38 protein-coding genes and 3 tRNA genes (1 of these 41 only partly in view) are annotated in these 42092 nt (G+C 72.8%); 15 read left to right on the top strand and 26 right to left on the bottom strand.

What is annotated here, in order from left to right; all coding sequences use genetic code 11:
* Positions 1–100 precede the first annotated feature (100 nt).
* The 5 genes from rhaS to AB0I91_RS29745 all read right to left on the bottom strand — a co-directional run bounded on the left by rhaS (position 101) and on the right by AB0I91_RS29745 (position 6088).
* Entirely contained in the window at positions 101–1186 is a 1086-nt protein-coding gene (gene rhaS / locus AB0I91_RS29765) for a rhamnose ABC transporter substrate-binding protein (RefSeq protein ID WP_498786701.1), read from the bottom strand.
* A gap of 49 nt (positions 1187–1235) precedes the next feature.
* The gene (locus tag AB0I91_RS29760; protein ID WP_498786700.1) at positions 1236–2267 is read right to left on the bottom strand and encodes an ABC transporter permease; all 1032 of its coding nucleotides are present in this window, start codon (positions 2265–2267) and stop codon (positions 1236–1238) included.
* The gene (locus tag AB0I91_RS29755; RefSeq protein ID WP_499608638.1) at positions 2257–3306 is read right to left on the bottom strand and encodes an ABC transporter permease; all 1050 of its coding nucleotides are present in this window, start codon (positions 3304–3306) and stop codon (positions 2257–2259) included. The genes AB0I91_RS29760 and AB0I91_RS29755 overlap by 11 nt, the downstream gene beginning before the upstream one ends.
* Complete coding sequence (locus AB0I91_RS29750) at positions 3303–4817, bottom strand: sugar ABC transporter ATP-binding protein (protein WP_499639896.1); 1515 nt, start codon at positions 4815–4817, stop codon at positions 3303–3305. The genes AB0I91_RS29755 and AB0I91_RS29750 overlap by 4 nt, the downstream gene beginning before the upstream one ends.
* A 260-nt stretch (positions 4818–5077) precedes the next feature.
* Entirely contained in the window at positions 5078–6088 is a 1011-nt protein-coding gene (locus tag AB0I91_RS29745; RefSeq protein ID WP_498786702.1) for a LacI family DNA-binding transcriptional regulator, read from the bottom strand.
* Between the two features lie 213 nt (positions 6089–6301).
* Between AB0I91_RS29745 and rhaI the strand changes: the two genes are divergently transcribed.
* The 4 genes from rhaI (at position 6302) to AB0I91_RS29725 (ending at position 11798) form a co-directional block, all read left to right on the top strand.
* A complete protein-coding gene (gene rhaI / locus AB0I91_RS29740; RefSeq protein ID WP_499608643.1) occupies positions 6302–7462 on the top strand; it encodes an L-rhamnose isomerase in 1161 nt (386 codons plus the stop codon).
* 56 nt (positions 7463–7518) lie between these two features.
* On the top strand, positions 7519–9558 hold the full coding sequence (locus AB0I91_RS29735) for a bifunctional aldolase/short-chain dehydrogenase (protein WP_499639894.1): 2040 nt from the start codon (positions 7519–7521) through the stop codon (positions 9556–9558).
* Positions 9558–11012, top strand: a complete 1455-nt coding sequence (locus AB0I91_RS29730) for a rhamnulokinase (protein ID WP_499639892.1) — start codon at positions 9558–9560, stop codon at positions 11010–11012. The genes AB0I91_RS29735 and AB0I91_RS29730 overlap by 1 nt, the downstream gene beginning before the upstream one ends.
* Before the next feature lie 117 nt (positions 11013–11129).
* Positions 11130–11798 (top strand): hypothetical protein, encoded by a 669-nt coding sequence (locus AB0I91_RS29725; RefSeq protein ID WP_499639890.1) that lies wholly within the window; start codon positions 11130–11132, stop codon positions 11796–11798.
* Between the two features lie 46 nt (positions 11799–11844).
* Here AB0I91_RS29725 and AB0I91_RS29720 read toward each other — a convergent pair whose 3' ends face one another.
* Both AB0I91_RS29720 and AB0I91_RS29715 read right to left on the bottom strand, forming a co-directional pair.
* Entirely contained in the window at positions 11845–12390 is a 546-nt protein-coding gene (locus AB0I91_RS29720; RefSeq protein WP_499639888.1) for an EF-hand domain-containing protein, read from the bottom strand.
* A gap of 140 nt (positions 12391–12530) precedes the next feature.
* Positions 12531–13400, bottom strand: a complete 870-nt coding sequence (locus AB0I91_RS29715) for a LysR family transcriptional regulator (protein ID WP_498786692.1) — start codon at positions 13398–13400, stop codon at positions 12531–12533.
* Between the two features lie 83 nt (positions 13401–13483).
* Here AB0I91_RS29715 and AB0I91_RS29710 point away from each other — a divergent pair, with 83 nt between their 5' ends.
* Positions 13484–14209: an SDR family oxidoreductase gene (locus tag AB0I91_RS29710; protein WP_498786691.1), complete on the top strand. Its 726-nt coding sequence runs from the start codon at positions 13484–13486 to the stop codon at positions 14207–14209.
* A 27-nt stretch (positions 14210–14236) separates the two neighbouring features.
* On the opposite strand, the gene AB0I91_RS29705 is transcribed toward AB0I91_RS29710, so the two are convergent.
* Positions 14237–15241 carry a DUF3558 family protein gene (locus AB0I91_RS29705; protein ID WP_499608659.1) on the bottom strand — a complete coding sequence of 335 codons (1005 nt, stop codon included), beginning with the start codon at positions 15239–15241 and terminating at the stop codon, positions 14237–14239.
* A gap of 233 nt (positions 15242–15474) precedes the next feature.
* Between AB0I91_RS29705 and AB0I91_RS29700 the strand changes: the two genes are divergently transcribed.
* Genes AB0I91_RS29700 through AB0I91_RS29690 form a run of 3 tightly spaced genes read left to right on the top strand, consistent with a single transcriptional unit; the run spans position 15475 to position 17902 of the window.
* Positions 15475–15987 (top strand): SigE family RNA polymerase sigma factor, encoded by a 513-nt coding sequence (locus AB0I91_RS29700; protein WP_498786689.1) that lies wholly within the window; start codon positions 15475–15477, stop codon positions 15985–15987.
* Between the two features lie 2 nt (positions 15988–15989).
* Positions 15990–17003, top strand: a complete 1014-nt coding sequence (locus AB0I91_RS29695; protein WP_499608662.1) for a hypothetical protein — start codon at positions 15990–15992, stop codon at positions 17001–17003.
* 59 nt (positions 17004–17062) lie between these two features.
* Positions 17063–17902: a hypothetical protein gene (locus tag AB0I91_RS29690; protein ID WP_499639886.1), complete on the top strand. Its 840-nt coding sequence runs from the start codon at positions 17063–17065 to the stop codon at positions 17900–17902.
* Here the strand turns inward: AB0I91_RS29690 and AB0I91_RS29685 are convergent.
* A tRNA-Gly gene (locus tag AB0I91_RS29685) sits at positions 17900–17975 on the bottom strand. The genes AB0I91_RS29690 and AB0I91_RS29685 overlap by 3 nt on opposite strands.
* A gap of 28 nt (positions 17976–18003) precedes the next feature.
* Here AB0I91_RS29685 and AB0I91_RS29680 point away from each other — a divergent pair.
* Positions 18004–19428 carry a vWA domain-containing protein gene (locus tag AB0I91_RS29680; protein ID WP_499639884.1) on the top strand — a complete coding sequence of 475 codons (1425 nt, stop codon included), beginning with the start codon at positions 18004–18006 and terminating at the stop codon, positions 19426–19428.
* Positions 19425–21275, top strand: coding sequence for an ATP-binding protein (locus tag AB0I91_RS29675; RefSeq protein WP_499639883.1), 1851 nt, complete (start codon positions 19425–19427; stop codon positions 21273–21275). Before AB0I91_RS29680 ends, AB0I91_RS29675 begins: the two co-directional genes overlap by 4 nt.
* An 87-nt stretch (positions 21276–21362) precedes the next feature.
* On the opposite strand, the gene AB0I91_RS29670 is transcribed toward AB0I91_RS29675, so the two are convergent.
* The 9 genes from AB0I91_RS29670 to AB0I91_RS29630 all read right to left on the bottom strand — a co-directional run bounded on the left by AB0I91_RS29670 (position 21363) and on the right by AB0I91_RS29630 (position 27251).
* Positions 21363–22535, bottom strand: coding sequence for a leucine-rich repeat domain-containing protein (locus AB0I91_RS29670; protein ID WP_499639881.1), 1173 nt, complete (start codon positions 22533–22535; stop codon positions 21363–21365).
* Positions 22532–23860 carry an SDR family NAD(P)-dependent oxidoreductase gene (locus tag AB0I91_RS29665; RefSeq protein WP_498780899.1) on the bottom strand — a complete coding sequence of 443 codons (1329 nt, stop codon included), beginning with the start codon at positions 23858–23860 and terminating at the stop codon, positions 22532–22534. Before AB0I91_RS29665 ends, AB0I91_RS29670 begins: the two co-directional genes overlap by 4 nt.
* Positions 23861–23882: 22 nt before the next feature.
* Positions 23883–23957: transfer RNA gene (locus AB0I91_RS29660), tRNA-Ala, on the bottom strand.
* Between the two features lie 10 nt (positions 23958–23967).
* Positions 23968–24041, bottom strand: a tRNA-Ala gene (locus tag AB0I91_RS29655).
* Positions 24042–24102: 61 nt separating this feature from the next.
* Complete coding sequence (locus AB0I91_RS29650; protein ID WP_499639879.1) at positions 24103–25368, bottom strand: glycosyltransferase; 1266 nt, start codon at positions 25366–25368, stop codon at positions 24103–24105.
* The gene (locus AB0I91_RS29645) at positions 25365–25973 is read right to left on the bottom strand and encodes a TetR/AcrR family transcriptional regulator (protein ID WP_499639877.1); all 609 of its coding nucleotides are present in this window, start codon (positions 25971–25973) and stop codon (positions 25365–25367) included. Before AB0I91_RS29645 ends, AB0I91_RS29650 begins: the two co-directional genes overlap by 4 nt.
* A 117-nt stretch (positions 25974–26090) precedes the next feature.
* A complete protein-coding gene (locus tag AB0I91_RS29640; protein ID WP_499639875.1) occupies positions 26091–26651 on the bottom strand; it encodes an SPW repeat domain-containing protein in 561 nt (186 codons plus the stop codon).
* Positions 26593–26994 carry an ATP-binding protein gene (locus tag AB0I91_RS29635; RefSeq protein WP_499639873.1) on the bottom strand — a complete coding sequence of 134 codons (402 nt, stop codon included), beginning with the start codon at positions 26992–26994 and terminating at the stop codon, positions 26593–26595. Before AB0I91_RS29635 ends, AB0I91_RS29640 begins: the two co-directional genes overlap by 59 nt.
* A gap of 68 nt (positions 26995–27062) precedes the next feature.
* Positions 27063–27251 carry a hypothetical protein gene (locus AB0I91_RS29630; protein ID WP_498780891.1) on the bottom strand — a complete coding sequence of 63 codons (189 nt, stop codon included), beginning with the start codon at positions 27249–27251 and terminating at the stop codon, positions 27063–27065.
* A 393-nt stretch (positions 27252–27644) separates the two neighbouring features.
* Here AB0I91_RS29630 and AB0I91_RS29625 point away from each other — a divergent pair, with 393 nt between their 5' ends.
* Positions 27645–28166, top strand: coding sequence for an SRPBCC family protein (locus AB0I91_RS29625; RefSeq protein WP_498780888.1), 522 nt, complete (start codon positions 27645–27647; stop codon positions 28164–28166).
* A 71-nt stretch (positions 28167–28237) separates the two neighbouring features.
* Here the strand turns inward: AB0I91_RS29625 and AB0I91_RS29620 are convergent, their stop codons facing one another.
* Positions 28238–29716 carry a family 43 glycosylhydrolase gene (locus tag AB0I91_RS29620; RefSeq protein ID WP_499639871.1) on the bottom strand — a complete coding sequence of 493 codons (1479 nt, stop codon included), beginning with the start codon at positions 29714–29716 and terminating at the stop codon, positions 28238–28240.
* A 730-nt stretch (positions 29717–30446) separates the two neighbouring features.
* Between AB0I91_RS29620 and AB0I91_RS29615 the strand changes: the two genes are divergently transcribed.
* Entirely contained in the window at positions 30447–32642 is a 2196-nt protein-coding gene (locus tag AB0I91_RS29615) for a rhamnogalacturonan lyase family protein (RefSeq protein WP_499639869.1), read from the top strand.
* A gap of 104 nt (positions 32643–32746) precedes the next feature.
* On the opposite strand, the gene map is transcribed toward AB0I91_RS29615, so the two are convergent.
* Positions 32747–33553 (bottom strand): type I methionyl aminopeptidase, encoded by an 807-nt coding sequence (gene map, locus AB0I91_RS29610; RefSeq protein WP_498780884.1) that lies wholly within the window; start codon positions 33551–33553, stop codon positions 32747–32749.
* 86 nt (positions 33554–33639) lie between these two features.
* On the opposite strand from map, the gene AB0I91_RS29605 reads away from it, so the two are divergent.
* Positions 33640–33909, top strand: coding sequence for a helix-turn-helix domain-containing protein (locus AB0I91_RS29605; RefSeq protein ID WP_498780882.1), 270 nt, complete (start codon positions 33640–33642; stop codon positions 33907–33909).
* 14 nt (positions 33910–33923) lie between these two features.
* On the opposite strand, the gene AB0I91_RS29600 is transcribed toward AB0I91_RS29605, so the two are convergent.
* The 4 genes from AB0I91_RS29600 to AB0I91_RS29585 all read right to left on the bottom strand — a co-directional run bounded on the left by AB0I91_RS29600 (position 33924) and on the right by AB0I91_RS29585 (position 37566).
* Positions 33924–34511 (bottom strand): DUF7010 family protein, encoded by a 588-nt coding sequence (locus tag AB0I91_RS29600; protein ID WP_498780880.1) that lies wholly within the window; start codon positions 34509–34511, stop codon positions 33924–33926.
* A gap of 176 nt (positions 34512–34687) precedes the next feature.
* Entirely contained in the window at positions 34688–35380 is a 693-nt protein-coding gene (locus AB0I91_RS29595) for a class I SAM-dependent methyltransferase (RefSeq protein ID WP_499639867.1), read from the bottom strand.
* Positions 35381–35449: 69 nt separating this feature from the next.
* A complete protein-coding gene (locus AB0I91_RS29590) occupies positions 35450–36874 on the bottom strand; it encodes a sensor histidine kinase (protein ID WP_499639865.1) in 1425 nt (474 codons plus the stop codon).
* Positions 36847–37566: a response regulator transcription factor gene (locus AB0I91_RS29585; protein ID WP_499639863.1), complete on the bottom strand. Its 720-nt coding sequence runs from the start codon at positions 37564–37566 to the stop codon at positions 36847–36849. Before AB0I91_RS29585 ends, AB0I91_RS29590 begins: the two co-directional genes overlap by 28 nt.
* Positions 37567–37667: 101 nt before the next feature.
* Here AB0I91_RS29585 and AB0I91_RS29580 point away from each other — a divergent pair, with 101 nt between their 5' ends.
* Entirely contained in the window at positions 37668–39818 is a 2151-nt protein-coding gene (locus tag AB0I91_RS29580; protein ID WP_499639862.1) for an MMPL family transporter, read from the top strand.
* A 44-nt stretch (positions 39819–39862) separates the two neighbouring features.
* Entirely contained in the window at positions 39863–40534 is a 672-nt protein-coding gene (locus tag AB0I91_RS29575) for an AIM24 family protein (RefSeq protein ID WP_498780870.1), read from the top strand.
* A 177-nt stretch (positions 40535–40711) separates the two neighbouring features.
* On the opposite strand, the gene AB0I91_RS29570 is transcribed toward AB0I91_RS29575, so the two are convergent.
* Together AB0I91_RS29570 and AB0I91_RS29565 are read right to left on the bottom strand one after the other, a co-directional pair.
* A complete protein-coding gene (locus AB0I91_RS29570) occupies positions 40712–41494 on the bottom strand; it encodes a class I SAM-dependent methyltransferase (protein WP_499639860.1) in 783 nt (260 codons plus the stop codon).
* Positions 41495–41523: 29 nt separating this feature from the next.
* Positions 41524–42092, bottom strand: the 3' portion of a protein-coding gene (locus AB0I91_RS29565; RefSeq protein ID WP_498780867.1) for a class I SAM-dependent methyltransferase. Its footprint extends 166 nt past the window's final position; 569 of the gene's 735 nt are visible here — the last part of the coding sequence; its start codon lies beyond the right edge, outside the window — the gene reads right to left on this strand; its stop codon occupies positions 41524–41526.

Below are 42092 nucleotides of genomic sequence, written 5' to 3'. Positions count from 1 at the left end.
CCTGCCCCCGGCGCCCCCCCCCTCGTTCCCGCCGCCGGTGGGAGCGCCGGCGGGGCCGGCGGCCGCCGGGCCCCGGGCCCCCCCCCCCGCGCCCGCGGGCTCAGAAGTCGAACTGGTCGATGTTGGCCTGGTCGAACACGGTGGGCGGGCCGAGCACCACGACGCCGTCCGCGCCGATGGTGTACTCGCCGAGCTTGCCCGCCTTGAACTTCTGCCCCTCCGCGCCGGTGATCTGGCCGGACGCGAGCGCGGCGCCGGCGTAGGCGGCGAGGTAGCCGAGGTCGGCCGGGTTCCACAGGGCGAACGCCTCGACCGTGCCGTCCTTGACGAACTCGCGCATCTGGTTCGGCGTGCCGAGGCCGGTCAGCGCCACCTTGCCCTTGTACTCCGAGCCCGACAGGTAGCGCGCCGCCGCCGCGACCCCGACCGTGGTGGGCGAGACGATGCCCTTCAGGTCGGGGTAGGAGCGCAGCAGGCCCTGGGTCTCCTGGAACGACTTCTGGTCCTCGTCGTTGCCGTAGGCGACCGTGACGAGCTCGATCTTGCCGAACTCGGGCTTCTTCAGCTCCTCTCGCATCAGCTCGATCCACGCGTTCTGGTTGGTCGCGTTCGGCGTCGCCGACAGGATCGCGATCTTGCCCTCGCCGCCGATCTGCTCGGCGATCAGCTCGACCTGGTTCCGCGCGATGCCCTCGGCGGTCGCCTGGTTGACGAACACGTCCCGGCACTCGGGCTTGGTGTCGGAGTCGAAGGTGACGACCTTGGCGCCGGCCTGCCGCGCGCTGTTGAGCGCGCCGCAGATCGCGTTCGGGTCGTTGGCGGAGGTCACGATGACGTCCGTCTGCTGCTGCGACAGCGTGTTGATGTAGCTGACCTGGGACGAGGCGCTGGCCTCGGAGGGGCCGACCTCCTTGAACCGGCCCTTGAACTCCTCGGTGGCGCTCTTGCCGCCGCCGTCGGCCACGGTGAAGTACGGGTTGTTGATCTGCTTGGGCAGGAACCCCACGTCGAGCCCCTCGGCCAGCGGCGCGTCGGGGTTCGCCTGGCCGGTGGCCCGGTTGCCCGTGGGGTTGGCGTTGTCCTCGGACCCGCGGGTGGTGCCACCGCACGCGGCGCCGACCAGCACGACCGCCACGGTGGTGGCGATCAGGCCGAGGCGCAGGGTGCGCTTGGGCTGGGTGGACATGGTTCTCCCTCTCTCGGCGGTGACTTCGTTGTCGCGAGTGGTCTGCGGGTCACGGGGTGCGGCTTCGCCGTCGCCACCGGGCACGGGCCATGGTGACCACGTTCGGCACCACGACCGAGGCGATGAGCAGTCCGCCGGTGACCACGTTCAGCGTGTCCGCGGCGACGTCGGCGAGCTGGAGGGCGTTGCGGACCGCGCCGAGCAGCAGCACGCCCAGCAGGACGCCGAGCAACGTGCCGCGACCGCCGAAGATCGAGACGCCGCCGAGCAGGACGGCGGCGACCACGGCCAGCTCCAGGCCCGCGGCGTTGTCGGCCCGCGCGCTGGCGAACCGCAGCGTCCAGTACACCCCGGCCAGGCCCGCCACCGCGCCGGAGGCGACGAACAGCCAGAACTTCGCGCGGGCGACGCGGATGCCGGCGAACGTCGCCGCCTCGGCGTTGTTGCCCATCGCGTAGAGGGACCGGCCGAACGGGGTCGCGTGCAGCACCACGCCGAACACGACCGCGAGCACGATCGTGACCACCGCGGCCCACGGCACGGCGCCGTCGGCGACGGTGCTGCTCGCGGCGTCGGTCCAGCTGAACGGGAAGTCGGCCACGGCCTGGTCGCCGAGCACCACGAACGCCAGCCCCCGGTACGCGGCCAGCGTGCCGATGGTCACCGCGAGCGAGGGCAGCGCGAACCTGGTCACGAACACCGCGTTCACCGCGCCCAGCACGGCGCCGAGACCGACGACGAGCACCACCACCAGCTCCAGCGGCAGACCGGCCACCCACAACCGGCCCATCACCGCGCTGCACAGCCCGAGCGTGCTGGCCACCGAGAGGTCGATCTCGCCGGTGATGACGATCAGCGTCAGCGGCAGCGCGATCAGCGCGATCGCGATCACGTCCAGCAGGAGGAACTGGAGGTTGCGCCCGCTCGCGAACCCCTCGACCAGCACCCCGGCGACCACCGCGACCCCTGCGAGCACCACGAGCAGCGCGGTGTCCCACCGGAGCAACGCGGAGCGCAGCACGCCCGCGGTCGGTTCGGCCGGCGGCCCCGCGACGTCCACCGCCACCGTGTCACGCGCCATGCGACGACCTCCCTCGCAAGCGGTTCGCCGCCCGGACGGCCAGCAGCCGGTCCAGTCCGATCGCGGCGAGGATGAGGCCGCCGACCACGGCCTGCTGCCAGAACGGGTTGATCCGCAGCACCGCAAGGGAGCTGCCGATGGTGGTCAGCAGCAGTGCGCCGAGCGCGGCGCCGTAGACGCTGCCGCTGCCGCCGAAGATCGCCACGCCGCCGACCACGGCCGCGGCGACGACCTGGAGCTCGATGCCCGTGCCGACGGTGGCGTCGACGGTGCCGAAGCGCGCCGCGTACAGCACTCCGGCCAGGCCGGCGAGCGCCCCGCACAGGACGAAGGAGGTGAAGACCCGGCGCCCGACCGGGATGCCGGACAGCCGTGCGGCGGCGGGTTCCGAGCCGATCGCGTACAGCTCGCGCCCGCTGCGGTAGGACCGCAGGTAGAAGCCGACGAGCAGCATCACGACGACGGCGATGACGGCGAGCACGGGTACGCCGAGCACGGTCCAGGTGCCCAGGTCGAGGAACGAGCGCGGCAGGTCGGAGGCGTTGATCTGCCGGCCCTTCGCCCACGAGTGGTCGACGCCGCGGAACGCGTAGAGCGTGCCGAGCGTGATCACCAGCGCGGGCACCCGCGCCGCGGCCACCAGCACGCCGTTGACCACACCGCACACCGCGCCCAGCCCGATGCCGATCCCGACCGCGACCGCGGTCGGCGTGCCCGGCGCCGAGCTGAGCAGCTTGCCGGTCGCGAACGCGACCAGGCCGAGCACCGCGCCCACCGACAGGTCGATGTTGCGGGAGATGATCACCACGGTCTGCCCGACCGCGAGGACCACCAGGATCGCCGCGCCCAGCACCAGGTCGCGCAGGCTCTGCGGTGACAGGAACGCGGGGTTGTCCACCGCGGTCACGAGCACGAGCAGCCCGAGCGCCACGACGATGCCGAACTCCCGCGCCAGCCACAGCTTGTGGACGAACCGGGTCCTGCTGCTCCCGTCCGCCGTCGCCGGTGGCGCGGCGGGTGCCGTCGGCGGGGTGCTCACGCGGCTGCCTCCTTCCGGCCGGTGGCCGCGAACATGACCGATTCCTCCGTCGCCCCGGCCCGGTCCAGCTCGGCGGTGATCCGCCCCTCGTGCATGACGAGCACGCGGTCGGCCATCCCCAGCACCTCGGGCAGCTCGGAGGACACCATGAGCACCGCGACGCCGTCGGCCGCCAGCCGCGAGAGCAGCCGGTGGACCTCGACCTTCGTGCCGATGTCGATGCCGCGCGTCGGCTCGTCGACGATCAGCACCCTCGGGCCGGTCGCCAGCCACTTGGCCAGCACGACCTTCTGCTGGTTGCCGCCGGACAGGGTGCCGACGGCGTCGGCCAACCGCCCGTACTTGACCTGCAACCGCGTCGTCCACTCCCGCGCCGAACGGCGTTCGCGCCCGCCGCCGAGCAAGCCGAGGCGGGCCAGCGGCTTCAGGCGGGTGAGCGTCGCGTTGCGCTCGATCGACATCTCCATCACCAGGCCCTGCTGGCGGCGGTCCTCCGGCACCAGCGCGATCCCGGCGGCCACGGCGGCGGCCGGCGTCGCGGCGGGCAGCCGCTCCCCCGCCACCCGCACCTCGCCCGCGTCGTAGCGGTCGATCCCGAACACCGCGCGCACCACCTCGCTGCGACCGGCGCCGACGAGCCCGGCGAGGGCGACGATCTCGCCCGCCCGCACCGAGAACCCGATGTCGGAGAACACGCCCTGCCTGCTCAACCCGTCGACTTCCAGGACGACGTCACCGGGCTCGACGTCCTCCTTGGGGAACAGCGTCGAGACGTCGCGACCGACCATCCGCCGCACGACCTGGTCGACGGTGAGGTCGGCCACCGGGTCCGTGGACACCCACGTGCCATCACGCAGCACGGTGAGCCGTTGGCACAGCGAGAACACCTCGTCGAAGCGGTGCGAGATGAACAGGACCGCCGCGCCCTCCTCGCACAAAGCACGCACCACCGCGAACAACCGCTCCACCTCGACACCGGACAGCGCGGCGGTCGGCTCGTCCATCACGAGCACGCGCGCGTGCAGGGACAGCGCCTTGGCGATCTCGACCAGCTGCTGGTCGGCGATCGACAGGCCGCGCGCGGCGCGGTCCGGGTCGAGGCGGACGCCGAGCCGGTCGAACAGCCGCACCGCCTCGGCCCTCATCGCCGCCCGGTCGATGCGCCCGAACCGGCCCAGCGGCTGGCGGCCCATGAAGATGTTCTCCGCGACCGAGAGATCCGGGAACAGCGTGGGCTCCTGGTAGATGACCGCGATGCCGGCCGCCCGCGCGGCGGCGGGCCCGGCCAACCGCTGCGCCACGCCGTCCAGCACGATCGCGCCCGCGTCGGGCTCGTGCACGCCGGCGAGCATCTTCACGATCGTCGACTTGCCCGCGCCGTTCTCCCCGACCAGCGCGTGCGCCTCGCCGCCGTGCAGCGGGAACGACACCTCGCGGACGGCCGCCACGGCGCCGAACGACTTGGAGACACCCCGTACCTCCAGCAGTGGAGTCGCGTGTGCCCGATCCATCCGGCGCCTCCTTCACTGAAATGTTTCAATGCGGTGCTGATGCGCGAGGCTAGGGGTAGTTCAGACCAATCGTCAACGACGGTGCGGCAACTCTTCCGGGATGAGGCATTCATCGTTGCGTCATCGTGCTCAAACCTGCGGTCCGCCGCACCGGCTTTTGGTGTTACGTTTCAATAGGAAGGGCGGAATTTCGCGCGCGACTACGCGTCACCGGTATTCCGGAATCGCTCCCGAACGGCACGGCCCAAGGCACTGCCCGCTCAGGCGACGCCGTCCAGTCGGCGCATGCTGGTGGACTCGCGCACCACCAGTTCGGGCTCGAACACCCGCTGCTGGTGCACGTGCCCCTTCGGGTGCCGCGCCTCGGCCAGCAGCATTTCCGCCGCCGTGCGGCCGAGGAGCTGGCGCGGCTGGGCGACCGAGGTCAACGGCACCGCCGCCGCGGCCGCGAACTCGATGTCGTCGTAGCCGACGATCGCCAGGTCGTGCGGCACGCGCAGGCCCAGCCGGACCGCCTGCTGGAGCAGGCCGAGCGCGAGCATGTCGTTGGCGCAGAACGCGGCGGTCGGGCGCCGGGACGCGGGCAGGCCGGCCAGCCGCTCGCCCGCCCGCCTGCCCTCGGCGACGTCGAGGCGCGCCGTCTCCAGCACGGTGAGCGGCTCGGCGCCGGCGCGGGCGAGCGCCTGCTCGGCGCCCGTCAGGCGGTCGGCCACCTGGCCGATCGAGCGCGGCCCGCCGACGAAGGCGATCCGGCGGTGCCCGGCGTCGAGCAGGTGGGACGCGGCCAGGTCGCCGCCGAGCACGTCGTCGACCGACACCGAGCAGCGGTCCGGCCCCGCGCCGCGGTCGACGACCACGACGGGCGTCCCCCGACGGGCCAGCGCGGCCAGGCGCGGGTCGTCCGCGTCGACCGGCGTGATGAGGATGCCCTCCACCCGCTGCTGTTCGAGCAGGTCGAGGTACCTGGCCTGGCGGGTGGGGTCCTCACCGCCGTCGCACAGGAACATCGCCAGGCCCGCGCCTTCCGCCACCTGCTGCGCACCGGCGGCCACGTCGGTGAAGAAGGGGTTGCGGGTGTCGAGCACCACGTAGGCGAGGGTGCGGCTCGTGCCGCCGCGCAGTTGGCGCGCCGACTCGTTGCGCACGAAGCCCAGTTCGGCGATCGCGTCCTGCACCCGCTTGCGGGTGCTCTCGGCGACCAGCTCCGGGTGGTTGAGCACGTTCGACACCGTGCCAACGGCCACGCCCGCGTGCGCGGCGACATCCTTCATGCTCGGCGCGGACACCGCCCCACCCTCCTTCGTGATCGACGCGAGTCCGGGGTGAAACGTCCGGATACCTGCGTCATCGCGAAGCCTAGCAGGGAGGCAACGGTGTGCCGGACAACCGATTCGACCCACGTCAGGGCCGTTGTGAAACGTTCCAAGGTCGGCTACCGTCGGCGCCACACCGGTTGACCCCGCTGCCGAGAGGAACGACGTGTGATGTCCCTGCAGGAGGTGCTGTCGGAACTCGACGGGTTCACCGTCGAGGTGCCGAGCTGGGCGTACGGGAACTCCGGCACCAGGTTCAAGGTGTTCACCACACCGGGCACGCCGCGCGACCCGTTCGAGAAGATCGCCGACGCCGCGCGCGTGCACGCCCTGACCGGGTTGGCGCCGCGGGTGTCCCTGCACATCCCGTGGGACCGGGTCGAGGACTTCGCCGCGCTGGCCGCCCACGCCGAGGAGCAGGGCGTGCGGATCGGCGCGATCAACTCGAACCTCTTCCAGGACGACGACTACAAGCTCGGCTCGCTGACGCACTCGGACCCGCGCGTGCGGGCCAAGGCCGTCGCGCACCACCTCGACTGCGTGAAGGTGATGGCGGAGACCGGCTCGGCCGACCTGAAGCTGTGGCTGCCCGACGGCACGAACTACGCGGGGCAGGACTCGCTGCGCGCCCGGCAGGACCGGCTGGCCGGGTCGCTGACCGAGATCTACGCCGCGCTGGGGCCCGACCAGCGGCTGCTGCTGGAGTACAAGTTCTTCGAGCCGTACTTCTACGCGATGGACGTGCCCGACTGGGGCACGGCGCTGCTGCACTGCCAGGCGCTCGGCGACCGCGCGCAGGTCGTGCTCGACACGGGTCACCACGCGCCGGGCACGAACATCGAGTTCATCGTCATGCAGCTGCTGCGGGCGGGCAGGCTCGGCGCGTTCGACTTCAACTCCCGCTTCTACGCCGACGACGACCTGATCGTGGGCTCGGCCGACCCGTTCCAGCTGTTCCGGATCATGGTCGAGATCGTCGCGGTCGGCGCGCACCGCCCCGGGTCCGGGGTGAACTTCATGCTCGACCAGTGCCACAACCTCGAGGACAAGATCGCGGGCCAGATCCGGTCGGTCCTCAACGTCGAGCAGGCGTTGGCCAAGGCGCTGCTCGTCGACGCCGAGGCGCTGGCCGCCGCCCAGGACGCCGGTGACGTGATCGGCGCGCACGACGTGCTGATGGACGCCTTCCACACCGACGTGCGCGGCGTGCTGGCCGACCGCCGCGAGGCCAAGGGCCTCCCCCGCGACCCGATGGCCGCCTACCGCGCGTCCGGCTACGCCGACGAGATCGCCGCCGCGCGCGTCGGCGGCACGCAGGCCGGCTGGCTCTGACCTCCCGACACCCCGGCACACCTCGCCACCGCTCGTCCACGAGGAGCTTCCCGCACATGACCGACAACACGACCGCCGCGGCGCTGGTAGCCCGCTCGAACCGGCTGGGCGCCGATCCGCGCAACACCAACTACGCGGGCGGCAACACCTCCGCGAAGGGCAGCGACACCGACCCGGTGACCGGTGACCGGGTCGAGCTCCTGTGGGTGAAGGGCTCGGGCGGCGACCTGGGCACCCTCACCACCGCCGGGCTGGCCGTGCTGCGGATGGACCGGCTGCGCGCGCTCGTGGACGTCTACCCCGGCGTGGACCGCGAGGACGAGATGGTCGCCGCGTTCGACTACTGCCTGCACGGCAAGGGCGGCGCGGCGCCGTCGATCGACACGGCCATGCACGGGCTGGTCGACGCGCCGCACGTGGACCACCTGCACCCCGACTCGGGCATCGCGCTGGCGACGGCGGCCGACGGGCGGGAGCTGACCGAGCGGTGCTTCGGCGACCGGGTGGCGTGGGTGGACTGGCGCCGGCCCGGTTTCCAGCTCGGCCTGGACATCGCGGCGATCAAGGCGGCGAACCCCCGGGCGATCGGGTGCGTGCTGGGCGGGCACGGGATCACCGCGTGGGGCGACACGTCCGAGGAGTGCGAGGCGCACTCGGCGGAGATCATCCGGACCGCGGAGGAGTTCCTGGCGCGGCACGGGTCCGCCGAGCCGTTCGGCGCGGTGGTGCCGGGCAACGAGCCGCTGCCCGAGGCCGAGCGGCGGGCCAGGGCGGCGGCGCTCTTCCCGGTCGTCCGCGGCCTGGCGTCGACCGACCTGCCGCAGGTGGGGCACTTCACCGACACCGACGTGGTGCTGGACTTCCTGTCCCGGGCGAAGCTCGCGCCGCTGGCCGAGCTGGGCACGTCGTGCCCGGACCACTTCCTGCGCACCAAGGTCAAGCCGCTGGTGGTCGACCTGCCGGGCACGGCGGGCGTGGACGAGGTCGTCGCGCGGCTCAAGGAGCTGCACGCCGCGTACCGGGAGGACTACCGCGCCTACTACGAGCGGCACGCGACCCCGGACTCGCCGGCGATGCGCGGTGCGGACCCGGCGATCGTGCTGGTGCCCGGCGTCGGCATGTTCTCGTTCGGCCGCACGAAGCAGACCGCGCGCGTGGCGGGCGAGTTCTACGTCAACGCGATCAACGTGATGCGCGGCGCCGAGTCGGTGTCGACCTACCGGCCGATCCCGGAGTCGGAGAAGTTCCGCATCGAGTACTGGGCGCTGGAAGAGGCCAAGCTGGCCCGGATGCCCAAGCCGAAGCCGCTGGCCACGCGGGTGGCGCTGGTGACCGGCGCGGGCTCGGGCATCGGCAAGGCCATCGCCGAGCGGTTGGCCGCCGAGGGCGCGTGCGTGGTCGTCTCCGACCTCGACGCGGAGCGCGCGGCGGCGGTCGCGGACGGCATCGGCGACCGGGACGTGGCGATCGGCGTGGCCGCGGACGTGTCGGACGAAGCGGCCGTGGAGCGGGCGTTCGCCGAGGCGGTGCTCGCGTTCGGCGGTGTCGACCTGGTCGTGAACAACGCCGGTCTGTCGATCTCCAAGCCGCTGCTGGAGACGACCGTGCGCGACTGGGACCTCCAGCACGACGTGATGGCGCGGGGGTCGTTCCTGGTGTCGCGGGCCGCCGCGAAGGTGATGGTCGAGCAGGGCATGGGCGGCGACATCGTCTACATCTCCAGCAAGAACGGCGTGTTCGCCGGGCCCAACAACGTCGCCTACGGCGCGACCAAGGCCGACCAGGCGCACCAGGTGCGGCTGCTGGCGGCCGAGCTGGGGCCGCACGGGATCCGGGTCAACGGCGTCAACCCCGACGGCGTGGTCCGCGGTTCGGGCATCTTCGCCGGCGGCTGGGGCGCGCAGCGGGCCGCCGTGTACGGGGTCAAGGAGGAGGAGCTGGGCGCCTACTACGCCAAGCGCACGCTGCTGGGCCGCGAGGTGCTGCCCGAGCACGTCGCCGCCGCCGTCTTCGCGCTCGCCGGCGGCGACCTGTCGCAGACCACCGGCCTGCACGTGCCGGTCGACTCCGGCGTCGCCGCCGCGTTCCTGCGCTGATGGGCGGGGGTGCGGTCCGGGTAGCGGCGGTCGACCTCGGCGCGTCGAGCGGACGCGTGATGGCCTTCGACATCGCTCCCGGTCGGGCGAGCTTCGTGGAGAGCCACCGGTTCCCCAACGGGCCGGTGCGGCTCGGCGGCACGCTGCACTGGGACGTGCTGGGCCTGTACCGGGGCGTGCTCGACGGCCTGCGGGCGGCCGGGCCGCGGCTGGACGCGGTCGGCATCGACTCGTGGGCGGTCGACTACGGCCTGGTGGACGCCACCGGCGCGTTGCTCGGCAACCCGGTGCACTACCGCGACGGGCGCACCGACGGGGTGCCCGAGGCCGTGCACGCCCGGGTGCCGGCGGCCGAGCTGTACCGGGTCACGGGGTTGCAGGTGCTGCCGTTCAACACGGTCTACCAGTTGGCGGCGGCCCGCGGCACGCCGCAACTGGGCGCGGCGGAGCGGTTGCTGCTCATCCCCGACCTGCTCGGGCACTGGCTCACCGGCGCCCGCGTCACGGAGGTCACCAACGCCTCCACCACCGGCCTGCTCGACGCGCGGACGCGCACGTGGTCGGCGGAGCTGGCGGCGCGCCTGGACATCGCGGACGGGCTGTTCACGCCGCTGGTGGAGCCGGGCGCCGAGGTGGGCGCGCTGCACGACCACGTCCTGGCGGAGACCGGCCTGACCGGGCCGGTCCCGGTGGTGGCCGTCGGGTCGCACGACACCGCGTCGGCGGTCGTCGGCGTGCCGGCCGCGACGCCGAACTTCGCTTACGTGGCCACCGGGACGTGGTCGCTGGTCGGGGTGGAGCTGGACGCCCCGGTGCTCACCGAGGCCAGTCGTGCGGCGAACTTCTCCAACGAGCTGGGCGTGGACGGCACGGTCCGCTACCTGCGCAACGTGATGGGCCTGTGGTTGTTGCAGGAGTGCCTGCGCGAGTGGGGTGATCCGGAGCTGGCGGGGCTGCTCGACGCGGCGCGGGACCAGCCGGGGCCGGCCGCCGTGGTCGACGCGGGCGACCCGGCGTTCATCCCGCCGGGGAACATGCCCGCCCGCATCCGGGAAGCCTGCGCGCGGACGGGGCAGACCCCGCCCTCGACACCCGCGGCGATCGTCCGGTGCGTGGTGGACAGCCTGGCGCTGGCCCACCGCCGGGCGGTCCGCCAGGCCGCCGAGCTGTCGGGGCGGCAGGTCGACGTGGTGCACGTCGTGGGTGGCGGCGCGCGCAACCGGCTGCTCTGCCAACTCACCGCGGACGCCTGCGGCCTGCCGGTCGTGGCGGGACCGGTCGAGGCCGCCGCGTACGGCAACGCGTTGGTCCAGGCCCGTGCATTGGGCGTCGTCACCGGTGGTCTGGCGGCCCTGCGGGACGTGGTGCGGTCCTCGGCCGAGGTGGTCCGGTACGAGCCGAGCGGCGACTCCGGGGCGTGGCGGGCCGCGGAGGAGCGCCTGGCCGGGCCCTGACCCCCGGGTCGGGGACCCGTAGCCGATCGGCCCTTCCGCGGGCGGCCGGCGCCCGCGACCGCGATGGTGGCGGGCAGCCGGTCCACCTCGGCCCGGCTCGGTCGGAAGGGGTTCGGCATGCGTGCGTTGCCGCGCGGTATCTGCTCGGTGTTGGTCCTGGTGCTCGTCTCGCTGGGTCTGGCGGCGCCCGCCGAGGCCTCGGGGCACGTGGTGCCCATCCGCCAGGCGCGGAGCCTGCCGCTCGGGACGGTGGTCACCGTCGGCGGCACGGCCACGACGCCCTCGGGCGCGTTCGAGTCGAGCTTCTTCGACCGGGGCTTCGCGATCCAGGACCGCGGCGCCGGGATCTACGTGAGCGTCCCGGTCGACTTGGGCGTCACCCCTCGCGACCGGGTCTGGGTGACCGGCACGCTGCGTGACAGCTACGGGTTGCTCGTCCTCGTCCCCGCCGACCCGGCCGCGGTCCGCGTGCACGGCAAGGGCCCGTCGATCCGTCCCGTGCCGCTCGCCACGGGCGCGGTCGGCGAGGCCACCGAAGGGTTGCTGGTGCGCGTGGCCGCCACGGTCACCCGGGCGCCGGAGTCGGACCTGCCGTACGGGCACAAGTTCCACGTCGACGACGGTTCCGGCGAGCTGACGATCTTCGTCAACACGCCGACCGGCATCGACCTCACCGGTCTGGTCGTGGGCCGGGCGGTCCGCGTGACGGGGTTCAGCAGCCAGTTCGACACGCACTACGAGATCGACCCGCGATCCCAGGACGACATCGCGGTGCGTCGGCAGTGACCGGTCCGGGTCGTGCCGAGGTCGGACCGGTCCGCCGGCGGGCGGATCACGCCACGGGAGGGCCCATCCACCAGTTGCCCGGCGCGTCCGGGTCGGTGCTGGACCAGAACTCGACGCACGCGCGGGTGAACTCCTCGGCGGTGAGGTAGCCGTCGCCGTCCGAGTCGAGGTGCTCGAACGCCTCGGCGGCCTCGGCCTCGCTCAGGCCGGGGAAGTGCCCGCGCTGGAACACGAGGTACTCGGCGGGGCTCACCCGGCCGTCGACGTCGGTGTCGGCGATGCCCAAGAACGCCTCGGCCAGCGCGCCGACGGTGGCCCGTGCCGCGTCCGGGTCGTCGGAGAGGGAGCCGGTGGAGGCGAGGAACTGCTCGCGCGAGATGGCCGTGCCGCCGCCCGGGACGTGCGGCAGGTGCAGGTCGTGCCAGATCCGCAGGTAGGCGTCGACGATCCGCTGCTCCTCCGGCGAGTCGGGCGCGTGCCCGAGCGCCTCCGCGGCCCTCCTGCCCATGAGGACGTGGTCCTGCTCGGTGAGCAGCCCGTCCCCGTCGACGTCCAGGTGGGCGAAGCCGTGGTTGATCTTTGCCTTCAGCATGTCGTTGACCGGCACGAAACCTCCGTACGGACGTGATCGGTTGACCGGGACGGCACACAGGATGGTGTGGCCGGGAAGGGCCGGGCAACGCCCTAACGGGTCTCTGGACGACACGATCGGGTGGTCTGGCGGACGATCTCTCAGCCCGCGGGCGCGTCGTCGCGGAGCCCGGCCGCCGAGCGCACGAGCGAGGCGATCGCCGGTGAGCGGCTGCTCGCCGGCCAGGCGATCACCGTGGTGACGTCCGGCGCGTCCACCACGGGCACCGCGACGTGGTCGGGCCACTGCCAGGCGCGACTGGACGCCGGGATGACGAGCAGCGCCTTGCCCAGCGCCACGAGCTGCGCGAGCTGCGACTGGGTGCGCACCTCCGGCCCGGGTCCGTCCGGGTAGGACCCGTCGAGCCGGGGCCAGCGGGCGATCGGCAGGTCCGGCACGTCGCGGACCTCGGCGAGCGTGAGCCGATCGCGTGACGCGAGGGGGTGCCCGGCGGGCAGGAGCGCGATCTGGCCCTCGACGTGGAGGTCCTCGGTGTCGAACCCGGCGAGGTCGTCGAACGGCCGGTGCATGAGCGCCACGTCGGCGCTCCCGTCGCGCAGCAGCCCCGCCTGCTCGCCGACCTCGCACAGCAGGACGTCGACCGGCGGCGCGCCGGGTTCGCGGGCGAGCGCGTCGAGGAGCCGTTGCAGCAGTTCGTGGGACGCCCCGGCCTTCGTCACCAGCACCAGCGGCCGGTTCGGGTCCGCGGCCCGGCGCGTCCGGCGCGCGGCGGCCGCGACGGCGTCGAGAGCCGATCGGGCCTCGTGGAGCATCACCCTGCCCGCGTCGGTGAGCACCGCGCCACGGCGGTCCCGGTCGAAAAGCCGGACGCCGAGCCGGTGCTCCAGCCGGCTGATCGCGCGCGACAGCGGCGGCTGCGCGATCCCGAGCCGGTCGGCGGCACGTCCGAAGTGCAGTTCCTCGGCGACGGCGACGAAGTACCTGAGTTCGCGGGTCTCGAGGTCGTGCACGGACGCAGCCTACCCGCCTGATACCCGGCGAGTATCAGGGCTTACCGGATCGATCTTGGACGCGCGCGGGTGGCGCGCCGAGCATGGGACGGGTGAACGACACGAAGATCGCGCTGGTCACCGGCGCGAACAAGGGAATCGGGCTCGCCATCGCACGGGGTCTCGGGGCGATCGGCTTCACGGTCGCGGTGGGCGCGCGTGACGAGACCAGGCGAGAGGAGGCCGTCGAGCGGTTGCGCGCGGCGGGCGTCGACGCGTTCGGGGTCGCCCTCGACGTCACCTCCGACGACAGCGTCGCGGCCGCGGCGGCGACCGTCGAGCGGACGGCGGGTCGGCTCGACGTGCTCGTCAACAACGCCGGCATCGCGGGCCGGTTCGACGGTGGCGCGCAGGACCCCACGACGCTCGACCTCGACGTGCTGCGCGCCGTCCTGGACACCAACGTGTTCGGGGTGGTCCGGGTGACGAACGCGATGCTCCCGCTGCTGTGCCGCGCGGACTCGCCGCGCATCGTCAACATGTCCAGCAACATGGGCTCGCTCACGTTGCGGACCGGCCCGGTGATGGCCGCGTACGCGCCGTCCAAGTCGATGCTCAACAGCGTCACGGCCCAGTACGCCCGCCGGCTCGCCGACACGAAGGTCATCGTGAACGCCGCCTGCCCCGGCTACGTCGCGACCGACTTCACCGGCTTCGCCGGGCCGCGGACGCCCGAGCAGGGCGCCGCGATCGCGATCCGGCTCGCCACCCTGCCCGACGACGGTCCGCGCGGCGGCTTCTTCGACGACGAGGGCGCCGTTCCCTGGTGACCGGGCCGCGGAACGCCCGGGTGGTCGTCAGTTCGGGTCGGTGATCGCGTCCACGACGGTGCGCACCAGTTCGACGTCGGCCGGGCGCGGCTCGGTGACCTTGCCGGCGTAGGACGCGACCACCATCACGACCTGGTCGCCGACGTTGACCCGGGCGTCCAGCGCGTTGGCCTCGGTGACCATCAGCCGGGCGCCGTCGCCGATGTCGGCGTGGGTGATCTTGTCCGGGGGCACGGCCGCCTTCGCGGCCCGGTCCTCGTCGGTGAACAGGCTGACTTCGAGGCTCCCGGCACCGCCGCTGAAGTGGCACGTCATGCCGCCGCCCCCGGACACCACCGACCGGGCCATCACCAGTTCGGCGCCGACGACCTCCTTGGCGGGCCCGAGGTCGACGTCCGCGCACCGACCTTCCGGCGCCCCGTCGGGGATCGTCACCTTGTCCGGCAACCGGTCGAGCGCCTGCACGAGGATCGTCGCGGCGGCCGCCCCGTCGGCCTTGGGCATGGTGGCGCTGCCGTCGGTGTAGGTGTAGAACAGGTGCAGCCCCCGGTTCCCCGCGAGCGTGCGGACCTCGATGTAGTGGGTCGAGGTGCCGTTCGCCTTGTAGGCGACGGCTTCGGCGCGGTCGCCCAGCCTGGGGATCGTCTGCACGTTGCGGAAGTTCTTGGCGAACGGCGCGAAGAACCGCTCGGCGTCCGTGTCGGCCACCGTGCTGATCTTCAGGCCGAGCATGCCCGGGACGTCCTCCGGGAAGTACGTGCACCCGGCGCGACGGCTGCCGTCGGGCTGCGTGACCGCGGAACGGCCGGTGACGTGCATGGCGTTCACGCCGATCGCCTTGGCGACCTCGGCCGGTGTGACGAGACCGCACTCGTCGAACCCGGTCTTCCGGTCCTTCCCGGCGGCGTCCGTCGGCTCCGCGCCGGATCGCGACTCGGGAGCCGCCGCACCCGTGATCGCTTGACCGCAGCCCGCCGCGACGGCCAGCGCCGCGACCCCCAGCGCGGCGCGCAGGCGAATCCCCGCCTTCATCCCCACCCCTCGTTCGACTGTGACGATCGCGGCGCCCCGTCCGCTGCCCCTCGACAGCGGGTGCGCGCGTCGCCACCGTTGCCGATCAGGCTAGGCGGGACGCGAGGTCCGCGATGTCCGGTGAACGCCTGACACCGAGCCCTCGCCGACTGCCGGGCGAGGAACCCGACCGCGTCGAGAACCCGCCGGCGTCCCGAGCCCGTCGTACGGGTAAGGGGGACGGAAGGAGCACGATGCAGGCGGCGTTGGAACGGGAGTACGTGGAGTACGTGCGGGCGGGCCTCGACCGGCTCCGCCGGTCCGCGTACCGGCTGTGCGGCGACGCGCACCACGGTGACGACCTCGTCCAACAGGCGATCACGAAGCTCTACGTCAACTGGCGGCGCGCGCGTGCGGCCGACAACACCGACGCCTACGTGCAGCGGATCCTGGTCCGGGTGTACCTCGACGAGCGGCGGCTGCGCTGGGCGGGCGTGTCGTTGTTCGCCTCCGCGCCCGAGGTCGCCGTGGAGCCGGACCACCGGGTCGACGACCGGGCCACCCTGCGCGCCGCGCTCGACCGGCTGCCACGCAGGCTGTCCGTGGTGCTGGTGCTGCGGTTCCTGTTCGACATGTCGGTCGAGGACGTCGCCGGAGCGCTCGGTTGCAGCACCGGCACGGTCAAGAGCCAGACCGCGCGCGGGCTGGCGACCATGCGGCGGTTGCTCGACGAGCGCCCACTGCCCATCACCGCGAAGGAGGCCTGATCGTGGACCGACTGCTGGACCCGCTGCGCGAGGAGGACCCGTTGCCGCCGTCCGAGGTCGACGTCGACCGGGCGATCCGGGTGGGGCGCAGGCGGCTGCGGACGCGGTGGGTCGGCACAGGGGTGCTCGTGGCCGCGGTGGCGCTCCTGGTGCCCGTCCTCGGGTTGCCGGGCGGCTCGGGCTCGTCCGTCGACCCGGCCACGTCGTCGCAGCGCGCCGCGGAAACCCGGGACTTCGACCCGATGCGGCGGGTGGTCACGGTCGCCGACGTGCCGGGCATCGTCACCGATTCCTACACCACCGCACGGCGTTGGCAGCGGATCAGCGTGCGCAACGCCGGGTGGACAGGGCTCGGGTCGGTGACCGTGCACGCCCCGGGCAGGCAGGCCGCGGATCCTGAGGGCGGCGTGCTGCGGCCGGAGACCGGCACGCCGACCGAACCCGTCGACGGCCGGCCCGCCTACTGGATGAGCAGGCCGTCCGGTGACCTGCTCGCCTGGCAGTGGACCGACGACGCCTGGGCGTTCGTCAGCTACCAGGACGTGAGGACCGAGCGCGAGGTGGACCGCGAGACCGCGCGCCGCATCGCGCTGGCCGTGCGGGTCGGCGACGGCGAGCCGGTGACCGTGCCGTTCACGCTTCCACGTCCCGCGTCGTACCAGTTGGTCGGCACCACCGCGGACCTGCGACCGCCCGGCGACCCGTACGTGCGCACCGGGCTCCTCTTCGCCACCGAGGACCCCGCCGACGAGGGCCGGTTCGTCGACTGCCTCGCGGTCGCCGTCGAGAACGGTGAGAGGGTGGCCTCGCAGAACGGGGTGAACCAGACCGTGGACGGTCACCCGGCGATGGTGGACGGGCGCAAGGTCACCCTCTACGGGGTTGCCGCCGGGTTCGCGGTCGACGTCTGGGGCGGGACCGCCGACGCCGCCGCCTCGCTCGCCGTCGCCCGGAGCGTGCGGCTCGTGCCGACACCGGACGACAGGTCGACCTGGACCACACGACCGCTCGGCTGACGACGGCGCCCGGCCCTGATCCAGGTGGACGCGGAGGGTCACCGTGCGAGAATCCGCGCGTGGACAAAGGGAACAACGTCCCGGGTACGCACTTCCTGCTCTCGTTGATCGACCCGGACGACGCCGCGACCGTGCGGCGACGCCTCGGGATCGACGAGCCCGAGGCGAATCCCGCGCGGTGGTGGGCGTGGTGGCTCCAGCGGCTCCAGGCGCCGGCGTCGGTGCTGCTGTGGATGTTGGAGCGGGACGACCCCGCCACGAACGCGCTGGCGTACCACCACGCGCACGCCACCGACGCGATCAAGCGCGACATCTACCGCGGCGTCCCGTTCGGCACGGCCCAAGGACCGCTGCCGGTGGTGCGGACGTGCGACACCCCAGGCTGCTCCCACGGCGCACCGCCGCGCGTCATCGGCCCGTCCGGGCTGGTCGGCGAACTGCGGCAGGCGCGGTCCATGGCCGCGGCGCGGGTGGCGGCGGGTGCCGTGGGCAGGGCCGACTGGCCCGAGATCGCCGAAGCGGACCGCGCCGAGCCGCTGCCGGGGTTCGCGCGGTGGGCGCTGTCGATCCGCGTGGACTGCCCACCGGAGGTGCGCGCGCGGTTCGGGTCGCACCCGAAGTTCGCCCACCGGCTGAGGCGGGCGGGCATCGTCGAGGACCCGCGCGAGTACGTCGAGCGCTGGACACCCGCGGCGGCCGTGCTCGACGTGCTCCAGGCCGGCACTGTCCTGTTCCCCGAACGCGCTCGTGAGGCCGCGGAGTTCCTCACGCCGCTCGTCCGGCGGGAACTCGGCGCGAACCCCGAGGCGTGGGCGGTGCTCGCCCAGGTGCTGCCGGCGTTCGCCGGCACGGTGGCGGAGCTGCTGCCCACCTGCGGCGCGGTCGCCTCGTTCAGGTGACGGGCGGCTGGATTCGAACCAGCGTGATCTGCCTTGGCAAGGCGGTGCGTCTGCCCCTGCGCTACGACCCGTCGCGTCGATCGTAGGTGAACAGCGGACAGGTGGACCGAGGAGGGGTCATCAGCCGGCACAACGGGAAGCGGCACGTCGTCGACCTGACCGACCGGCGGGCGCTGGTCGCATGGCGGCCGGCCGAGCCGTCGGTCGTCGCCGAGGCCGAGCGGCTCAAGGAGGCGGCGCTGCTGGACTTCGGGCTGACCGAGTCCGCGGTGGCGTCCTGGCTGTTCTCCAAGTGCCGTCACCAGCTCCCGACCACGGCGATCGACACGGCGGCGGTCGTCGCCTCCGGTGACGGCACGTGCCTGCTGCTGTTCAACCCCGACTTCTTCGTCGGCATCGGGCTGGACGGCGTCAAGTTCGTGCTGTTCCACGAGGCGCGCCACCTGGTGCACCGGCACCTGTTCGCGGAACCGGAACTGCGCGAGGACCCGGTGTTCGCCATCGCCGCCGAGGTCGCGATCAACCACGTGGCGATGGTCCGGCTGCGCCGCGCCGCGCTCCCCCGCCTCGACGGGCGACCGACCGGTGTGGACCCGCGGGAGGTCCACACCGACTACGTCGCCGACCTGACGGCCCAGGGCCTCGAACCACTGTCCTACGACGACTTCCTGGACACGGACCTGGCCGTGTACCGCGAGCTGAAGCGGATGCGCAACCCGCCGGTGCCCGCGCCCCTGTGCGCGCACCTCGTGCCGGGTCACGTCTCGGCCGACCAGCAGACCGTCGACGCGACCGCGTCCTCGGTGCTGCTGAACTCCCTGCTCGCGGCACGCCGGGGGCACGGGAGCGCGGAGGCGGAGCTGCTCGACCTGATGGACCGCACCGCGAGCGCGTCCGAGCGGGCCGCCCGGATCTGGGGTTCGCTCGGCGCGGGCGCGTTGCGCGGCACGACCGCGCGGACCGGCACCGTCGACTGGTGGCAGCGGTGGCTGGTCGACGTGCTGGCGTCCAAGCTGCGCCAGGGCGAACGGCTGGTGTACCCGAGGAAGCGGGGCGCGGTGCTGGCCGCGCTCGGGCACGACCCCGTGCTGTCGCGCCGCGGCCCGGAGCGCGACAAGGTGCTGGTGATCGCCTACGACACGTCCGGCTCGATGCCGGCCGGCGTGGTCGAGTGGATGACCGAGCTGGTCGGCCGCATCGAGGGCGTCGAGGCGCACTGGCTGTCGTTCGACGGCGTGGTGATGCCGTTCGAACCCGGTCAGGCGGTGCTCGGTGGCGGCGGCACGAGCTTCCAGGCCGTCGTGGACTACGTCGAGGGCCGCACCGCGCTGGACGGCGTGCCGTTCGAGGAGCGGGCCGACGCGGTCGTCGTGCTGACCGACGGCCACGCCCCGCACGTCACGCCCGCCGAGCCCGACAAGTGGATCTGGCTGATCACGCCGAGCGGCGACGACTGGCCGGATGCCCACGACCCACCGATGGCCTGCCACCGCGTGCGGCCAGTGACCCGGACGGCAGGCCGATGAGCGACACGAAGAGCACGCCGTGGCGGCCCAACGCGACCTACCCCGTGCCGCCCGAGGGCTGGACCGGCGGGTCGGGGTTGTCCGCGTTCATCGACGCGATGATCGACATCGGGCAGACCGGGCAGGTGTTCGGCGCGCACGGCATCGGCAAGACGGCCACGTTCTTCTCGCACATCGCCGAGGCGTACCCGGACACCGAGCTGGTGTTCGTGCCCGCGGCCAACCTCACGCCCGACGACCTGCTGATCAACGCGCCGGTGCGCGACGCGGCCACCGGTGAGCTCGTGCTGCGGCAGCTGGTGATGAGCCAGCTGAAGCCGGGCAGTCGGTTCGTCCTGCTGATCGACGACTCGTTGCAGGCCGGTGAGACGATCCAGTCGCAGTTGATGCAGATCGCCTGCGACTGGACGTTGGGCGAGCACGACCTGCGCGCCCTCGGCTGCGTCGGCGTGTTCCTCAGCGACAACGAGTCCTTGGCCGAGACCTCCACCCGCCGCGGCGACCTGGCGATCCTCGACCGGATGGTCACCGCTCGCGTCACCGCGAACGACACCGCGTGGCGCACGACGCTCGCGGCGAAGTACCGGGACTGGGACCTGCGCGGGGTGTTCGACGTCTGGAAGTCGCTCGACCCGGCGATGCGCGAGCTGCTGTCGCCGCGCACCGTCGACCACGTGCTCGCCAACGCCCGCGAGGGCTTCCCGCTGCGCTGGGGGTTGCCGCTGGTCAACGGGGAGCGGTTGCGGCTGGTGGAGCCGCGCGCGGAAGGCAGGCGCGGCCGGGACCGCGACCGCACCGCGGAGGTCCTCGACCGGATCGCCACCGCGCTCGGCGTGCCGAACCCGGCCACGGTCCCCGACCCCGTGCGGCGGGTGCTGCGGGCGGCGGTGCGCAACCGGTGGAGCGTGCTGCTGCAGGGGCCGCCCGGCTGCGGCAAGACCCAGCTGGTGCGGCAGACGATCCGCGAGGAACTGGGCCGGGAGCCGCTGTACTTCTCGTTGCCGGTGACCAACGTCGAGGACCTGTGCGCGCCGATCCCGACCGCCGGCGGCACGTTGGAGAACCTGATGGCCAGGCAGTTCACCGGTGGTGAGCCGAAGGCGATCGTGTGGGACGAGTACAACCGGCCCAAGGACAAGGCGGCGTTCGCCAAGCTGATGGAGATCACGCAGGAGTGGTCGCTGGCCGGCCGGCGGATCGAGAACCTCCGCGCGCAGGTCGCGATCCAGAACCCGCCGTACCACCTCGGCCGCAAGCTCCTGGTGTCGCGCAACAACATCGCGCAGGCGACCAGGTTCACCGCCTCGCTCACCGTCGAGCCGGAGGACATCCCCGCCAACGAGTGGCTGATCAGCACCTACGGCGGTGTCGCCGAGACCGTGCTGGAGTGGTGGAAGCACGACATCGACGACGACGGCCGGGCGTGGATCACCAAGCGCACCGTCGAGCGGCTGGTGAAGCTGCACGAACGCGGCCTGCCGCTGGAGATGGCCACGATCTACCTCGGTGACGGCGAGTACGCGCCCGTCCCGCTCACCGCGCTGGTCGACCGGTTGGCGAAGCGCGGGGTCACCGGGCTGGGCGAGCTGGCGCGGCAGGTGGACGCGTGGGAGGGCAGGTTGCGGCGGGCGCGCGAGGAGTCCGGCGAGGGCACGAACGACAGCGACGTGGTCCACCAGGTGCTCGCCAACGCCGAGCTGTCGCAGCTGCGGCGTTACCGCAAGGTGGTGGTCCGGCTGGTCGCCCTGCTGCCGCCGAAGCTGCGGGCGACCTACCTGGTGGGCGTCGCCGAGGACCGGCAGCGGTTCTGGGTGGACACGTTCGCGCGGATGGCTCGTCAGGGCTGACCGGCTGACTGGGTTCATCGGGCGGGGGCTCGCCAAGCGGAGGCTCGCCAAGCGCCGACTGGGCGGCCGTGGCAAGCCGGGCGGTGGCTAGCCAGGCGGCAGAGGGGCGGGTGGTGCATGGTCGGGTGGTGGCTGCCGGTGCACGCTGCGCACGGCGGAGACGTCGGCATGCGGGGCGGGATGGGCCGGGATGTCCGTGCTCAGCGCGTCCAACCGGCGTCGGACGCTGGTGGCGATGCCCTTGCCCAGCACGAAACGCGTCGGCGTCACCGCCCGCAGCGCGCCGTCGAGCAGCCGGTGCGCCTCGCGGCTGCGCATCCCCGTGTCGCTCAGGACCAAGTGCCGCAACGCGTGCGGCCGGGCGGCTAGCACCGCGGCGATCGCGGTCGTCGCGGTCTCGTCCAGCCGGTTGTCCCGCGCGCCGAGGACGCCCGCCGCCTTCACCCGGCCGAGGTCGCACACCTCGACGCCCGCGGTCACGGCCGCGGCCACGAGCCGGGTGGCGGCGGCCGGTCCGATGCCGTTGCTCGCGACCGAGAGCCGCCGCAGCCGCCCACCCGGCACGAGCGCCTCCGCGACGGTCTCCGCGCCCCGGTCGCCGAGCCGCGCGGCGGACACGTACAGCTCGCTGATCACGTCGGCCCGCAGGAGGACGGCCAGGTGCGCCGCGCCCTCCGCGCCGAGCGGGTTGCCGCCGACGTAGAGGCGTTCGACCCGACGCCCGGCCGCGGCGGCGGTGACCAGGGCGTCCACCAGGACGGCGAGGCCCGGCGCGTCCAGCCCGGTCTGGACCAGGTCGAGGGTGCGCAGCGAACGGGCGGCCTCGACGATCCCCGCCGCGGCCTCGCCCGCGCCGCCGTCGAGCGGGTTGCGCTTGAGCCAGATCCCGGTGACCCGGGCGGCCTGCGGTGACGCGCGCAGGTTGTCCGCGATGTCGCAGGCGCCACCGGCGGTGATCCCGTTGCAGCCCAGGTACAGCGTCTCCACTTCCCGTTCGACGGCCCGGCCCGCCACCTCGGCCGCGCCCTGGTCGCCGAGCTCGTCGGTGCCCAGCAGCAGGTGCCGGACCACGCCGGGCCGCAGCGCGTCCGCGACCAGCCTGGCCCCGGTCGGCCCGAGCGCCTGCTTGCACAGGTCGAGGCGACCGTCCGGGAGCGCCGTCCCGGACGGGAAGTCCAGCCGCCGGTCCGCCGTGCCGCCGGTGCGCAGCCACGACAGCAGCGGTTCGAGGTCGCCCGGACGGGGTCGCAGCGGGCTCACCAGTCCACCTCGCGGTAGTCCTTGAGGAGGACGCCGGCGAGAGGCGCGCCCGCTTCACCCCGCACGATCGGGTCGTAGACGCGCGCCGAGCCGTCGACGACGTCGAGCGGCGTGCGGAAACCGTTCGACGCGAGCCGGGCCTTCTTCGGCGCCGGGTTCTCGTCGGTGATCCACCCGGTGTCCACCGCGCACATGTACACGCCCTGCCGGGCCAGGTCGGGGCCGCTGGTGCGGGTCAGCATGTTGAGCGCGGCCTTGGCCATGTTGGTGTGCGGGTGCCGGGCGGTCTTGTTCCGGACCGCGAACCGGCCCTCGACCGCCGAGACGTTGACGACGTAGCGACGCGGGAAGGGCGACGCCAGCAGCAGCGGCAGCAGGCGGTCGCACAGCAGGGTGGGCGCGAGCGCGTTGACCAGCTGCGCTTCCAGCACCTCGGTCGGGTCCAGCTCGCCGAGGTGCGCCGACCAGGAGTTGGCGGGCGCGGTGTCGGGCAGCAACCCGGCCTCGTCGAGCTCCACCGCGGACGGCACGAGGGCGAGCTCTCGGCGGCCGTTCCCCAGCACGGGCACCGGGCGGAACCCCGGTGCGAGGCGGGCGTTCGCGGGCAGGGCGCCGGTCTCGCCGCCGATCAGGGCCGCGTACGCCTCGGGCGGTCGGCGCACGGTCTGGGCCGCGTTGTTGACCAGGATGTCGAGCGGCCGGCCCTCCTCGCGCAACGACTCGCACAGGCCGAGCACCTGGCGCGGGTCGCACAGGTCGATGCCGACGACCGACAGCCGGTCCAGCCACGCCTCGCTGCCCGGCACGGCCCGGAACCGCCGCACCGCGTCGTGCGGGAAGCGCGTGGTCACGATCAGTTCCGCGCCGTCGCGCAGCATCATCAGCGCGAGGTGGAAGCCGATCTTCACCCGGCCGCCGGTGAGCAGCGCGCGGCGTCCCGCCAGGTCCGCGCGCGCCGCCCGGCGCTCGGCGTTCTCCGCCGCGCAGGTCGGGCACAGCCGGTGGTAGAACGCGTCGGCGAGCCGGTAACCCGCCTTGCAGACGTAGCAGCGGCGGGACCGGGCGAGCGGACGTGCCGGCGCGGCCGGTTCGACGTGCAGCGGGGCGTCGTCACGGCGATCGAGGCCGCCGGTGGCGGTCGTGGCGTCCACCGCCGCGTCGGCCGCCGCGCGTTCGGCCGCACGCACCTTCCTGCGCCGCTGCTTGCCGTCGCGGACGAACGACTCCGCGACCCGCTCCGCGCGCAGCCGCACCGGGTCGTCGGCGGGCAGGGCGCGCAGCCTGGCGACGGCCGCGTGGAACGCCGCCTGCTCCTCCTCGTCCATCCCCGCCCGTCTTCCGTGCTCGTGGTGGTCCCGGCAGGATTCGAACCTGCGTGTCCGCCTTGCGGAGACGGCGCGTCTGCCTCTGCGCTACGGGACCGGACAGCCTGCCCGGGCGGCCGGATTCGAACCGGCGTGACCCGCACTGCCAGTGCGGAGCGCCTGCCTCTGCGCTACGACCCGGGCATTGGGCGGCATCTTATCGCCGCGCGACACCGAACCGTCCCCCGACGGCGAGCCGGCCGTCAGCGGAGGAGGTCTTCCAGGGCGGTGACGGCGTGCGCGACGCCGTTCTCCGCCCGCACGAGCCCGCCGATCCGGTCCGCTCGACGGCGGAGTTCCTGGTCGTTCACCGCGGTGGTGATGGCCTCGGCAAGCGTGTCGGCGGTGAGCCGTTGTTGCCGCACCGGCGGCGGTGCAACACCGATCGCGTACGCCCGCTGCGCCCAGTGCGGTTGGTCGGCCACGAACGGGCACACCACCTGCGGCACACCGGCGGCCAACGCGGCGCCGGTGGTGCCGCCGCCCCCGTGGTGCACGACGGCGGCCACGCGCGGGAACAGCACGTCGTGCGGCGCCTGGTCGATGACGAACACGTCGGTCGACCCGGTGGAGGCGAGACCTCCCCACCCGGTGGCCAGCACCGCCCGCACGCCCGCCCGGCGCACCGCGTCGACCACGGTGCGGCCGGTGCGTTCGGCGTCACGGCCGGCCATGCTGCCGAACCCCAGGTAGACCGGCGCGGGTCCGTCGGCGAGGAACCGCGCCAATGCCTCCGGTGGCGACCACGGCCTGCTGGGCAGGAACCAGAACCCGGTGGTGCGCACCCGCGCGGGCCAGTCCGGGTCGACCGGCGTGACCAGCGGGCTGAACGCCTGCAACACCAACCGGTGGCCTCCGTCGGGTGCGTGCAGCAGGTCGTGGCCGTTCCGCCGGCGGGACAGGCCGAGTTCCCCGACCCGCCAGCGGTCGACGGTGCCGGCGAAGGCGCGCAGGGTCGCGGAGACGGTCAGGTACGTGGCGCGGTTGAGGGCCTTGGGCAGGCGCGGCAGGGGCACCATCGGGCACGGGAACAGGCTCGTCGGCACCCAGCCCGGCTGCAGGGCGGCCACGGCGGCGGGCACGTCGAGCATCTCGGCGACGTGCTGGGCGGGCACGGACGGCGTGTGCACCACGATGTCGGCACGAGAGCCGCGGGCGACATCGCCGACGTCGTGCAGCACCCGCGCCATCAGCGGTTTGATGCGGCGCGCGGTGCGCACGGCGGTGATCTTGCCCCGCAGGCCCCGGTAGCCGCCCTCGACCGCCTGCTTCACCACCGGGTCGTCCGCGAGCCGGTTCGGCCCCTCGTCCAGGGCGGCGAACTCCACCTCGTGCTCGGCGGCGGTCGCGGCGAACGACCCCGGCGCGGCCAGCAGCGCCTCGTGGCCGGCGCGACGCAGCGCCACGGCGAGGGCCAGCATCGGCTGCACGTCGCCGCGCGTGCCGTGGGTGACCAGCAACGCCCTCATCGTCCGCCCCCGTCCAGCTCGGTGAACGCGGTCAGCCAGCGGTCGTCGGTGAACACTCCCCTGGTGAGCATCTCCAGCCCGGCGCGTGCGCCCCGGGTGGCCGTGGCGGGTTCGGCCGGGTCACCGCCCAACAGGCGCCCGACCTGTTCACCGAGCACGAGCGGCGCGAGCTGCCAGGCCACGTAGACCACCGCGCGTGCCCGCGCGTCGCCGGTGGGCCGGACCTGGCCGGCCGCCTCTCCGTCGGCCAGCCACCTCTCGGTGCGGTCGACGATCGTCGTGAACAGCGCCGTCGCGCTCTCGGCGCCGTCGAGCAGCGCACGGGCCAGGTAACGGCGGACCGGGGTGGCCGCGGCGAGCAGGTCGGCCAGCGCCGTGACGTCGAGGTCGTCGTCGACGTCCATGGCCGCCAGCACGTGCTCGTCGCACGCCCTCCGCAGTCCCTCCTTGGAACCGAAGTGGTGCACGACCAGGGCGGGCGACACACCGGCGTCGGCGGCGATGGCCCGCACCGAGGCGCCCGCGATGCCGTCGGCGCCGAACCGGGCCAGCGCCGCGTCGCGGATGCGGGCGCGGGCGGTGAAGTCGGACGTGGCTGAACGCATGTACAGAGTATCGAACAGATGTTCAGCCCGGCGCACGTCCTTTGACGCGATCTTGACGCCGGACACCGCCGGGGACCGTGATCCCTCCTCCCCGACCGACCAGCCAGAGCACCGGGTTCAGCCGGCGTCCGGATTCGCGGTCCTCAGTGGACGGATCACCAGGGTGACCGTGACGCCGACCAGTGCCACCGCACCGCCGACCACCAGGTCGTTGACCGTCGCGGCCGTGGGGTCGACCTGGTCGCGGTAGCCGATCAGCCACGGTGCGGCGGCGAGCCACGCGCCCGCCGCGACCAGCACCGGACCGGACCACCTCGCGTCCGCGGGAGCCATCGCGCCGGTCAGCGCGACCACCACGACGACGATCCCGGTGACGACCTCGTTGCCGTGGCCGGTGAACCAGGTCCCGACGACGCCGTAACCCAGCGCGAACGGCGACACGACCAGCCACAGCCCGAGCAGGAACGCACCCGAGCTCAGCCGGGCGGCGATCGCGTAGCGGCGCGGCGTCCGCGGCGGTGGGGCGCCGACGACGCGGAACGAGTGGTCGAGTTCGTGGTCGATGGCGACCTCCTGGTGCGGGATTGCGGTCGGCGTGCCCGACCGCGGGCGGACGGGGTCAGTCGGCGAACCGCACCTTGGCCCACACGGTCGTGCTCGCCGCCGCCCAGACGACACCCCACTGCTCGACCAGGCCGTCCACGATCAGCAGCCCGGCGCCGAGGGGCCACGGCGCGCTGTGCCGGGGCGCGTGGTCGCGGACGCGGATCGTCAGCGTGTCGGTCCACTCGTCCGTCGTCAGCTCCAGCACGTAGGGCGGCTCGCCGTGGCGCCGGGCGTTGTCCAGCAGCTCGCCGACGACCACACCCACCCGCCGGGCGTCCTGGCCGGGCCGACCGCCGACGCGCTCCCGCAACCACGACGCGACCTCCGGCGCCGGCGGGGAGTCGTGGTCCGCCATGACCAGGGCGACGGTGTCGTGGCCGCGTGCCGGATCACGGGGTTGACGCTCGAAGTACACGTTCCAGCATCCCGTGAACCGGCCTCGGCGAACCTGACGATCGCCTTTCGGTCGCGGGTGCGCCGGGTTCACGCCGCGCAGTGCACGCACGAGTGCGGCCCGATCGCGCGGTCGCGGCCACTCCACCCGTCCGCGACCGCGTGGGTCCACAGCAGCCGCCAGACCGCGTGCGGCCGGCCGCCGTCGTAGGACCGACCGCAGTGGTCGCAGATCAGCAGGAGTGCGGCGGAATCGTGCTCGGCCGGAATCGCGGTCACGCTGCCGGAGCTCGACTTTCTCAGCGGGGGCGGGGAGGCGGGCGTCGGCCGCCGCGTTGCGGCCGACGCCCGGTCGTGCACAGGAATCGTCGTCGACGAGCGTGTACCACTGTGGCCGAGAACGGCGCGGGTGAACCTTGCGTTCGGCTTGCGATCCCCGCACGCGCCGACCTGTCCGTCGCCGACCCGACCCCCCGACCCCTGATGTGAAGATTTGTCAGCTACTCGTCAGGTCAGCCACCAGCCACCCGCCCGCAGGATGGACGACATCCCCGAGACGGAACCGGAGCAGCCCGTGGTCGACGACGTCCCCCCGCAGACCTTCCGCCGCGCGATCGGCGCACGTCGGCCCATCGCGGTCGTGGGACGCGACCGCGCGGCGCGGAGGTGAGCATGGCGTTCGCGGAACGGACCAGGTCGGTGCCGGCGGACGCCGAGGCGGTGTTCGACCTCGTCACCGACCTGGAGAACCTGTCCGCGTGGCTGCCCGCCGGCGTCGAGGTCGAGCGGTACGGGCCCAACCTGGTCCGGCTGTGGCTCGGTGAGCAGAGCGTCGAGCGGCAGGTCGCGGTCGACTGGGACAAGCTGCGGATCGACTGGGGCGGCCGGTCGTCGCCCACGTGCTTCGGCACGCTGCGGGTCCTGCGCGTCGCACCGGGCCGCAGCGCCGTCACCGTCCGGCTGACCGGTCCCGACGGCTTCCCCGCGCCCCGCCTGGACGACTGGCTGGCCGACGCGCTCGAAGCGCTGGTCACGGCGGTCGGCGCGGAACGCGGGACCTCTCCGGCATTTCCCGGCTGCGCTCCCCCGCCGGCGGAACGGCTCGCCCGCACGGCGGACAGGCGCGGGGTGGCTGAAAAGTGGTCGACTCGCGTGGGTACCGCCCCCGCGAGTCGCCACACCATCATGCCCTGACCGGCGCCCGCCGGACCTGACGAACACCTGACGATCCTCTTCGGCCCCGCGGGCCGGACGAGGTCAGGCGGTCAGCCGACGAGCCACCGCTGGACGGCGAGCCCGTTGCACGTCCACTGCTGCACCGGCGAACCTGCCGCCGTGCCCCAGTCCTTGTTGTCCAGGCACAGCCCGCTGTGCCGGTTGACCAGCGTGGTCGTGCCGTTGGTCGTCGTCAGCCGCCACTGCTGGACGGCGAGGCCGTTGCACGACCACTGCTGCACCGGCGAGCCCGCCGCCGTGCCCCAGTCCTTGTTGTCCAGGCACAGCCCGCTGTGGCCGTTGGCCACGGTGTAGTAGCCGTTGCCGACCGGGGTGAGGTACCAGTCCTGCACGGCGAGGTTGTTGCAGGTCCACTGCCGGACCTCCGCGCCCGGTGTGGCGACGAGGTTGTAGTCGTCCAGGCAGAGGGCGCTGTGCTCGTTGCGGATCCGCACGCGCGTACCGCCACCGGTCTCGCCGGACGGCCCCTGGAGCACGGTGGAGGTGGAGACCGGCACGCCGAGGTTGGGCGTGCCGTCGGCGTTCCAGGAGATCTTCTGCACCCGCGTGGTGCGCGTCTTGCCGCAGCCCTGGGACGCCGAGTCGTTGGCGTGGTAGGCGATCCAGGTCTCGGCGCCGTCCGGCGAGGTGAAGAACGAGTGGTGACCGGGGCCGTAGACGCCGGCGGCGTCGTTGCGCTGGAAGATCGGGTTCGCGAACTTCGTCCACGAGCTCTGCGCCAACGGGTCGCCACCGCGGTACTCCAGCATGCCCAGCTTGTAGTCGGCGGTGCCGCAGTAGCTCGCGGAGTAGGTCAGGAACGTCCGGCCGCCGCGCTGCAGGGCGAACGACCCCTCGTTGACCGGTTGCCCCTGCCGCTCCCACGCCAGGGTGGGCGCGGAGATGCGCGTGCCGTGCGTCGAGACCGTCGTCGGGCTGCTCATCGGCGCGATGTAGATCGACTGGAGGCCGTCGGCGTGGAAGGCCGAGTAGTGGAAGTACAGGGCTCCGTCGAGCTTGAGCACCGCGCCGTCGATCGCCCAGCCGTTGTTCGGCATCAGGTTGAGCACACCGCGATAGGTGTACGGGCCCGCCGGGTCGTTCGCGGCGCTCTCCAGCACGTGCGTGCGGCGCGACCCGTACCCGGACCGCGGTTCCACCGAGTAGTACAGGTACCAGCGGCTGCCGATCTGCTCCAGGTGCGGGGCCCACATCGTGCAGCAGCCCTCGTTCTGGGTCGCGGTGAAGATCCGCGTCTCCGGGGCGCTGCGCAGACCGGCGATCGTGGACGACCGCCGCATCAGGATGTCGGAGGTCCACGTCGTGGCGACGTAGTAGTACTGGCCGTTGTGCTGCACCAGTGTCGGGTCGGCGCTGTTGGGCGCGGGCACGACCGGGTTGGTGAACGACGGGCCGGGCGCGGCGTCGGCGCGGTCCTGGCCCACCAGGATCACGGACAGCGCGGCGACCAGGGCGACGGCGAGCGACAGGGCTCGCCGGCCCGCACCACGCCGATGGGCAAGCAGCATGAGAACTCCTGGGTCGGCAGGTCCGGCGAGGTCCTGACAGGACAGTTCGGGCCCGGGTGACAGCCCTCGGAGGGTTCGGACCCTGCGGTTGACGTGGAACCCTCCCGGCACCACTTCTGTTAGCGCTAACAACTACGCCACGCGGTTGACCCCGCGAAGAGGGTCGTGACATGGCCGTGGACAGGCGCAGAGAGCAGGGGCTCCACCGGGAAGCCCGGTCGATCGGAACGGTCGAGAGCGTGCCGCAGCACCGTAGCGCAAGTTTTTCGTCGCGAGCAAGACCTGATCGTCGAGCCCGAATCGTCGTCGGTTAGCGCTCACAACGTCATCGGTGGAGTCGAACGGGCCGTCACCAAGGAGCTAGATCACGGCAGGCGAGCATCGTTAAAACGCTTTCAGCCATCACCGCAATGCACGGGCACCACCAACCTTGCTGCTGACGAAGAGGGAGCCCGCTGTGGCCGGATATTGACAGCCGCTCCGGTCGCCTGGTTCGCTACCGGTCGAGGTAACCGTTTTCACGCGGTCGCCCGCACGCGCTGCCGTTCCCCGACGTGGAGGCACCGATGCCCCCAGTTCCTCGTCGCAGCTCCCTGGTGCGCAGCGCGCTCGCCGCCGGATCGACGCACACCGCCACAACCGAACTGTCCGATCGTCGGGGTGCGTGCCACACCCGACACGTCAAGGGACCATCATGAGACGACCGACAAAGACGTCCGCAGTCGTTGCCGTGACCGCAGTCCTGTCCGGTATCGCGGTGGCGGTGGTCTCCGCGCCCGCCGTGCACGCCGCGACGACCCGGTACGAGGCCGAGGCCTCGCCCGCCACCTGTGACGGCGCCGTCGCCTCGAACCACTCCGGCTACTCCGGCTCCGGGTTCTGCGACTCCGACGGCGCGGTGGGCGCGTCCGCGCGGTTCACGGTCAATGCGACCACCGCCGGCGCCGCGACCCTCGCCATCCGGTACGCGAACGGCTCCTCCAACCGGCCGGCGGACATCAGCGTCAACGGCGCGGTGGTGCAGGCCGGCTCCGCGTTCGACGGCACCGGCGCGTGGAACACCTGGGCGACCAGGACGATCACCGTCCCGGTGACCGCGGGCGCGAACACCGTGCGGCTCGCCGCGACCACCACCGGCGGCCTGGCCAACATCGACTACCTCGACGTCACCACCACCGACGGCGGCTCCGACGGGGCCAGGCGGATGGAGAGCCTCGGCCGCGGCGTGGTGGCGGTGCGCTCCAGCAGCACCGAGGTACTCGTCAGCTGGCGGCTGCTGGGGCTCGACCCGACCGGCATCGGCTTCAACGTCTACCGGTCGACCGACGGCGGCGGCGAGGTCAAGCTCAACTCCTCGGTGCTGACCGGCGGCACCAACTTCACCGACTCGACGGCCGACGCCACCCGCGCCAACAGCTACCGGGTGCGCCCGGTGGTCAACGGCGCGGAGCAGGCGCCCAGCGGCGCGTTCACCCTGGCCGCCAACCGCGCGGTCGAGCCCGTCATCCGGGTGCCGCTGCGCGCCGGCGGCGCGGTGAAGTTCCTCTGGGTCGGCGACCTGGACGGCGACGGCGAGTACGACTACGTGCTCGACCGGCAGACCTCGCCGCAGAAGATCGAGGCCTACCGCCGTGACGGCCGGTTCCTCTGGCAGGTCGACATGGGACCCAACAGCACCAACCAGAACAACATCGAAGGCGGCTCCGCGACGATCGACGTCGGCCACAACGACGGCGTCACCGTCCAGGACCTCGACAGCGACGGCCGCGCCGAGGTCGCCGTCCGCATCGCCAACGGCGTCACCTTCGGCAACGGGACCAGGTTCACCAACAGCGACGACAACCGCCAGTTCATCGCCATCCTCGACGGCATGACCGGCGCTCCCCGCGCCACCGCGCCGGTGCCGACCGACTACCTGGCCGACGGCCCGATGTACGCGCGCTTCGGCGTCGGCTACCTCGACGGCGTCAACCCGAGCCTGGTGGCGTTCATGAAGAACCGGATCGGCAGCGGCGACTTCAACCTCATGTTCACCGCCTGGCGGTTCACCGGCAACGCGCTCACCATGCAGTGGAAGTTCCTGCGCGGCAACCAGAACCTGCCCGACGGCCACAACACCCGCATCATCGACGTCGACGGCGACGGCAAGGACGAGATCGCCGAGATCGGGTTCGTGCTCAACGGCGACGGCCGCCTGCGCTACTCCCTCGGGCCGGCGGGCGTCGTGCACGGCGACCGCTTCCACATCGCCGACCTGGACCCGGGCCGTCCAGGGCTGGAGGGCTACGGCGTCCAGCAGGTCAACCCCAGCGGCCTGCGCGACTACTACTACGACGCCGCCAACGGCAACATCATCTGGCGCCACACCGAATCCGGCACCGCCGACGTGGGCCGCGGCATGGCGGGCGACATCGACCCACGCCACCCCGGCATGGAGGTCTGGGCCTTCTCCGGCCTGTACAACGCGCCGACCAACCGGCTCACCCAGTCGAGCACGTCCCTGCAGCCCTGGCCGCAGCTGGGCCTGTACTGGGACGGCGACACCACCATGGAACTGCTCAACGACGGCAAGTTCGAGAAGTGGAACCCGACCAGCCCCACCACCACCAACAGCGTCCCGCGCCTGCTCACGACCTCGCAGTACGGCGCGGTCGACGCGGCCCAGGGCAACTCGCCGGTCATCTACGGCGACATCCTCGGCGACTGGCGCGAGGAGGTCCTCTACACCAACGCCGCCTTCAACGAACTGATCATCTTCACCACCAACCGACCGAGCAGCACCAGGCTGTACACGCTCGCCCACAACCCCGCCTACCGCAACGCCATGACCCTCAAGGGCTATATGCAGTCGCACCACGTCGACTACTTCCTCGGCGCGAACATGGCCACGCCGCCCCGCCCGGCCATCACCTACCCGTCGAGGTAGGCACGTCCGCGTGAGGTGAACCGAGAAGCCGCCCGCCGCGGGCGTGCCAGAGGCGGCGGGCGGCTTCCGGTCGGATGCGCGGACCCGTGGGGCCCTCAGGAGTCCTACGCGGACGGCCGAGCGGGAATCGTCGCGGGGTCCTCCGAGTCACGCCGGGTGAGCACCAAGGGCTCGTCCTCGGTGATGGCGATCGTGTGCTCGGAGTGGGCCGTGCGCGAGCCGTCGGCCGAGCGGATCGTCCAGCCGTCCTCGTCGTAGACGATCCGGTCGGTGGTGCGGGTGAACCACGGTTCGAGCGCCAGGGTCAGCCCGGGCCGGAGCTTCAGGCCGCGACCCGCCCGGCCCTTGTTGGACACGTGCAGGTCCTCGTGCATGGTGCGGCCGATGCCGTGGCCGCCGAACTCGGTGTTGACCGGGTAGCCGTAGTCGCGGGCCACCGCCCAGATGGCCGCCGAGATGTCACCCAGGTGGTTGCCCGGCCGCGCCACCCGGATCGCCGCCTCCAACGCCTCCTCGGTGGCGCGGATGATCCGCAGGTCTTCCTCGGCGGCGGTGCCGACGATGACCGTGCGCGCCGAGTCGGCCACCCAGCCGTCGATGCCGACCGCGAGGTCCGCGCTGAGCACGTCACCGTCGCGCAGCGTGTAGTCGTGGGGCAGGCCGTGCAGCACGGCGTCGTTGACCGACAGGCAGATGACGTTGCGGAACGGACCGCTCCCGAAGGACGGCGAGTAGTCCCAGTAGCACGACTCGGCCCCACGCCGTTGGATCATGCCGCGCACGTGGTGCTCCAGGTCCAGCAGGTTGACGCCCACCTCGGCGAGCCGGCCGACCTCGGCGAGGACCTCGGCGACGAACCGCCCGGCCACGTGCATGCGTCGGATCTCCGCAGGCGTCTTCAACTCGATCACGGAATACCTCGCGCCCCAGTGTTGGTATAGTTATACCGTCACCGTAGCACTTGCCGGTATAACTATACCAACCCTATCCTGGGGACATGGTCCGCCAACCGCTCACCCCCGAGCAGCTCGAAGCCGGCCGACGCCTGGGCGCCCTGCTGCGCCGCGCGCGAGCGGAACGCGACGCGGCGGAGGTCGCGCACGCGGCCGGCATCTCGCCGGAGACGCTCCGCAAGATCGAGACCGGACGGCTGCCGTCACCCGGGTTCGGCACGATCGTCCGCCTCAGCGAGGCGCTCGACGTGCCGCTGCACGACTTGGCCGCCACCTGGCGCGGCGCCGACCAACCGCTGAAAGCCGTCTCGTAGCCGGCGGCGTCCTCCTAGCCGGCGTGGACGGCGGCCCGTGCCACCTGCCGCTGCCCGTCACGCAGGCCGGCGACCACCGTCCCCCACAGCACCGCCGCGCCGCCGAAGCCGGGCACCAGTCGCCACGCCCACTCCAGCCCCGCCGCGCCGAGCACGACGGTGAGCGCGGCCGTGCCGCAGAGCAGCGCGGCCAGCAGCAGGTACCGGTTGGCGCCGAACAGCTTCGCGAACGGCGCGAAGTGCGCGCCGACGGCGAACAGGACCCACGCCGGGGTCGCCTGGGCGAGGTCGAGGTGCGCCAGCAGCCGTGAGCCGGCGAAGATCCCGATCAGCATGAGCAGCACCGCGATGCCGTACCCCTTGCCGAACGGGCTGTCGGACCGGCCGCCGCCAGGGGGCAGCCCGCCGCCGGAGCGGCCGAAGTGGACCGCCCAACCGATCAGGCCGAGCACGATCGCGACACCCACCACCGCCAACGCCGTCGCGCCGCCCGTCACCGACCCGACGCCGGAGAACCACCACCCGCCGCCGAACCCGACACCGATCAGCGACGTGATCACCAACGTGATCACGTGACCCTTGGTGAACTGCTCGTCACTCATGCCGCCCCCACTGTCGCGATTGCCCGACACTTACCTACACGTCGAGAAATCGCTGGTCCCGAGCGGGGCACTGCTGCACATCCGCCAATGTGGACTTTGGATTCATTTCTGTCAACACTGAAGCTATTGAGACCGCTATCTCAGCGCAGGTATCGTCGATCGGACCGGTCCCGGAGCTATTGCGGGCGCACTGCCCTGATCCACAGGTGCCAAGGAACCGTGTCGTTGTCGACCTGCGGTTCCCGCAGCGCCTCGATGAGCAGACCGGAGTCCTCCAAGGCCGTGGTGTAGGCGCTCAGCGGGTGGTTCCACCCCTGGAACTTCATCGCCATCCCGTCCCGCTCGACCTCCTCCTCGAAGCGGTGACGTCCGAAGTACGGGCGGTCGAGCACGAACACGCCGTCACGGCGGCTGCCGGTGTTGGTGATCGGGTGGGTGATCGCCAGGCACAGCCTGCCGCCCGGTTCGAGCACCCGGCCGATCTCGGCGACGGTGCCCGGCAGGTCGTCGACGTCCATCAGCACGCAGTAGGCGATGACGAGGTCGAAGCTGTCGTCCGGGAAGGGGAGGTCCGCCGAATCGGCGAGCAGGTACCGACCCTCGGGGTGGGCCTGTCGCGCGGCCTCCAGCAGGGTGGGCGAGGCGTCGATGCCGGTGACCCGGTGCCCGCGCTCGACGAGGTCGCGGGACACCCGGCCTTCGCCGCAGCCGAGGTCGAGGGTGGCCCGGCCGGCGGTCGGCACCAGCTCGAAGAACGCGTCGCGGTAGCGCCAATAGGAGTCGAAGCCGGGTTTGCGCACCCAGGCGATCCAGTTCCGCGCCTGCGTCTCCCAGTCCTGCCCGGCCGCGGTCAACGCACTGTCGGTCATTGGCCGCAGCCTAGTTCGGACCGGGAGCCCGGCAACCGACTTTCCACGGCCGCGTTCGCCGTGCCGGTCTCAGCGGCGTGTCGGGAGGCGGACGGTGAACACCGCGCCGCCCTCCCCCACCCCGGCGAGCGACGCCGACCCACCGTGCGCTTCCGCCACCGAGGCGACGATGGACAGGCCCAGTCCCGCCCCGCCGCGGCCGTCCACCCGTTCCGAGGTGCCCCGGTAGAACCGCTCGAACACGCGATCGCCGTGGTCCGCGGCGACACCGGGGCCGTCGTCGGCCACCTCCAGCACGGCCTGGTCACCGTCGACGTGCACCCGCACCACCGCCCGCGTGCCCGCGGGCGTGTGCTGGGCGACGTTGGCCAGCAGGTTGGCCAGCACCTGGCGCAACCGGTCCTCGTCGCCCACCACCGCGACCGGCTCCGCGTCCACCTCGAAGACGTGCCCCGGTGACGCCGCACGGGCGTCGGCCACGGCTTCGGCCGCCAGGTCCGCCAGCCGCACCGGCCGCGCCTCCAGCGGCCGACCCTGGTCCAGGCGGGCGAGCAGGAGCAGCTCGTCGACCAGCACGCCCATCCGCTCGGCCTCCGACTCGATCCGGCGCAACGCCGTGGCCAGGTCGTCGAGCCGGGTCGCGGCGCCGAACCGGAACAGCTCGGCGTACCCGCGGATGGTGGCGATCGGCGTCCTCAGCTCGTGCGAGGCGTCCGCGACGAACCGCCGCAGCCGCTGCTCGGAGTCCTCACGCTCGCGGAACGCCGACTCCACCTGGCCGAGCATCGCGTTGAGCGCGGCGCCGAGCCTGCCCACCTCCGTGTCGGCACCCGCACCCTCGACCCGCCGGGCGAGGTCGCCGGAACCGATGGCCGCCGCGGTGTCGGAGATGTCCTCCAAGGGACGCAGACCGCGCCGCACCGCGCGCAGCGACAGCAGGGCCAGCCCGACCAGGGCGACCGCGCTGGTGATCACGGCGACGTTGGCGACCCGGGAGCTCAGCTCGGCGTAGTCCTCGGTGCGCATCGCGACGACCAGGACGTCGCCGCCCTCGGCCACCCTCGACGTGCGGACCAGCCAGTCGGGGTCGACCTCCGCGAACCGCCCGCCGTCGGGGTTCCCGGCGGTCACCGGACCCGGCCACAGCGCCGCGGGCAGCGGGTCCGCCAGGTCGGGCGCCCCGCCGACCGCCGCCGTGTCCCGCACCCGGCCGTCCGGGGTCCTGACCTGGAAGAACGACGGCACCTGGCCCTGCTCCGCCGCCGCACGCAGCGGCCCGTCGACCGCCGTCGGCCCGATGCCCGCGAGCACGTCCTCGCGGAACCGGTGGCCCACCGAGGCCAGCACGTCGTCGTTGACGTCGCCCGACCAGTCCTGCAACGCGCCGAAGATCGCGCCGACCGACGCGCCGAGGGCGAGCACCAGCAGGCCCACCATGGTCAGCACGAGCCGGGTGCGCAGCGACATCAGGTGGACGAGCCCTTCCGGGGCCACCCGTCCGGGACCTGCAGGACGTAGCCGACCCTGGGCACGGTGTGGATCAGCGGCGGTTCGAAGGCGTCGACCTTGCGCCGCAGGTAGGAGATGTAGGTCTGCACGACCCCGTCGTTGCCGTTGAAGTCGTACTCCCAGACGTGGTCGAGGAGCTGCCGCTTGGACAGCACCCGCCCGGCGTTGGCCGCCAGGTACCGCAGGAGCTTGAACTCGGTCGGGGTCAGGTCGACCGGCTCGCCGTGCCGGCGCACGCGGTGCGCGTCCTCGTCGACCTCCAGGTCGGCGAACCGCAGCACGGCCCCGCCGCGCGCGTCCGGGCTCGTCCGCCGCAGCACGGTCTGGACCCGCACGACCAGCTCCTCCAGGCTGAACGGCTTGGTGACGTAGTCGTCGCCGCCCGCGGTCAGGCCCGTGATCTTGTCCTCGGTGGCGTCCCGGGCGGTGAGGAACACCACGGGCGCCCGGACGCCGTCGCGGCGCAGCCGGCGGCACAGGTCGATGCCCGAGGTGTCGGGCAGCACCACGTCGAGCACGATGAGGTCCGGCCCGAACGTGCCGACCCGGCTCAGGGCCTCGCCGCCGGAGTTCACCGTCGCGGTCTCGAAACCCTTGTAGCGCAGGGCCGTCGCCACCAGGTCGGCGAGGTAGCGCTCGTCGTCGACGACCAGGACTCGGGTCGATCTGTCGGTCACGCGCACAGTGTGCCGCAGCGCCGGCGCGTGATCCGGTTTTGACAGAGAACTCCCAGGACGGTCGCAGCGGCCCGGAAGATCCGCCTGGTGACCTGGTCGCCATGGAAAACCTGTCCAGGTTCGTGTTGGGCCGCAAGCGCCTGGTCGGCGTGCTGACCGCGGCCCTGCTGCTCGCCGGCGGCGCGGCGATCGCGCTGGTGCTGCCCTCGGTGTCCGAACGCAACGCCTACCCCGGTCTGCCCGGCTACGAGGCGAACCAGCGGATCGCCTCCACCTACGGCACGGGCGGCTACGAGCGCCCGTTCGTCCCGGTGATCACGCTCCCGGAAGGCACGACGGTCTCCTCGCCGGGCGTGCGAGCCGCGTTGGGCGAGGCGTTCGACGCTGTCGCCGCCGCGACGCACGCCCGGGTCGTGTCCTTCGCCGACACCGGTGACCCGGTGTTCGTCGGCGACGGTGGTCGCACCACGTTCGGGCTGGTGTTCGGCGGACCCGTGGAGCAGGGCGGGCTGCCGGGCAGCGCCCTCGGCGAGGGCTCCGACCTCGATGCGACGATCGCCGAGGCCCTGCGGCCGGAGTTGCCGCCCGGCGCCGAGCTGCACGTCACGGGCCTGGACGCGCTGGCGACCGGAGCGGACGCGGGCGGGCTGAACGTGCCCGTCAAGCTGCTGGTCACCATCGCGGCCGCCGTCGCGGTGCTGGCCTGGGTGTTCCGGTCCGCGCTCGCCTTCGTGCCGCTGGTGACGGCGTTCGTCGCGGTGCCGGTGTCGTTCGTGGGCCTGCTGGTGGCGAGCGCCTTCATCGACGTGCACGAGACGACGCTGATCATGCTGCCGCTGTTCGGGATCGGCATCGCCGTCGACTACGCGCTGATCCTGGTGACCCGGTGGCGCGAGGAGCGGGCGCGGGGCGTTGAGGGTGACGCCGCGGTGCACCGCGCGATGGCCACCGCCGGCCACGCGATCGTGTTCAGCGGCGGCGCGGTGGCCATCGGTCTGATCACCATGATCGTGCTGCCGATCCCGCTGCTGCGCAGCCTCGGCGTCGGCGGCACGCTGGTCACCGCCGCGTCCGCGCTGGTCACGCTGACCCTGGTGCCGCTGGTGCTGTCGTCGGCGGGACGTCGGCTCGACCGGGTCGACCGGCGCGAGGAGTCGGCCGGCCGCTGGTGGGCGTCGTGGGCGCGGGGCGTGGTGCGGTTCCGCGTGGTCGCCGTCGTGCTGGCGGGCGGCGTGCCGGCCGCGCTCGCGCTGGTCGCGACGGATCTCAACCTCAAGGTGCCGGAAACGGCGAACCTGGCCCGGTCCGGTCCCGCGAGGGACGGGCTGTCGGCGCTGCGGGACGCGGGCATCCCGTCCGGGACGCTCACCTCGTTCGACGTGTTCGTCCCCGCGGGCACGTCCGCCGCGGACGTGGTGGCGCGGCTGCGCGACGTCCCCGGCGTGCACGGCGCGGTGACCGCCGCCGACCCGGCCTGGCAGCGGGACGGATCGGCCCTGGTGACGGTGATCCCGGCGGACGAGGGCGGCACCACCGCCGGTGAGCGGACCGTCGAGCGCGTGGTCGACGCCGTGCCGGACGGGACCCTGGTCGGCGGCAACGTCACCCAGCAGGTGGACTACGTGGACGTCACCTACACCGCGTTCCCGTGGATGCTGGCCCTGCTGTCGGTGGCGACCTACGTCATGCTGGCCCGCGCGTTCCGGTCTCTGCTGCTGCCGTTGAAGGCGATCCTGCTCAACCTGCTGTCGCTGGGCGCGGTGCTCGGCGCGATGGTGCTGCTGTGGCAGTGGGGGTGGGGCACCGAGGCGCTGCTGGGCCTCCGGCCGGACGGCGCGATCGGGACGTTCGTGCCGATCACCGTCTTCGCGTTCCTCTACGGGCTGTCGACGGACTACGAGGTGTTCATCATCGCGAGGATGCGCGAGGAGTACGACCGCACCGGCGACACCACGACCGCCGTGGTGCACGGGGTCCGGCGCACCGGGCGCCTGGTGACGTGCGCGGCGCTGATCCTGTTCCTGTCGTTCGCCTCGATGGCGTTCGGCGGTGAGCTGGACGTGGCCGTCTTCTCGTCGGGTGTGGCGCTGGGCATCGTCCTGGACGCGACGCTGATCAGGTCGGTGCTGGTGCCCGCGGCGGTGGCGGTGATGGGGCGGTGGAACTGGTGGCTGCCAACGTGGGCAGCCCGCGTGCTGCGCGTGCCGGCGTCGCCGCTGCGCGAGGACCGCCTCCTCGGCGACCCGGCGTGACCCCCGGTGGTGCGTCCGCCGGTGATCACCTGCACTATCGGGGCATGCGCAGCTCACTGTTCAACCACGCCGAGCGGTCCGTCGAGCCCGGCAGCTTCCAGTTGCAGAACGACCGCATGCTCAAGGTGGACCTCACCGGCAGCGGCGGGTTCTTCTTCGCCAAGCAGGGGTCGATGGTCGCCTACCAGGGCGACGTCGACTTCGCCTACGAGGGCAGCGGCGGTCTCGGCAAGCTGTTCAAGAAGGCCTTCACCGGTGAGGGCATGTCGTTGATGAAGGTGTCCGGCAGCGGGGACGTGTTCCTCGCCCAGGACGCCGACGAGGTGTTCGTGCTCTACCTGGAGGACGAGGGCGTCACCGTCAACGGCCGGAACGTGCTCGCGTTCGAGAGCACGCTCACGTGGGACATCAACCGCGTCGAAGGCGCGTCGATGCTCAGCGGCGGCCTGTTCAACACGACGTTCACCGGCACCGGCGCGCTCGCCGTCACCGCCTTCGGCACGCCGGTCGTGCTGAACGTGGACGTGCCGACGTACGTCGACATGCAGTCCTCCGTCCTGTGGTCCACCTCGTTGCAGTCCTCGATCCGCAAGACCGCCAAGCTCGGCGCCGCCATCGGGCGCGGCTCGGGTGAGGCGTACCAGCTCGCGCTGTCCGGCCAGGGCATCGTCGTCGTGCAGGCGTCGGAAGGCCACCCGACCCCGCCCAAGCAGTGACGCGCACCGCGGCCGGGTCGTGCTCACGCCCGGCCGCGGGTCCTCTGTGGACGATGTCCGCGACGCCGTGGGGATCGCACTCGTAGCGCGACGTCCGGCGCGAGTCGTGGTGCCGACGGCGACACCGTGACCGTCACCGAACGGCGATGACCGACAACCGATCGAAGGACACCGCCCTCAGAGCCGCCGGGCGCGGAGCACGCCGGTCTGCATGGGCAGGGTGAACCCGCCCCGGCCGGTTTCCGGTCGGCTCGCGAGGAAGGCCCGGATCGCGCCGAGCGTGGCGTCGCGGTCCCGTTCCGGCATGACGAGCATCCCGGCGCGGGTCGCGAGCGTCGCGACGAGGGAGTCGGCGGTGCGGCGCTGCCCGTGCGGGAACTCGACCTGCTCCGGTGAGCCGAACCGGGCGGCCCCGGTCTCCGGAAGGTGCAGGCCCGCCGTCGCCGCGCGCCAACTGATCACCGTGTCACGCGGACCGACCGCCGCGCTCCCGGCGACCCGCGTGAGTCCCGCGACCCAGTCGACCCGGTCGTCCAGCACGTTCCACAGGCCGGCCGGCACACCGCCGGGCGCGAGCACCCTGGCCATCTCCGGCCCCGCCACGGCGAGGTCGAACCAGTGCAGGGCGTTGCCGGCCAGCACCGCGTCGACCGACGCGTCCGGCAGGGGGATCGCCTCCGCGCTACCCGCCAGGGCACGGACGCCAGGCAACGCGCGGCGCAACTCGGTCAGCATCGCCGGGTCAGGCTCGACCGCGACGACGTCGGCGCCCGACGCGAGCAGCGTGGCCGTCAGCTTGCCGGTTCCGGCGCCGAGGTCGAGTACGCGCCGGCCGGGCGCGAACTCCACCGCCCACCGCACCGCGGCCCGCGCGTAGTCCGGGCGGTGCTCGGCGTACGCGGCCGCCGCCGTGCCGAACGACGAGCCGAACGACGAGCCGAGCAGGCCTCGCTCTCCCACTGCCCCCACCCCCGCCGACGTGCCCCCGGTTAGACGGCTTCCAGGACGAAGAACAGGAAGCTCAGGAAGGCACCGGAGGGGAACTTCGCCAGCTCGTCGGGGAACAGCTCGCGGGCTTCCGGCGCCGGGTGCGGTTCGCTGATGACGGCGGTGCGGAAGCCGGCCGCGGTGAAGGCGTCGGTCATCGCGTGCAGCGGCCGGTGCCAGTAGGTGAGCACGGCCGGCTGACCGTTGAAGCTGTGCTCGCTGGACCACTTGCTGGTCGCGAAGTAGTCGGCCGCGGGATCCACCAGTTTGACGAGGAGGGGGTGGTTGACGACCACGACCAGCCGCCCGCCGGGCTCCAGCACGCGCCGCAGCTCGGCCAGCGGTCCGGTCCAGTCCTCCAGGTAGTGCAGCACCAGGGCCGCGACGACGTCGTCGAACGCGGCGTCGGGGTACGGCAGCGGCGCGGCGATGTCGGCGACCCGCAGGTCCACGTCGTCGCCCAGTCGCCGCCGGGCGAGCTCCACCATCTTGGCGCTGCGGTCGAAACCGGACACGACGGCGCCGCGGTCGCGCAGCGCCGCGGTCACCGTGCCGGAGCCGCAGCCGGCGT

It is taken from the genome of Actinosynnema sp. NPDC049800 (assembly GCF_040656635.1).
Classification (GTDB): Bacteria; Actinomycetota; Actinomycetes; order Mycobacteriales; family Pseudonocardiaceae; genus Actinosynnema.
Note: the sequence above shows the minus strand (reverse complement) of the source record. Positions and strands in the feature narration are given on the sequence as shown.

Coding starts and splice junctions, on each gene's coding strand:
- rhaS (WP_498786701.1), bottom strand. CDS start 1,186: ATGTCCACCCAGCCCAAGCGCACCCTGCGCCTCGGCCTGATCGCCACC.
- AB0I91_RS29760 (WP_498786700.1), bottom strand. CDS start 2,267: ATGGCGCGTGACACGGTGGCGGTGGACGTCGCGGGGCCGCCGGCCGAA.
- AB0I91_RS29750 (WP_499639896.1), bottom strand. CDS start 4,817: ATGGATCGGGCACACGCGACTCCACTGCTGGAGGTACGGGGTGTCTCC.
- AB0I91_RS29745 (WP_498786702.1), bottom strand. CDS start 6,088: ATGAAGGATGTCGCCGCGCACGCGGGCGTGGCCGTTGGCACGGTGTCG.
- rhaI (WP_499608643.1), top strand. CDS start 6,302: ATGTCCCTGCAGGAGGTGCTGTCGGAACTCGACGGGTTCACCGTCGAG.
- AB0I91_RS29735 (WP_499639894.1), top strand. CDS start 7,519: ATGACCGACAACACGACCGCCGCGGCGCTGGTAGCCCGCTCGAACCGG.
- AB0I91_RS29730 (WP_499639892.1), top strand. CDS start 9,558: ATGGGCGGGGGTGCGGTCCGGGTAGCGGCGGTCGACCTCGGCGCGTCG.
- AB0I91_RS29725 (WP_499639890.1), top strand. CDS start 11,130: ATGCGTGCGTTGCCGCGCGGTATCTGCTCGGTGTTGGTCCTGGTGCTC.
- AB0I91_RS29720 (WP_499639888.1), bottom strand. CDS start 12,390: ATGCTGAAGGCAAAGATCAACCACGGCTTCGCCCACCTGGACGTCGAC.
- AB0I91_RS29710 (WP_498786691.1), top strand. CDS start 13,484: ATGGGACGGGTGAACGACACGAAGATCGCGCTGGTCACCGGCGCGAAC.
- AB0I91_RS29705 (WP_499608659.1), bottom strand. CDS start 15,241: ATGAAGGCGGGGATTCGCCTGCGCGCCGCGCTGGGGGTCGCGGCGCTG.
- AB0I91_RS29700 (WP_498786689.1), top strand. CDS start 15,475: ATGCAGGCGGCGTTGGAACGGGAGTACGTGGAGTACGTGCGGGCGGGC.
- AB0I91_RS29675 (WP_499639883.1), top strand. CDS start 19,425: ATGAGCGACACGAAGAGCACGCCGTGGCGGCCCAACGCGACCTACCCC.
- AB0I91_RS29665 (WP_498780899.1), bottom strand. CDS start 23,860: ATGGACGAGGAGGAGCAGGCGGCGTTCCACGCGGCCGTCGCCAGGCTG.
- AB0I91_RS29650 (WP_499639879.1), bottom strand. CDS start 25,368: ATGAGGGCGTTGCTGGTCACCCACGGCACGCGCGGCGACGTGCAGCCG.
- AB0I91_RS29645 (WP_499639877.1), bottom strand. CDS start 25,973: ATGCGTTCAGCCACGTCCGACTTCACCGCCCGCGCCCGCATCCGCGAC.
- AB0I91_RS29625 (WP_498780888.1), top strand. CDS start 27,645: ATGGCGTTCGCGGAACGGACCAGGTCGGTGCCGGCGGACGCCGAGGCG.
- AB0I91_RS29620 (WP_499639871.1), bottom strand. CDS start 29,716: ATGCTGCTTGCCCATCGGCGTGGTGCGGGCCGGCGAGCCCTGTCGCTC.
- AB0I91_RS29605 (WP_498780882.1), top strand. CDS start 33,640: ATGGTCCGCCAACCGCTCACCCCCGAGCAGCTCGAAGCCGGCCGACGC.
- AB0I91_RS29600 (WP_498780880.1), bottom strand. CDS start 34,511: ATGAGTGACGAGCAGTTCACCAAGGGTCACGTGATCACGTTGGTGATC.
- AB0I91_RS29595 (WP_499639867.1), bottom strand. CDS start 35,380: ATGACCGACAGTGCGTTGACCGCGGCCGGGCAGGACTGGGAGACGCAG.
- AB0I91_RS29580 (WP_499639862.1), top strand. CDS start 37,668: ATGGAAAACCTGTCCAGGTTCGTGTTGGGCCGCAAGCGCCTGGTCGGC.
- AB0I91_RS29575 (WP_498780870.1), top strand. CDS start 39,863: ATGCGCAGCTCACTGTTCAACCACGCCGAGCGGTCCGTCGAGCCCGGC.